We start from the raw sequence: 57671 nt of genomic DNA, 5'->3' as shown, positions 1-57671 counted from the left end.
CGCGACAGGACGCCGATCATCTCGCCATCGGACCCGATCACGCGCACGCGCGGGACCCGGATCTCCTGGTTCTTTCGGTTTTGCTTTTCGGGGGTGCTGATGTTTCAGTCTCCGGGGGTGGTCTGGGCGGCGCGCCGGCGGGGCCGGCCGCGCCATCTGGTTTACGCCAATTCTTGCGAACGCAGCGTTTCGGCGAACGCGGACACCGCCATTGTGCCCAAATCTTCCCCGGAACGCGTGCGCACCGCCACGGCGCCGTTGTCCTTCTCGCGGTCCCCGACCACCAGCAGGTACGGCACCCGCTGCAGCGTGTGCTCGCGGATCTTAAAGCCGATCTTCTCGTTGCGCAAATCCGCCTCGACCCGGAATCCTTGATTTGCAAGGGTTTTCTGGACCTCGGCCACGTATTCAGCCTGGGCGTCGGTGATGTTCAGGACCACCGCCTGGACCGGGGACAGCCAGGCCGGGAAGGACCCGGCGTGGTGCTCGATCAGGATGCCGATGAACCGCTCCATCGACCCGACGATGGCCCGGTGCAGCATGACCGGGTGCCGGCGCTGGCTGTTCTCGTCCACGTACTCGGCGCCCAGCCGGCCGGGCATCATGAAATCGACCTGCATGGTGCCCAGCTGCCAGGTCCGGCCAATGGCGTCCTTGAGGTGGTACTCGATCTTGGGGCCGTAGAAGGCGCCCTCCCCCGGCAGTTCCTGCCACTCCACCCCGGAGGCGCGCAGCGCCGAGCGCAGCGCGTCCTCGGCCTTGTCCCAGGTGGCGTCGTCGCCCAGGCGCGAGTCCGGGCGCAGGGCGATCTTGATCTGGATGTCTTCGAAGCCGAAGTCGGCGTAGACCTTCAGCGCCTGCTCGTGGAAGGCGCGGACCTCGGCCTCGACCTGGTCCTCGGTGCAGAAGATGTGGCCGTCGTCCTGGGTGAAGCCGCGCACGCGCAGGATGCCGTGCAGCGCGCCGGAGGGCTCGTTGCGGTGGCAGGCGCCGAACTCGCCGTAGCGGATCGGCAGGTCGCGGTAGCTGTGCAGGCCCTGGTTGAACACCTGGACGTGGCCCGGGCAGTTCATCGGCTTGACCGCGTAGGTGCGCTTCTCCGACTCGGTGAAGAACATGTTGTCCTTGTAGTTGTCCCAGTGGCCGGACTTCTGCCACAGCGACACGTCCAGGATCTGCGGGCAGCGCACTTCGCCGTAGCCGGTCTGGCGGTACACGCGGCGCATGTACTGCTCCACCACCTGCCACACCGACCAGCCCTTGGGGTGCCAGAACACCAGGCCCGGGGCTTCTTCCTGCAGGTGGAACAGGTTCTGCTGCTTGCCGATGCGGCGGTGGTCGCGCTTCTCGGCCTCCTCGATCCGCTGGATGTAGGCCTTGAGCTGCTTCTCGTCGGCCCAGGCGGTGCCGTAGATGCGCTGCAGCTGCTCGTTCTTGGCGTCGCCACGCCAGTAGGCGCCGGAGATCCGGGTCAGCTTGAACGCCTTGAGGAAGCGGGTGTTGGGCACGTGCGGGCCGCGGCACATGTCCACGTATTCCTGGTGGTAGTACAGGCCCATCGCGGTGACGTCGTCGGCCATGTCCTCGACCAGGCGCAGCTTGTAGTCCTCGCCGCGGGCCTTGAACACCTCCACCACCTCGGCACGCGGGGTCATCTTCTTGACCACGTCGTAATCCTGGGCGATCAGTTCGCGCATGCGCGCCTCGATCGCGGCCAGGTCCTCGGGCGTGAACGGGCGCTCGCTGTGGATGTCGTAGTAGAACCCTTCCGCGATCACCGGGCCGATCACCATCTTCGCGTCCGGGTACAGCTGCTTGACCGCGTGGCCGACCAGGTGCGCGCAGGAGTGGCGGATGATCTCCACGCCCTCCTCGTCCTTGGGCGTGATGATGCGCAGGGTCGCGTCGTGGTCGATGACGTCGCTGGCATCGACCAGGCGGCCATCGACCTGGCCGGCAACGGTGGCCTTGGCCAAGCCCGCGCCGATCGACTGGGCGACCTGCAGGACCGAAACGGGGGCGTCGAATTCGCGGCGACTGCCGTCGGGGAGGGTGATCGTGATCATGGGAACCGGAGGTCTCTGTCGCGCCCGGCCGAAGCCTGCGCTGTTGCATTGAAAAGTCCGGCCATGGATGGCCGGGCTCTTGCCCACGGACGGGCAAAAAGAAAGCGCCTCGAGGGCGCCAGCTGGAATCGTGGAGCCTCGGCGGCGTTCAGCGGTGGGCGGTGGTAGTGCTCATGTCGCACGCTCGGCCGGCGCTGCCGCGGGCCATCCTGCGGTTCGGGCTCGCCGGCACCATGCCGGCGGCGATGCGGGGATTCTAGCCCAGCCGGCCGGCCAAGGCACGGGCGCGCGGCGGCGGCGTGGCATCATGCCCGCAGGCACCACGCATTGCGGCCCGGAGGGGGCCCGGCATGACCATCAAGGGCAAGGCCACTTCGCTGGACATCGCCCACCTGGCCGGGGTTTCCCAGCCGACGGTGTCGCGTGCCCTGCGCGGCAGCCCCTCGGTCAACCCGGAGACCCGGCGCCGGATCCTGGCCATCGCCCGCGAGCTCAACTACAAGGTCGACAAGAACGCCTCCAACCTGCGCTGCCAGCAGTCCGGCACCCTGGCCCTGCTGTTCTTCGAGGACCCGACCCCGGACGACTCGCTGATCAACCCGTTCTTCCACTCGATGCTGGGCTCGATCACCCGCGCCTGCGCGCTGCGCGGCTACGACCTGCTGGTCTCGTTCCAGCAGCTGTCCAACAACTGGCATGCCGACTTCGAGGACAGCCACAAGGCCGACGGATTGATCCTGCTCGGCTACGGCGACTATCTGGAATCGGAGTCCAAGCTGCAGCGCCTGGTCGAACAGGGCACCCACTTCGTGCGCTGGGGCGCGGCGCTGCCGGGCGAGCCGGGCGTCTCCATCGGCTGCGACAACTTCCAGGGCGGCCACGACATCACCGCACACCTGCTGGCGCAGGGCCGGCGCCGGATCGCCTTCCTCGGCCACGCATCGGACCACTACCCGGAATTCTTCGAGCGCTACCGGGGCTACGCGCAGGCGCTGCGCGAGGCGGGACTGGAACCGGACCCGGCACTGCAGGTCGATGCGATCACCACCGAGCAATCCGGCCACGTGGCCGCCGCCGCGCTGCTGGATGCCGGCGCCGGCTTCGACGCCCTGTTCGCGGCCAGCGACCTGATCGCCCTGGGCGCGCTGAACTCCCTGCGCGAGCACGGCCTGCGCGTGCCCGAGGACGTGGCAGTGGCGGGTTTCGACGACATCGCCATGGCCAGCTTCGTCCAGCCGGGCCTGTCGACCGTGCAGCAGGACACCAAGCAGGCCGGGGAAGTGCTGGTGGACAGCCTGATCCGGCTGATCCAGGGCGAGCCGGTGGAGCCCCGGACCCTGCCGGTGCGGCTGGTGCTGCGGGGGTCGTCGGCCGCCGGGTGATGCGCCTGCCGGGGGACAGAAGCAGAAGCACCGCAGCTTCGGCCGGGGGCCGTCGTCCCATCGGGCGGCTTCCACGTCGTGGTTTCTGTTGGCTGGCATAGAAGCACCAGGCTCCGAAAGGTCCCTTGGCTCCCGCGACAGGAGCCCGTCGTGCGGGCGTCGAACAGCGGAGGACGCTGCCTGTGCCGACGGCGTCGGGTCGCCGGCTGAACCCGGCTCCTACAACAGCTGTGCCGCCGCCGCTCTCCTGTAGGAGCTGACTTCAGTCGGCGACACGGGCGTCGGAATCATGAAGGCGATGCCTGGGCCGACGGCGTCGCGTCGCGGGCAAGCCCGGCTCCTACACAAGAGCAGGTCGTCGGGCGACGAATGGAGCCGGGCAGGGCGTTGGCGATGACGAAGCCACGACCCCAAAGCGCCCCGAAGACGTGGCAGGCCGGGTGTGTTGCGGCAGCGGCCATGGATGGCCGCGTCGGCGAGTCGGCACACGGATGTGCCGCCGAGACGACCGCAACACACCCGGCCTGCCGCGGCTCAGACCGAAGCCGACCACGCCCAACGCTCTTGCCGTCGCCGTTGCGGTCGCTGGCGTCAGTACATCAGTTCCGCCAGCCGTTCGCGCAGGTCGGCGCGGGTCAGCGCACCATCGAAGAAGAACACGCGCACACCGTGCGCCGGCACCTCGGCGCGCAGCTTGCGGCCGACCTGGATCGGCTCGCCGCTGAAACCGTCGCGCCAGCGGCCCGGCTGCAGGTACTTCGACACCGTCATCGTATGCGGCCGGTCGCCCTTGTTCAGCAGCACCAGCGCGGTCTGGCGGGTGCCGCCGTGCTGGTAGACGCGGTAGAACGCGGCGTGGTCGCCGGCCAATTCCACGTTCACCTGCAGCCCGCGCTGCAATGCGGGCGATTCGCGGCGCAGGTGCGCGATCCGCTTGAGCTGGCGGTGGATGTCGCTGCCCGGCGCGGCGTCGATCCGCTTCTGACCGAAGTAGGCGCGGTTGCCGCCGTGCTCGGCCTGGCCGCGCATGAAGCCGGTCTCCGAGCCGTAATAGACCACCGGGATGCCGCGCACGGTGAACAGCCAGTTGTGCGCGTCGATGAACCCGGTATCGTCCGCGTCCAGCCGGCGCATGTCGTGGTTGTCGTAGAACGTGGCCAGGTCGTAGGGATTGGCGTAGGGACCGTCCTCCAGGTACAGCGTGCCGGCCAGGCGTTCGTAGCCCGCCCGTTCCCGCCCGAACGCGGCGACCATGCCGTCCTTCATCGGGAAATCGAGCACGCTGATGCCGCCGTTCTCCGGCAGGGTGAACGGAGCGATGTTGGCGGCCTCGGTGTCGAAGGCCTCGCCGAACATGTACATGCCCGGGTGCTCGGCGCGGATCCGGTCGGAGAACGCCTTCCAGAACGACAGCGGCTGGTGGCGGATGGTGTCGATGCGCAGCGCGTCCACGCCCTGCCCGATCCAGTGCAGGTAGGCGCCGACCAGGTAGTCCATGACCTCCGGGTTGTCGGCGTCGAGGTCGCTCAGCTGGGCCAGGTCGGGCTTGTCGTTGTAGAACGCGTGCAGCGGGTTGCGCGCCGGATCGAGCTGCTCCGGCGGCAGGTTCTGGTGGTCGGCGACCAGCCGGCCCTGCGCGTCGAACAGCTGGCCGAACTGCGGCTGCGCCACCGGCATGGTCCAGGCCGGCGAACCGTGGTTGCCGACGATGTCCAGCACCGTCTTCAGGCCATGTCCGCGCAGGCCGGCGGTCAGGCCGGCGAAATCCAGGCCGGCGCTGGGCAGGTGCTCGTCCAGGCGGTGGAAGTTCACGCCCCAGTAGCCGTGGTAGCCGGTCTTGCCGCGGTCGGTGAGGAAGCCATCGCAGGTGATCTCGTCGCCACCGGTGAAGGCCTGGTCGGGGTTGTCGACGATCGGGGTGAGCCACACCGCGGTGAAGCCCAGTTCGGCGATGTAGCCGGCGTTGTCGAGCAGGCCGCGGAAGTCGCCACCGAGGTAGCCGACGTTGCCGACCTGCCCCTCGCACGGCGGCAGCGGGATGTCGAAGGTGCGGTGCGCGCCGCCCTGGTCGCGGTGGTCGTTGGCCGGATCGCCGTTGACGAAGCGGTCGGTCAGCACGAAGTAGACCGACTCCTGCGCGAACGGCTCCAGCGTGCCGTAGTAGTCCTCGGCCTGGGCCGTGCCCGCCAGGCCCAGGCCCGCCGCCAGCGCCAGTGAAAGCCTGCGGATCATGCGCGGGCCTCCTTCGCGGCCAGGGTCGGCACCGCCAGTACGCACAGCCCCGCCAGCAGCAGGCTGGCCCCGCCCAGGGCCAGCGCCCACAGCGGCTGGCCGCCGAACAGATGCTTGAGCAGGAAGCCCAGCAAGCTGGCCGCGACCAGCTGCGGGATGACGATGAAGAAGTTGAAGATGCCCATGTACACGCCCATCTTCATCGCCGGCAGGCTGTCGGACAGCATCGCGTAGGGCAGCGACAGGATCGAGGCCCAGGCGAAACCGACGCCGACCATCGACAGCAGCAGCCACTGCGGATCGCGGATCAGCAGGAACGAGAGCAGCCCGGCCGCGCCCAGCCACAGGTTGGCCAGGTGGCTGAAGCGCAGGCCCAGCGCGCGCACCATCCAGGGGATGGCGATGGCGGCCAGCGCGGCGAAGCCGTTGTAGGCGGCGAACAGCACGCCGACCCAGTTGGCGCCCTCGTTGTAGGCGACCGAGGTTGGATCGTCGCTGCCGAAGTGCACGCCGGCCACCGCCGCGGTGGTGTAGATCCACATCGCGAACAGGGCGAACCAGGAGAAGAACTGCACCACCGCCAAGCGGCGCATGGTGCGCGGCATCGCACGCATGTCGGAGACCAGGGTCGGCAGCATGCCGCCGGGCGGCAGCACGCGCGCGAGCAGCAGCAGCGCACCGTAGGCGACGAGCATGCCGGCGAGCACGTACAGCATGCGGTCCCAGCCGCGCGCGGCGATCAGCGCGGCCAGCGCCAGGCCGGCCAGCAGCCAGCCGGCGGCCGCGGCGGGCGCCGCCTCCGCGCGGGCATGCACCGGCCCGTCCGCCGGCTGCGCGTCCTCGAACGAGGCCAGCACCTCCGGCGGGTACTCGCGGGTGCGCAGCACGGTCCAGCCGATCGCGGCGAACAGCACCACGCCGCCGACGTAGAAGGCGTAGCGCACCGTGTCGGGCACCTCGCCCGGCCCGGCGGTATTGGCCACGCCGGCCTTGGCCAGCAGCCACGGCAGCAGGCTGGCGACGATCGCGCCCACGCCGATGAAGAAGCTCTGCATCGCGTAGCCGCCGGCGCGCTGCGATGGCGGCAGCTGGTCGCCGACGAAGGCGCGGAACGGTTCCATCGACACGTTGATCGACGCGTCCAGGATCCACAGGGTGCCGGCCGCGATCCACAGCGCCGGCGAGTTGGGCATCACGAACAGCGCCAGGGTGGCCAGGATCGCGCCGGCGAGGAAGTACGGGCGGCGGCGGCCGAGCCGTGTCCAGGTGCGGTCGGAGAAGTAGCCGACCACCGGCTGCACCAGCAGCCCGGTCAGCGGCGCGGCGATCCACAGGCCCGGCACCAGATCCATGTCCGCGCCCAGGGTCTGGAAGATGCGGCTGACGTTGGCGTTCTGCAGGGCGAACCCGAACTGGATGCCCAGGAAGCCGAAACACATGTTCCATATCTGCCAGAACGACAGACGCGGTCTGCTTTCCATCAAGCGGTTCCCCCCTCCGGGAATCACGGATGCGATGTGCGGCAGCGACGCGCGACGGAAACGACGGCACGACGACGCCGCGGCCATGGTAGAGGCGCGGCGTGACCAGCGCACGGAGAGTGCATACGTATTCATCCGCCCATACCCGGCCGGATCGCATGCGTTGCATGGAATAGTGAATGGCCGCGCCAGGGAAAGCTCCAAGCGACTCGGCTTTTCAAGCCCGTCATTCCCGCGAAATGCTTCACAACAGCCGAACGGCTGGTCTCGCGGGAATCCAGTGACTTCAAGCTGTTGAAAGCCAACGACGCTGGATTCCTGCATTCGCGGGAATGACGGGGCAACGGATCCCTGGCGCGAAGCAACCCACACCCGCAAGCGACATCGATGAAGGCCTGGGAGGGCACGATGCGACATCGGACACGCGGCGGCGGCAGCCGTCGTGATGCAGGCTGCGCCCGCCGCGCGGCGCAATGCTGGCTGGCGGCCCTGTTGCTGCCGGCCTCGGGGTTGGCCGTCGCTACGGCGCACGCCTCCACCCTGCCGACCGGCGCCTGCGACGCCGGCTTCCAAACCGTCCTGGCCGCCGATCCCGGTGCGCCGGCCGAGGCGCGCGCGCTGTGGCTGGACCGGCGCACGCTGCGCTGGCCCGGCGCCGAGGCGACCGCGCGCTATCGCCTGTACCACACTGCGCGCGGCGGCATCCATGCGGTAGCCGGGGAACGCGTCCGAGGCGCCGACGGCGTTGTGGCGCTGCATCCCGCCGCCGCGCCGCTGCCCGAGTCGGTCCTGCAGCGCTTCCACCACGTCGGCGACGGCGCCACGCTGGTCCTGGACCTCGCCGACGATCGCCTGCGGGACCTGCTGACGCAGTCGCTGGTGCTGGTGCGGGAAGACGCCTCCGGGCGCGTGCGCGAAGCCACCGCGCTGCAGCACCCCGGCGCGCTGGACGACCTGTACGCCGCCGCGACCGACGCGCCAGGCCTGGGCGTGCTGCCCTCCCCCGCCGGCACCGCATTCAGCGTATGGGCGCCCACCGCACTGGCGGTCTCGGTCTGCGTCTACGCCGACGACCGCGCGAGCGCGACGCGGCGCGAACCGCTGCGCCTGGATCCGGCCACCGGCCTGTGGTCGGCCACCCTGCCCGGCGACCTGCGCGGCCGCTACTACGACTACCTGGTCGACGTGCACGCGCGCGGCACCGGCCTGGTCCGCAACCGCGTCACCGATCCGTATTCGGTCAGCCTCGGCGCCGATTCGCGGCGCAGCTGGATCGCCGACCTGGACGATCCGGCGCTGAAGCCGGCCGGCTGGGACGCCGCGCCGCGGCCGGCGCCGCTGCGCGCGCAGACCGACATGTCGATCTACGAGCTGCACGTGCGCGACTTCTCGATCGGCGATCCGACGGTCGAGGCCGCGCACCGCGGCAAGTACCTGGCCTTCACCGAAAGCGGCAGCGCCGGCATGGCCCACCTGCGCGCGCTCGCGCAGGCCGGCCTGACCGACCTGCACCTGCTGCCGGTGTACGACTTCGCCAGCGTGCCGGAGTCCGGCTGCGTCACCCCCCAGGTGCCCGACGCCCCGCCCGACAGCCCGCTGCAGCAGGCCGCGGTGATGGCGGTCGCCGAGCGCGACTGTTTCAACTGGGGCTACGACCCGTTCCACTTCAACGCGCCGGAAGGCAGCTACGCCACCGACACGGCCGACGGCGCCGCGCGCGTGCGCGAGTTCCGGGCGATGGTGATGGCGCTGCATGGCCTGGGCCTGCGCGTGGGCATGGACGTGGTCTACAACCACACCTACGCCGCCGGCCAGGACGAGCGCTCGGTGCTGGACCGGATCGTGCCCGGCTACTATCACCGTCTGGACGCGGCCGGGAACGTTGAGCGCAGCACCTGCTGCGAGAACACCGCCACCGAGCACCGGATGATGGCGCGGCTGATGGTCGACTCGGCCGAGCTGTGGGTGCGCCACTACCGGATCGATTCGTTCCGCTTCGACCTGATGGGCCACCAGCCGCGCGCGGCGATGGAAGCGCTGCAGCGCCGGGTCGACGCCGCCGCCGGCCGCCGCGTGCAGCTGATCGGCGAGGGCTGGAACTTCGGCGAGGTCGCCGACGGCGCGCGCTTCGTCCAGGCCTCGCAGCTGTCGCTGGCCGGCAGCGGGATCGGCAGCTTCAGCGACCGTGCGCGCGATGCCCTGCGCGGTGGCGGCCCGGGCGACGGCGGCGCGGACAAGGTCGCGCGGCAGGGCTGGCTCAACGGGCTGGTGTTCGCGCCCAACGCACTGGCCGATCCCGCGCTGGGACGCGACGATCTGCTGCACGCCGCCGACCTGGTCCGGGTCGGGCTGGCCGGCACCCTGCGCGACTACCTGCTGACCACCGCCGACGGCTCGCCGACGCCGCTGCACGCGATCGACTACAACGGCCAGCCGGCCGGCTATGCGAGTGCGCCCGGCGAGGTGGTCAACTACGTCGAGAACCACGACAACGAAACCCTGTTCGACCTCAACGCCTTCCGCCTGCCGTCCGGCACCTCCGCGCACGACCGCGCGCGGGTGCAGGTGCTGGGCATGGCCACCACCGCCTTCAGCCAGGGCGTGGCCTACTACCACGCCGGCATCGACACGCTGCGCTCCAAGTCGATGGACCGCAACAGCTACGACTCCGGCGACTGGTTCAACCGCCTGGACTGGAGCTACCACGACAACTTCTTTGGTACCGGCTTGCCGCCGGCCAGCGGCAACGAGGGCGCCTGGCCGTGGATCGCGCCGCGCCTGGCCGATGCCTCGATCAAGCCCGCGTCCGGAGACATCGCCTTCGCCCGCGACGCGCTGCGCGACCTGTTGCGGATCCGCGCCAGCTCCACGCTGTTCCGCCTGGACGACGCCGGCGAGGTGGCCGCGCGCCTGCGCTTTCCCAATACCGGGCCGGCGCAGAACCCGCTGGTGGTCGCCGGCCACCTCGACGGCCGCGGCCATCCGGGTGCCGGTTTCCGCGAGGTGCTGTACCTGCTCAACACCTCGCCGCAGGCACAGGCGCTGGACCTGCCGTCCGAACGCGGCAAGCGCTACGCGCTGCACCCGGTGCACCTGGCCGCCGGCGCGGCCGACCCGCGGCCGCGCGAACAGGCCCGCTTCGATCCCGCCCGCGGCCACTTCACCGTGCCACCGCGCACCGCCCTGGTCTACGTCCTGGAGTGAGCACCGCCATGAACCATCGACGCCCTGCCCTGCGCTTCCGTGCCTGGCATTCCCTGCTGCCCGCCCTGGTCCTGCTCGCCGCCGCGCTGCCGGCCGGCGCCGAGACGCTGGCCCGCATCGCCTCGCCCCGCGAAGTGCTCACGGTGACCCTGGAATCCCAGCACGAAGGCCGCCTGGCCTACCGGGTCGAGCGCAACGGCGAGCCGGTGATCGCCGCCTCGCGGCTGGGCTTCCTGCTCGGCGACGGCCGCCTGGAGCGCAACCTGGAACTGGTCGGCCAGTCCCGCCGCAGCTTCGACGAGACCTGGGAGCAGCCCTGGGGCGAGCGCCGCCTGACCCGCAACCGCTACAACGAACTGCGCGCCAGCTTCGCCGAGAAGGCCAGCGGCGGCAGGAGCGCCGGCCGCCGCTTCGACGTGGTGTTCCGGGTCTACGACGACGGCGTCGGCTTCCGCTACGAGTTCCCGGAGCAACCGGCCACCGACCAAGTGCGCATCCGCCAGGAGCTGACCGAGTTCGCCGTCGCCCGGCCGGCCACCGCCTGGTGGATCCCCGCCTTCGAGTGGAACCGCGAGGAGTACCTGTACTCGCGCACCGCGCTGTCGGAAGTGGGCGTGGCGCAGACGCCGATCACCCTGCGCACCGACCGCGGCCTGCACCTGTCGATCCACGAGGCCGCGCTGGTCGACTACGCCGGCATGAACCTGGCCCAGGGCGACGGCGGCGTGCTGCGCGCCGCACTCACCCCCGGCGACGACAGCGGCCCGGCGGTAGTGCGCGCCACCCCGTTCGCCACGCCGTGGCGCACGATCCAGGTCGGCGAGCGCGCCGGCGACCTGGCCGAGTCCAGCCTGATCCTCAACCTCAACGAGCCCAACCGGCTTGGCGACGTGTCCTGGTTCAAGCCGGCCAAGTACGTCGGCGTGTGGTGGTCGCTGCACCTGGAGACCGAGACCTGGGGCACCGGACCGAAGCACGGCGCCACCACGGCGAACACGAAGCGCTACATCGACTTCGCCGCCGACAACGGCTTCCGCGGCGTGCTGGTCGAAGGCTGGAACCCGGGCTGGGACGGCGACTGGTTCGCCAACGGCTGGAACTTCGACTTCACCCGCCCGGTGCCGGGCTTCGACCTGGAATGGCTGGCGCAGTACGCCGCCGGCAAGGGCGTGCACCTGGTCGGCCACCACGAGACCGCGTGCGCGGTCAGCCACTACGAGCGGCAGCTGCCGGCGGCGCTGGACCTGTACGCGCGCCACGGCGTGGACGTGGTCAAGACCGGCTACGTCTGCGACGCCGGCGACATCCAGCGCCAGGACCGCGAAGGCGGCCCGGTCGTGCGCGAGTGGCACGAGGGCCAGTGGATGAGCAACCACCACCTGCGCGTGGTCGAGGAAGCGGCGAAGCGGCGGATCGCGGTCAACCCGCACGAGCCGATCAAGGACACCGGCCTGCGCCGTACCTGGCCGAACTGGGTCTCGCGCGAAGGCGCGCGCGGCATGGAATTCAACGCCTGGGCACAGCCGCCGAACCCGCCGGACCACGAGGCCACCCTGGCGTTCACCCGCATGCTGGCCGGGCCGATGGACTTCACCCCCGGCATCGTCAGCCTCAAGGGCCGCGGCGGGCAACAGATCGAAAGCACCCTGGCCAAGCAGCTGGCGCTGTACGTGGTGATCTACAGCCCGATCCAGATGGTGGCCGACCTGCCCGAGCACTACGCCGAGCATCCGGACGCGTTCCGGTTCATCCAGGACGTGGCGGTGGACTGGGAGGAAAGCCGCGTGCTGAACGGCGAGGTCGGCGACTACGTCACCTTCGCGCGCAAGCAACGCGGCGGCGAGGAATGGTTCCTGGGCAGCGTCGGCGACGAGCAGGCGCGCACGCTGCAGGTACCGCTGTCGTTCCTCGATCCGGGCCGCCGCTATCGCGCCGAGATCTACCGCGACGGCGAGCGCGCGCACTGGAAGGACGCGCCGTTCGAATTCGTGCGCGAGACCCGCGAGGTGCGCAGCACCGACACCCTGCCGCTGCGGCTGGCCGCCGGCGGCGGCCAGGCGATCCGCTTCGTGCCTTTGTGAGAGCGGCTTGCCAGCGACGCGGCATCGGGAACATGAGGACGTCGCCTGTGCCGACGGCGTCGGGTCGCCGGCTGAACCCGGCTCCTACAACAGCCATGGCGCGGCCGCTCTTCTGTAGGAGCTGACTTCAGTCGGCGACACGGGCGTCGGGATCACGAGGACGTCGCCTGTGCCGACGGCGTCGGGTCGCCGGCTGAACCCGGCTCCTACAACAGCCGCGGCGCGCCCGCTTCTCTGTAGGAGCTGACTTCAGTCGGCGACACGGGCGTCGGGAAAACGAGGGCGTCGCCTGTGCCAACGGCGTCGCATCGTGGGCAAGCCCGGCTCCTACAACCTCGAACCAGCAACTCAGGGCAATATGATCCGCAGGTCGTCCATCACCTTCGGCTCGCCCGCCTCGCCGCCGCCGAAGATGTGCCCGCCCGGCTGCGGCGCCAGCGCCCGGTAGCCGCCATCGTAGTCCCAGGTGGTGACGTACAGCTGCGCGCCCGACAGCGTTTGCGGCCGGCCGATCGCGTCGGCGGGCAGGACCAGGGTGAGCGTGCCGCGTTCGCGATCCACCTGCAGGCGCGCCGCCACCGGCGCCGGCGTGCCCTCGGCTTCGGCTCCGGCGCCTTCGCTGGAGAACAGCGCGTTGCTCCAGCCGCCGGCACGCAGGCGGTAATGCCAGCGCATGCCCGCGGGCAGCGTCGCGTTCTGCATCGGCATGACCGTGGCGCCGTCCCCGCGCCCGGGCAACTGCAGGTAGGCGGTGACAGCCAGGTGATCGAAGCCGTTGGGCGGATTCCAGTCGGCGACCAGGTCGCGCAGGCGCAGCTCGATCTTCAGCGAGCCGCCGGAGGCATGCACCGCGGCGCCGAGCAGGTCCAGCGTATGCCGCCGGCTCCAGCTGGAATCCGTCGGATAGCGGTAGCGGCCGTCGGGCCCGCGGTCGTCGCCGGCGGGATCGTCCACCCGCGCCAGTTCTCGCCATTGCCGCTGCACGCGGAAGCGTTGCGGCGCCGAGGCCAGCGCCGACGATGGCGACCAGGCCACCAGCATGTGCGCGGCCTGCGGGTCGACCAGGCTGGCGGTGTCGAGCGTGGCCTGCCAGCGTCCATCGCTGCCGACCGCCACTTCGGCCGCGTTGTCCAGGTCGCCGTCCAGCACCAGCCACAGCCGCGACAGGCCGTGCGCGCTGCCGCTCACCGGCAGCCGGTCGTCCACCTGTGGCGGCAGGGCATCCAGCGCGATCCACGCGGCCGGCGCCGGCAGCGGTGGCGCCGCGGCCGCGCTCGCAACGGCCCGCCATACCAGCCCGACGCGCGGCGCCAGCACCAGGTCCAGGCGCCCGTCGGCATCCACCTCCTGCGGCGAAGCCTCACCGTCGATGGCGAACAGCGGTTCCAGCCGCGTGCCCGCCGGCAGGCCGGTTTCCAGCCGTGCCAGCAGCGCCGGCCGGTCGGAGCTATTGAACACGACCAGGGCGCTGCGCCCGTCGTGGTCCATGCGCCAGGCCAGCGCGCCCGGCGTGGCGGCGTTTCCGGCCAGCACCGTGGGCACGCCGCGCGAGAACAGCCGGTCGCCGCGGCGCAGCGCGATCGCGCGCTGCAGGTAGCGGTACAGCGGTGCACCGGGATCGAAACGGTCGCGCCCGCCGCTGCCGTAGCCGCCGGCGAACATCGCGTCGCGCTGCCCGGTGAAGCCCTGTTCGGTGCCGTAGTAGATCGTGGGGATGCCCGGCAGGGCCATGATCGCCAGCAGCGCCTGCTTCAGCCCCGCCTCGCCGCCGCCGGCCAGGAAACGGTCGACGTCGTGGTTGTCGACGAAGGTCGGCATCAGGTGCGGGCGCGCGTGCACCGCCATTGTGCTGGCGATGCGGTGGCCCAGCTCAGCCGGCGGATGGCCGCGGGCGAACACGTCACCGAGGGTGCCGTACAGCGGGAAGTTGATCATGCCGGGCAGCAGCGGATCGCCCTGCGGATCGGTCGCGTAGCGCTCGACCTTGCGCGCGGCGGCATCGCCGTACGGCCGGTCGATCGCGAAGCCCTCGCCGAACACGTGGAAATCAGGACGCCCCGCGCGCCGCGCCGCCTCCATGATCCCAGGCGCCTCCGGATCGTCGGCATGCAGGAAATCGCGGAAGTACTCCTCCGGCACGTAGAACACGGTGTCGATTCGCAGGGCGTCCACGCCGACCCGCGCGATCCACTCGCCGTAGATGCGGCGCAGCGCGCGGCGCACCTCGGGGTTCTCGGTGTTGAGGTCGTCCAGTCCGGCCAGCTGGAAGTCCAGCTCCTGCCGGCGCTGGCCGAAATCGGCGATGTCCGGCGTCCAGTGGTAGACGGCGGCGGCGCGGTCGCCGGGATCGCGCGCGTCGTTGCGGTCGAACGGCGGCTGCGACGGCGCCAGCCGGCCGCGGTCGTCGGGATGGCGGGCGAACCCGCGCTCCGGCGCATCGGCCGACCACCCGTCCGCGTAGCCGAAAAAATCGGCGGTGTGGTTGACCACCACGTCCTGCACCAGCGACATGCCGCAGGCGTGCAGCGCGTCGGCCAGCGCGCGGTAGTCGGCGATGTCGCCGTAGTGCGCATCGACCGAGGAGAAGTCCTCGGCCCAGTAACCGTGGTAGCCACCGTACTGCGCGCGCGGATTCCACCACTGGTTGGCGACCGGCGGCGTGATCCACAGCGCGGTCGCGCCCAGGCCTTGAATGTAGTCCAGGCGCCGCTGCAGGCCGCGCAGATCGCCGCCGCTCCAGCGCGCGTTGTCGGCCGGATCGTATTCACCGGCGCCTTGGTCGTTGTTGGCCGGATCGCCGTCGTCGAAGCGGTCGATCATTGCGAAGTAGATCACCTGGTCGCGCCAGTCAGGCGCCTCCTGCGCCTGTGTGGCACAGCGAGGCGCCGGCGCCTGCGCGGCGGACCACGCCACGGCGGGCAGGCACAGCATCGCACTGCAGCATGCGGCACGCATGCGCCATCGGCTCGCTCGCATCGGCACTCCCTCCGCTCCGGCGTGGAGTATTCCATCGCGCGTGCGCATGCGACGGCAGGCTGGCGGGGTTTGGCCATGAATACGTATGCAGGGATCTTCCCGGCGCACGAGCCGCGCCTACCATAGCCACGCACCGTCACGCCGCCATCGGCGCATCAACGCGACCACAAAACACGGCGCGGCAGCACACACAAAAACCCGAGATTCACCGACATTACCTGGGAGGGGAAAATGTTGAACATGCAGCGCAACCTGCTGAGCGTGGCGCTCGCGTCGGCGATCACGCTGACCGCCACCGGCGTGCAGGCCCAGACCGCCAACGAACAGCCCGACGCGGTCGATCTGGACACGGTCGTGGTCACCGGCATCCGCGCCGGCATCGAGGGCGCGATTTCGACCAAGCGCGACTCCACTTCCATCGTCGAGGCGATCTCGGCCGAGGACATCGGCAAGCTGCCGGACGTGAGCATCGCCGAATCGATCGCCCGCCTGCCCGGCCTGGCCGCGCAGCGCGTGGCCGGCCGCGCCCAGGTGATCAGCGTGCGCGGCCTGTCGCCCGACTTCTCCACCACGCTGCTCAACGGCCGCGAGATGGTCAGCACCGGCGACAACCGCAGCGTCGAGTTCGACCAGTACCCCTCGGAACTGGTCAACGGCGTGACCGTGTACAAGACCCCCGACGCGGCGCTGATCGGCCAGGGCCTGTCCGGCACGATCGACATGCAGACCATCCGGCCGCTCAGCTACGACGGCTCGGCGGTGATGGTGGGCGCGCGCTACCAGCGCAATTCGCTCGGCGACGCCGCCAACTCCGACGCCGACGGCCACCGCATCAACGCCACCTGGATCGGCAAGTTCGCCGACGACACCTTCGGCGTGGCGATCGGCTTCTCGCGCTCCAACAGCGCGATCCAGGAGAACCAAGTCGGCCTGTACGAGCCCTGGCAGGCGATCGGCGACGGCTGGCGTCCCGGCGTGCCCGCCGGCACCTACTACTCCGACGGCATCAAGGCACTGCGCCGCACCGGCCACGTCGACCGCGACGGCGTCATGGCCACCCTGCAGTTCCGTCCGTCCAACGCCTGGACCAGCACCCTGGACCTGTTCTACTCGAAGGCCGAGCAGGAAGACACCGCCAACCAGTTCGAGGTCCACATCGGCGACTACAACGGCGGATTCGACCGGCTGCAGGTCACCAATCCGGTGATCAACGGCAACGGCACCTTCACCGGGGGCGTGGCCAACAACGTGTACCCGCTGGTGCGCGGCATGTACAACCTGCGCGAGGACAAGATCAACGCGTTCGGCTGGGCCAACGAGTTCAACGTCGGCCAGGCCACGATCGTCGCCGACGTCGGCTACTCCAAGGCCGAGCGCGACGAGCTGAACCTCGAGAACAACCTGCAGCTCTACCCGATGCCGCAGCTCGACTCGGTGACCCTGGACTTCTCCGGCTCCGGCTTCTCGCAACTCACCCCGGGCCGCGACTATTCCGATCCGAGCACCCTGTACCTGAACAACACCATCTACGGCTCCGGGTACGGCAAGACGCCGCGCGTGGAAGACGAGCTGAAGACCTTCAAGCTGGCCGGCACCTTCCCGGGTGGCAGCTGGTTCTCCGGCATCGACGTCGGCCTGAACTACGCCGACCGCGAGAAGAGCAAGCGCCAGCCCGAGGGCCCGATCGAACTCGGCGCGCAGGGCCCGACCCCGATCGCACAGGACCTGCAGTACGGCCGGGTCAACCTGGGCTTCGCCGGCGTCGGCTACATCCCGTCGTGGAACGTGCCGGCCGCGGTCGATCGCTACATGACCTTCGAGCCCACCGAGAACGAGCCGTGGCTGATCCCCAAGGCCTGGACGGTCAACGAGGAGATCACTACCGGCTTCGTCCGCGCCAACCTCGACACCGAGTGGGGCAGCGTGCCGGTCACCGGCAACATCGGCGTGCAGGTCCAGCGCGTGGACCAGTCCTCCAACGCCAACATCTGGGACGGCACCCAGCCGGCGGGCCAGGAAGTGCGCCCGGTCGAAGGCGGCAAGACCTACACCGACGTGCTGCCCAGCCTGAACCTGGCGTTCTCCTTCGCCCACGAGCAGATGCTGCGCTTCGCCGTGGCCCAGCAGGTGGCGCGGCCGCGCGTGGACCAGATGCGCGCGTCGCTGGAGTTCGGCGTAAACCCCGCCACCGGCCGTCCCGGTGGCGCCGGCGGCAACCCGGAGCTGGAGCCGTGGCGCGCCAACGCGGTCGACCTCTCCTACGAGAAGTACTTCGGCACCAAGGCCTACGTCGCCGCCGCGGTCTTCTACAAGGACCTGAAGAGCTACATCTACACCCAGACCCGCGACGACTACGACTTCTCCGACCTGGTGGCCGACTACGTGCCGCCGCCGGGCACCCAGCCGGCGCAGAACATCGGCGACTTCACCCAGCCCATGAACGGCGAGGGCGGACGCCTGAGCGGCCTGGAGCTGACCGCGTCGCTGCCGTTCGAACTGTTCAGCGACACGCTGCGCGGCTTCGGCGTGGTGGCCAGCGCCAGCTTCTTCGACAGCGACATCCAGATCCTCGACCCGGAAAGCGCCTCGAGCGTGGGCGACGATCCGATCAGCCTGCCGGGCCTGTCCGACCGCGTGTACAACTGGACCCTGTACTACGAGCGCAACGGCTTCGAGGCGCGCGTGAACCAGCGCCGGCGTTCGGACTTCATCGGCGAGATCGGCAACTTCGCCGGCAACCGCACGCTGCGCTACGTGGTCGGCGAGAACATCACCGATGCGCAGGTCAGCTACTCGTTCGGCAGCGGCAGCCTGTCCGGCATGACCCTGCTGCTGCAGGCCAGCAACCTGACCAACGAGTCGTACCAGACCTACGCCGGCAGCAAGGATCGTCCGCTGGAACACATCGAGTGGGGCCGCACCCTCCTGCTCGGCGTGAACTACCGCTTCTGATCCCCCCTCCCCGCCGCGCCCGCGGCGGGGCTTCCGCCGCGCCGCCCTGCAACGGCGCGGCGGCCTTCTTTTTCCCCTGTTCGTGGGAGTCCGCTGGGAGCGCGGCTCCCGGCCAGACCGGAACGGAACCCGATGAACCAGTCCCCGTGGTGGCGCGGCGCCGTCATCTACCAGATCTACCCGCGCAGCTTCCTGGACACCGACGGCGACGGCGTGGGCGACCTGCCCGGCATCGTCGACCGGCTCGATTACGTGGCCTCGCTGGGCGTGGACGCGATCTGGATCTCGCCGTTCTTCAAGTCGCCGATGGCCGACTTCGGCTACGACATCGCCGACCAGCGCGCGGTCGATCCCCTGTTCGGCACGCTGGAGGACTTCGACCGGCTGCTGGCCAAGGCGCACCGGCTCGGGCTGAAGGTGATGATCGACCAGGTCTTCAGCCACACCTCCGACCAGCACGACTGGTTCCGCGAGAGCCGGCAGAGCCGCGACAACCCGAAGGCCGACTGGTACGTGTGGGCCGACGCGCGCGAGGACGGCACCCCGCCCAACAACTGGATGTCGCTGTTCGGCGGCGTGGCCTGGCGCTGGGAGCCGCGGCGCTGCCAGTACTACCTGCACAACTTCCTGTCCTCGCAGCCGGACCTGAACTTCCACAATCCCGACGTGCAGCAGGCCACGCTGGACTACGTCCAGTTCTGGCTGGACCGCGGCGTGGACGGCTTCCGCCTGGACTCGATCAACTTCTGCTTCCACGACGCCCGGCTGCGCGACAACCCCCCCAAGCCGGCGGACAAGCGCGTCGGCCGCGGCTTCAGCGCCGACAATCCGTATGCGTTCCAGTACCACTGGTACAACAACACCCAGCCGGAGAACCTGCCGTTCCTGGAACGCGTGCGCGCCCTGCTCGACCGCTACCCGGGCGCGGTGACCCTGGGCGAGATCTCCTCGGAGGACTCGCTGGCCACCACCGCCGAGTACACGTCGGGCAACCGCCTGCACATGGGCTACAGCTTCGAGCTGCTGGTCGACGACTTCAGCGCGGCCTACATCCGCGACACGGTCTCCAAGCTGGAGGCGGCGATGACCGAAGGCTGGCCGTGCTGGGCGGTGTCCAACCACGACGTGCGCCGCGCGGTGACCCGCTGGGGCGGCGCGAACCCGCCGCCGCAGCTGGCCAGGATGCTGGTGGCGATGGTCTGCTCGCTGCGTGGTTCGGTCTGCCTGTACCAGGGCGAGGAACTGGGCCTGCCGGAGGCCGAGGTGCCGTACGAGGCGCTGCAGGATCCATACGGCATCACCTTCTGGCCCAACTTCAAGGGCCGCGACGGCTGCCGCACGCCGATGCCGTGGACCGGCGAGGCCGATGCCGGCTTCAGCCGCGGCAAGCCTTGGCTGCCGGTGCCGGAGGCGCACCACGCGCTGTCGGTGGCCGCGCAGGACGCCGATCCGGACTCGGTACTCAACGCGTTCCGCGGCTTCATGCGCTGGCGCAAGGCGCAGCCGGCACTGGTCGCCGGCGGCATCGCCTTCCTGGACACGGCCGAGCCGGTGCTGGCGTTCGTCCGCGAGGGCAACGGGCAGACGCTGCTGGCCGCGTTCAACCTGTCGGCGTCGCCGGCCGAATTCGCGTTGCCGCCCGGCGCCTGGACGCCGGTGCACGGGCATGGCCTGCCCGCGGTTGCGGTGGACGACGGACGTACACGGCTGCCGGCCTACGGCGTGCTGTTCGCGCAAGCGGGCTGAGCCTGGTTGCGATCACGCAAATCGCGCCGCCAAGGACAGTTGCCGTCATCCCCGCGTAGGCGGGAAGCGCTTCATAGCAGCCGGATGGCTGATCATCCAGCGACTTCAAGCGTCAAAGGCAAGTCACTGGGTTGACCAGCCATGCGGCTGTTGAGAGGCGTTTCCGCCTGCGCGGGAAAGACGAGCAAGAGCAGAACCGTTTGGAACTCTCTAGAATTCAGGCAGCGATGAAGCTCCCGCCGTTGACGTGCAGCACCTGCCCGGTGACGAAGCTGGCATCGGCACTGGCCAGGTACACGTAGGCCGGCGCGACCTCGGCCGGCTGGCCCGGCCGCTTCATCAGCGTGTCGGAGCCGAATTCGGCGACCTCCTTCGGCTTGAACGAGGCCGGGATCAGCGGCGTCCAGATCGGCCCGGGCGCCACCGCATTCACCCGGATGCCGCGCTCGGCCAGCGACTGCGCCAGCGAGAAGGTCATCGCGTGGATCCCGCCCTTGGTCGAAGCGTAGTCCAGCAGGGTGGCGTGGCCGCGGGCGCCGGTGACCGAGCCGGTGTTGACGATGCAGCTGCCGCGGCGCAGGTGCGGCAGCGCCGCGTCGACCAGGTAGAAGAACGAGAACAGGTTGTTCTCGAAGGTCCGCCGGACCCGCTCGGGGGTGAGCTCCTCGGCCTCCTCCACCGGGTACTGCTGGGCATGGTTGTTGACCAGCACGTCGAGCCGGCCGAAGCGCGCAACCGTCCGCTCGACCAGCTGCCGGCAGCGTGCCGGGGTACGCAGGTCGATGCGCACCGCCAGGCACTCGCTGCCAGCAGCCTCGACCAGGCGTACGGTCTCGTCGGCGTCGCCGGACTCGCGCGGCGACAGGTAGGCGATCGCCACCTTCGCGCCCTCCAGGGCGAAGTGCACCGCCACCGCCTGGCCGATGCCGCTGTCGCCGCCGGTGACCAGCGCGACCTTGTCCTGCAGCCGGCCGCTGCCCCGATAGCCCTCGCGTACCACCACCGGCTGCGGCCGCATCGCCGACTGCACGCCCGGCTGGCGGCGCTGGCGCTGTGGCGGATTGACCCGCTTCTTCGCTTTCGCTGTCATCGCCGCGTGCTCCTCGGTTGGTCCGCGGCCAAGGTTAGGTGCCGACGCGTCGCCGCCCCGTGTGCGGCGCGCGAAGGAACCTTCATCGCGCCTTCGCAACCGTTTCACCCGCACCGCGGCAGCGTGCACTCGACCGCCACCGCCAGGACGCCGGCATGCCGCCGTTGCCCCCGCCCAGCGCGACGCCGCGCACCGTCCTGACCCTGTGCGCCGGCGGCGCGCCGCGGGACCCGCACGAACGCGCCACCCAGGTATGGATCGCGCAGCGCCTGGCCGCACTGACCGGCTGGGAATTCGGCGGCGAATACGACCCGCAGCGTCTGCTCGGCGCGGCAAGCCCGTACTTCGTTCCCGACGCGACCCTGACCACCGCGCAGGCGGCCCGGCTCGGCATCGAGGGCGAGCACGACCTGTTCGGCGGCGTAGTCCCGCACGCCTTCGTCGCCGACAAGGTCATCACCCATCCGCTGCCGGCGGCGGACTCCTACGCGCCGGAAGGCTGGGATCCGGCGCTCGCCCAGCGCCTGGCCGGCGCGGTGCTGCCCGGGTTCAGCGTGTTCGACCGCGAGGAGATCGAAGCGGCCGGCCTGCAGCTGCTGGCGCTCGGCGGGCCGATCCGGCTCAAGCAGGCGCAGGCGCGCGGCGGCCACGGCCAGCAACTGGTCGCCGACGCGGCAGCGTTGCACGCGGCGGTGGCCGCCCTGGATCCGGAGGCGGTGCGCCGCCATGGCGTGGTCCTGGAGCAGCACCTGGAACGCGCCACCACCTGCAGCGTCGGCGGGATCCGGGTGGCCGGCCTGCACCTGTCCTATCTCGGCACCCAGCACCAGACCACCAGCCGGGACGGCGCCGAGGTCTACGCCGGCTCCTGCCTGCGCGTGGTCCGCGGCGGGCTGGAGGCGCTGGACGCACTGGCCCGCGACCCGGTCGAGCGCACCGCGCTGCGCCATGCGCAACGCTACGAAGCGGCGGTGGAGGCGACCCATCCCGGCTTCTTCGCTTCGCGCCGCAACTATGACGTGGTCGCCGGCTACGACGCCGCGGGGCGCTGGCGCTGCGGCGTGCTGGAGCAATCCTGGCGCCCGGGCGGCGCATCGCCCGCGGAGATCGCGGCGCTGGCCATGTTCCTGGCCCCGGATCCACCACGGACGCTGGAAGTCTCCTGCCACGAGTCGCACGATCCGGCGCATCCGCCGCCGGCGCATGCGCAGGTGCACTACCACGATCCGTCGGCACCGCATGGACCGGTCCTCAAATACGCCGTCGTGACCTCCCCGGCGTAAGCTTCGCCCGTGGACATCCGGCTCGATCCCGTTGAAATCGCCGTGGACGACGCCCAGGTCTGCGGCACCGTGCTGTCGCCGGCGCCGGTCCTGCCGGGCGTGCTGTTCGTGCACGGCTGGGGCGGCAGCCAGGAACACGACCTGGGCCGCGCGCGCCAGGCGGCGGGCATCGGCTGCGTGTGCCTGACCTTCGACCTGCGCGGGCACGAGCGCACCGCCGCGCAGTGGGAGACGGTGAGCCGGCCGCAGAACCTGGAGGACCTGCTGGCCGCCTACGACTGGTTCGCCAGCCGGCCCAACGTCGATCCCGGCGCGATCGCCGTGGTCGGGATCAGCTACGGCGGCTACCTGGCGAGCCTGCTGACCGAGCAGCGCCCGGTGCGCTGGCTGGCGCTGCGTTCGCCGGCCATCTACAAGGACCAGGGCTGGGAACTGCCGAAGCGGCGCCTGCACGAGGACCCGGACCTGTACGCGTTCCGCCGCCGCCCGCTGCCGTGGCAGGAGAACCGCGCGCTGCGCGCGTGCCGGGCGTTCGCCGGCGACGTGCTGCTGGTCGAGGCCGAGTACGACGAGACCGTGCCGCACCCGGTGATCGACAACTACGCCACGGCCTTTTCCCGCGCCGGCTCGCTGACCCGGCGCCGCATCGCCGGCGCCGACCATGCCTTCTCCGGCAAGCCCGAACAGAAGGCCTACACCGACGTCCTGGTCGGCTGGCTGACGGAAATGGTGCGCGCGGCGCGCGAGCGGGAGGCCGGGGAAAAGGTCGCCGAGCGCAAGCGCGCACGGCGCGCGGAGGGCGTCGGCGCCGGCCGCTGAGCCGCCCGGAAGCGGTCCGGAGCCGTCCGGCCGCGACCGCCGGCGCCGTTTCCCGCGATTTTTCCCGGTTTTCCTCTTGGCGGCGGGCCGCGCATGGCCTACATTCGCCTTGCCGACACCGTCGGTGACCCAACCACCCATATCGAACGGAACAGGAAAGTTATGGCGAAGACCACCAAGAAGCCGGCCGCCAAGAAGGCCGCGCCGAAAGCGGCGAAGGCCGCTCCGAAGAAGGCGGCTCCGGCTGCCGCCAAGCCGCTGAAGGAAGTGCTGGGCAAGTCCGCCCTGGTCAAGCATCTGGCCGAAGCCAGTGGCGTCGCCGCCAAGGACGTCAAGGCCGTGCTGGCCGCGGTCGAGGACGCCGTTTCCGGCGCGATCAGCAAGAAGGGCGCGGGCAGCTTCACCCTGCCGGGCCTGTTCAAGGTCACCTCGGTCAAGGTTCCGGCCAAGCCGAAGCGCAAGGGCATCAACCCGTTCACCAAGGAAGAGCAGTGGTTCGCCGCCAAGCCGGCTTCGGTCAAGGTGAAGGTGCGTCCGCTGAAGAAGCTCAAGGACGCCGCGGCCTGATCCGCGCGGCCTGTTGAAGTTTCCCGCGGGGCGGCAGCGATGCCGCCCCGTTTTGTTTTGGCCCTCTCCAAACTCCGGGGAAGGCGGCTGGTCGCGGGTCTGCGGCAGGCGTCGTTGCGAAGCAAGGCGTCGGCTTCGGTGCGGCGGCGGTCAAGGCCTCGGAGCAAAAGCGCTGGCTTCGGCCGGGGCCGCCGTCCTGCCGGGGGATGGCTTACCCCTCGGTCGGGCATCCTGCCCTCAACTCGGGGCCGTGGCACATCCCTGTGCCACTTGCGCCATACCCCGGCAGGACGACGTCCTCGGGCGGCGTGGCGGTCGTGGCTTCTATTGCCTGGCGAAAAGACACCGCGATCTGACGGTTCCAGGCTTCCTGTAGGAGCCCAGCTTGCTGGCGACACGGGCGTCGGGAATCCCAGGGCGTCGCCTGTGCCGAGGTCGTCGCGTCGCCGGCTGAACCCGGCTCCTACAACAGCTGCGCCGCCGCTCTTCTGTAGGAGCTGACTTCAGTCGGCGACACGGGCGTCGGGATCACGAGGGCGTCGCCCGTGCCGACGGCGCCGGGTCGCGGTCAAGCCCGGCTCCTACAGAACATCGCGGCGGCGCAACGACGGCTGTTGCTTCTGGACGCCGGAACGGAGCCACGACCCTGACGTTCCCGAAGACGTGGCGGTGCGGGTGTGTTGCGGCAGCGGCCAGGGATGGCCGCGTCGGCGAGTCGGCACACGGATGTGCCGTCGAGACGACCGCAACACACCCGCACTGCCGCGGCTCAGCCCGAAGCCGACCACCGCGGGCGCTCTTGCGGTTGCCTTTGGCCTCTGCCTTTGACCCCCGCCCATCCCCTCGAACGAGCCAAGAACCCTTTAGTTTCCGCTTCGCCGCGGACGCGCCCTCACGCGACGCTGCCCGCGACCTGCCGATGCTGGCCACATGCACGCACCGCCACCGCCCGCGCGCCGCTCCACCGCCACCCGCCTGGCGCGCCTGCTGCTGTGGCTGGCGGCGCTGGGACTGCTCGCGCTCGCCGCGCTGTGGGCCTGGCACCAGCCGTTCCTGGAGCGCCCGCGCACGCTGTGGGAACTGTCGCGACTGCCGCCGCCGGCGTCGCTGCCGGTGCCGGTGCAGGGCGTGGCGGCCGGCCGCATCGCCGACACCTTCGGCGCACCGCGCGGCGCCGACCGCGAGCATGCCGGCGTGGACATCTTCGCCGCCCGCGGCACGCCGGTGGTCAGCACCACCCGCGGCGTGGTCGTGGCGATCCGCGAGCGCGGGCTGGGCGGACGCCAGGTCTGGGTGTACGGGCCGGCGGGCGAACACCACTACTACGCGCACCTGGACAACTGGGCCCCGGCGCTGGCCGAAGGCGACGTGGTCCAGCCCGGGACGGTGCTGGGCACCGTCGGCAACACCGGCAACGCGCGGACCACGCCACCGCACCTGCACTACGGCATCTATGGCCGCGACGGCGCAGTGGACCCGCTGCCGCGGATGCGCACCGCGCGCTGAACCGGCTCCCGCCGCGGTGGAACGGTCCGTCGTGGCCAGGCCCCTCCTCCCGGCTGCGCGCCGGACCTACCTTGTCGGTGTCACACGCAACCGGGTTTCCGCCATGGCTTCCTCTCCCCACCGATACCGGGTCACGGTCACCCCGGTCGAACGCGACGGCCTGCCCTGCCGCGGCCGCTGCAGCATCGAGTTCGACCAGGCCTGTGGCGAGGACTGGATGCGCCTGCTCGAAGGCAGCCAGCGCCTGCCGGGCTTCAGCGGCGACGAGCGCACCGCGCTGGTGGTCGGCCTGCGCCTGCTCGATGGACTCGCGCGCGGTCCGCGCGACCTGGCCGAGGATCCGCTGGCCGAACTGCGCGCCCCGCTGGCCACGCTGCTGGGCAGGATCGGCACGCCGCCCGGCTGAGTGCGGCGCCTCCCTCCGACGCATTCCCGCCGGCGCGCTATCCTGCCGCCAGTCCCACACCGGCAGAACGCCATGCGCCAACGGCCACCCCTGCGCCACCTGCTGCCGATGCTGCTCGTCCTCCCGCTCGCGCACTGCTCCTGCCAGCGGCACGCCGACGACCCGACCGTGGAAATACCGGTCGAGGCGACGCTCGCGGCCGGCACCACCGCCGGCGCTGACGGCATAGCCCCACCGGCGGCCGCCCGCGCCTCGTCGCGGGCAGCGGAACAGGCCGCCTCCACCCTGCATGCCTACCTCGGCGCCCTGCCCGGCGCCGACCATGGCCGGGCCGATGCCTACTGGGCCGGCGGCGGCCCGGGCAATCCGCCGGACGATGCGGTGCTGCGCGGCATCACCGGCCTGCGCGGCATGCGCATCCAGAACGACCCGCCGCAGGCGCTGGACCGCGAGTCGCCACCACGCGCGTTCGAGATCCCGGTGCACCTGCGCCTGGACACCGCAGCCGGTCCGGTGCGGATGCAGGGCTGGTACCGGCTGCGCGCACGCGTCGACGGCCAGGGCTGGGAAATCACCTCCGCCTCGCTGCAACCGGTGCTCGGCTGAGGCCGGCCCGCCATCCCAGGCGACGCGCCTCCACGCCGCCGCCCTTCGGAGCCATCGCCATGCATGCACGCCGCCTCCTGCTGTCGACCCTCGCGCTGCTGGCCGCCATCGCTTCAGCCGCCGCCATCGCCGCGCCGGAGGTGAGCGGCCGCCGCATCGCGATCGGCGAAGCCGACGCGCAGCGCTTCCTGGAAGGACGCTTCCCGCACCGGCAGGACGCCCTCGGCGGCCTGGTCGAAGTCACCGCCAGCAACCCGCTGCTGGCGATCCCGCCAGGCGACCGCATGCACCTGGCGGTGGACCTGGCCGTCTCCACCGCCGGCGGCGGGCCGGTGCCGCTGGGTACCCTGGCGCTGACCAGCGCGCTGCGCTACGACACCGCGCAGGGCGCGTTCTTCCTCGACCAGCCGCGGATCGACGACTTCCGCCAGGCCGGCGGCGGCGCCGGCCTGAGCGCCGCCAGCCGCGAGGTGCTCAACAGCTGGCTGGCCGACTACGCGCGCAGCCAGCCGGTGTACCGGATCGAGCCGGAACTGGCCGCGCTGCTGGGCGACCTGCAGGTGCAATCGGCCGGCGTGGAGAACGGCCGGCTGGTCGTCACCTTCAACCAGGACATCGGCTTCCTCGCCCCGGCCCTGGCGCCCTGACCCCGGGTCCCGCTCAGCGCTTGGGCTGCAGCATCGTCCCGGTGCACTTGGGCGAGCCGCACAGGCAGGCCCAGATCTTCTTCAGCCGCGGCGTGTGCCGCTCGAGCAGGGTGATGCCGTAGTTGTAGGACAGTTCCTCGCCCGGGGCGATCGCGCGCACCGCCTCGATGAACACCCGGTCCTTGCGCCGGTCGTCGCCGTCGTCCTCGACGATCACCGCCTCGCAGTTGGGGTCGCAGCTGTGGTTGATCCAGCGCGCGGCGTTGCCCTCGTAGTTGGCGTCGACCACGTACTCGTCGTTGAGGGTGAACAGGAAGGTATGGCCGCTGTCGACGTCGCCGGACACGTCCTTGTCGACCTGCTCGTGCGTGCGCCGCCGCCCCCTGTACTCGATGACGCGCTCGCCCTTGCGGATCGGCGCCACGGCGAACACGCCATTGCCGTGGATGGGCGACTTGCGGGCGACGATCTTGCGGGGCATGCGCATTCCGGGAACGTGAGGGAAGGCCGATTCTCGCCGATGCGGCTCCGCGACCCAAGCCCGGGCGGTCCCCTCACCTGAAACCATCCAGCCGACGGGCACACGCACCCGTGGCAAAAGTCACCCGGACCGTCGTCACGGCGTGCCCGGATGCTGACCGGGACGCGCTGCGGCCGGCGTATTCCCTGCTGTCATCCCTATCCAGAGTTCCTTCCATGCACGTCCGCCGCACCTGCAAGACCGTCGCCCTGCTGTTCCCGCTGCTGCTCCTGGCCGCCTGCCGGCCGCCTTCGGCCCCGGCCGCGGCGCAGGTGCCCACCGTCTCGGCCGCCGACCTGGTCGCGCGCGGCGAATACCTGGTGCGGATCGCCGGCTGCAACGACTGCCATACCGACGGCTACACCCAGCGCCAGGGCGAGGTGCCGCAGGCGCAGTGGTTGACCGGTTCGGCGCTGGGCTACCACGGCCCCTGGGGCACGACCTACGCGACCAACCTGCGCCTGCGCATGCAGGACCTGGACGAGGCGCAGTGGCTGGAATACAGCGCCAACCTGCACACCCGGCCGATCATGCCGGACTTCAACGTGCGGGCGATGAGCGAGGAGGACCGCCGCGCGCTGTACCGCTTCATCCACGGCCTGGGCCCGGCCGGCGAGCGCGCGCCCGAGGCCCTGCCGCCCGGGCGGACGCCGCCGCCACCCTATTTCGGCCTGGTCCTGCCCCCGGCGCCGCCGGAAACCGCGGCCGCCGCCAACGCCCACTGAAGGCCGGATCCAGCCGGCTTGGCCGGGCGGGAGCAAAAGCGTACAATTTCGGTACGTTTTAGAGACTCCCGCCCCGCCATGCTCCGCGTCACCAAGCTGACCGATTACGCCACTGTGGTCCTGACCGTGCTCGCCACGCGCCAGGGCCAGGTGCTGAGCGCGGCCGAACTGGCCGAGCAGTCCGGGCTGGAACAGCCCACCGTCAGCAAGCTGCTCAAGCCGCTGGCCCAGGCCGGCCTGGTCGAGGGCCTGCGCGGCGTGCACGGCGGCTACCGCCTCAGCCGCGACGCGGCCGACATCAGCCTGATCGAGATCGTCGAGGCGATGGAAGGCCCGCTGGCGATGACCGAGTGCAGCCAGCACGACGGCCATTGCGGCATCGCCGACCAGTGCGGCGTACGCGCCAACTGGCGCCTGATCAACGACGTGGTCGCCGACGCCCTGCGCGGGGTGACCCTGGCGCAGATGCTGCGCCCGCCCGTCCCTCCCTCCCCCGACACCACGTCGCGCCGGCGCGAGATCGCCGTGCGCGTCTCCAGCTGAACCCGTAGGCAGCCCGATGGCCACCGAAACCGACATCACCACCGCCGAAGCGCCGCCGCAGAACGCCGAGATCCTCGAGCGGCTGGGCCGCCGCTACGAGGCCGGCTTCGTCACCGAGATCGAATCCGACTCGCTGCCGCCGGGCCTGGACGAGGACACGATCCGCGCCCTGTCGGCCAAGAAGGAGGAGCCGGAGTGGATGACCCAGTGGCGGCTGGACGCCTACCGGCGCTGGCTGACCATGCCGGTGCCGCACTGGGCCAAGCTGAAGATCGCACCGATCGACTTCCAGGCGATCAGCTACTACTCGGCGCCAAAGGGGCCGAAGTACGCCTCGCTGGACGACGTGCCCAAGGAGCTGCTGGACACCTACGACAAGCTGGGCGTGCCGCTGCACGAGCGCGCCAGGCTGGCCGGGGTGGCGGTGGATGCGGTGTTCGACTCGGTGAGTGTGGGCACCACCTTCCGCAAGGAGCTGGCCGAAAAAGGCATCGTGTTCTGCTCGATGTCCGAGGCCGTCCGCGAACATCCCGAGCTGGTGAAGAAATATCTGGGCAGCGTGGTCCCGCACGGCGACAACTACTTCGCCGCGCTCAACTCCGCGGTGTTCTCCGACGGCAGCTTCGTGTTCATCCCCAGGGGCGTGCGCTGCCCGATGGAGCTGAGCACCTACTTCCGGATCAACGCCGGCCACACCGGCCAGTTCGAGCGCACCCTGATCATCGCCGAGGAAGGCAGCTACGTTTCCTACCTGGAAGGCTGCACTGCGCCGATGCGCGACGAGAACCAGCTGCATGCCGCGGTGGTGGAACTGGTCGCGCTGGACGACGCCGAGATCAAGTACTCGACCGTGCAGAACTGGTACCCGGGCGACGAGCAAGGCCGCGGCGGCATCTACAACTTCGTGACCAAGCGCGCCGAGTGCCGCGGCGCGCGCAGCAAGGTCACCTGGACCCAGGTCGAGACCGGCTCGGCGATCACCTGGAAGTACCCGTCCTGCGTGCTGCTGGGCGACGACTCCTCCGGCGAATTCCACTCGGTGGCGCTGACCCACCACCGCCAGCAGGCCGACACCGGCACCAAGATGATCCACGTCGGCAAGCGCACCAAGTCCAAGATCGTGTCCAAGGGCATCAGCGCCGGACGCGGGCAGAACACCTACCGCGGCCTGGTCAAGGTCGACCGGAATGCGGATGGCGCGCGCAACTACACCCAGTGCGACAGCCTGCTGATCGGCAAGCAGTGCGGCGCCCACACCTTCCCCTACATCGAGGTGAAGAACCCGGGCGCCACGGTCGAGCACGAGGCCACCACCTCCAAGATCAGCGACGACCAGCTGTTCTACTGCCGCTCGCGCGGCATCGGTCCGGAGGACGCGGTCTCGCTGATCGTCGACGGCTTCTGCAAGCAGGTCTTCCGCGAACTGCCGATGGAGTTCGCGGTGGAGGCGAAGAAGCTGCTGGAAGTCTCGCTGGAAGGCAGCGTCGGCTGACCTGCTTTTTTTCCCTTCTCCCTCCGGGAGACAAATCGGCAGGACTGCCGATTTGCGCGGCGTAAGCCGCCCGAAGGGTGAGGCACATGGATGTGCCGAATGCACGTGCCCCGAAGGGGCGGATGAGGGTACGGAGAAGCGACGGCGCTCGAGCCATCGCGCCCCTCCCGAACCCTTTCCCCAACCCCTCTCCCGGCGGGAGAGGGGCTCAAGAACCGGAACGGAAACGAACATGCTGAAGATCGACAACCTCCACGCCAGCGTCGCCGGACGCGAAATCCTCAAGGGCCTCTCGCTCGAGGTGAAGCCGGGCGAAGTGCACGCCATCATGGGCCCCAACGGCGCCGGCAAGTCCACCCTGGGCAACATCCTGGCCGGACGCGAGGGCTACGAGGTCACCGAGGGCAGCGTCGAGTTCGACGGCAGGCCGCTGCTGGAGCTGGCGCCGGAGGAGCGCGCCGCCGAAGGCGTGTTCCTGGCCTTCCAGTACCCGGTCGAGATCCCGGGCGTGAACAACACCTACTTCCTGCGCAGCGCGCTCAACGCCCAGCGCAAGGTGCGCGGCGAAGCCGAGCTGGACTCGATGCAGTTCCTCAAGCGCGTGCGTGAGAAGCTGGCCGTGCTGCATCTGAAGGACGAGCTGCTGCACCGCGGTGTCAACGAGGGTTTTTCCGGCGGCGAGAAGAAGCGCAACGAGATCTTCCAGCTGGCCGTGCTCGAGCCCAGGCTGGCGATCCTGGACGAGACCGACTCGGGCCTGGACATCGACGCGCTCAAGACCGTGGCCGACGGCGTCAACGCGCTGCGCTCGCCGGAGCGCTCGTTCGTGGTCATCACCCACTACCAGCGCCTGCTGGACTACATCAAGCCGGACGTGGTCCACGTGCTGGCCGATGGCCGCATCGTCGAAAGCGGAGGCCCGGAGCTGGCGCTGGAGCTGGAGCAGCACGGTTACGCCTGGATCAAGGACCGCATCGCGCCGGAGGCGGCGGCGTGATGTCCGATCCACGGATCTGCACTTCTTCGTCGTTCCGGCGGCTTTCCATTCGGATCACAACATGAGCGCCCTGCTCGGTTCCTTCCGCGACGCCTTCACCACGCTGCCGGACGCCGACGCCCAGCCGCTGCGCGAAGGCCGCCGCCAGGCACTCGATGCGCTGCTCGCCGACGGCCTGCCCGGCCCGCGCGAGGAGGCCTGGAAGTACACCCCGCTGCGCGCGCTCGAGCGCCGCGCCTTCGCCGCGGCCGACGCCACGCCGCCGGCGTTCGACGCCACGCTGCTGGACGCCATCCCGGCGCCGCGCCTGGTGTTTGCCAACGGCCGCTTCGACGCCGCCCGCAGCGACCTGTCCGGCCTGCCGGCCGGCATCACCGTGGAGGCGCTGTCGCAGGTCCTGGCCTCCGGTGGGCCGCGCGACACCAACTTCCTGCTGCGTCGGTACGAGCGGCGCGACGAGGTGTTCGCCCGCGCCAACGCCGCCCTGGCCGAGGACGGCGCGGTGGTCCGGGTCGAGGCCGGCGTGCAGGTCGAAGCACCGCTGCACCTGGTCGTCGTCGGCGTGCCGCAGGCCGGCGACCGCGCCTGGCACCTGCGCCACTTCATCGAGGTGCGCAACGACGCACGCCTGGACCTGATCGAGCACCAGCTCGCCGGCGGCGAACACGCACACCTGGCCAACGAGGTGCTGCACCTGCACCTGGGCCAGCGCGCGACGGTGCGCCACGCCCGCGTCCAGTCCGACGCCGCGCGCGCCACCCGCTTCGCCCGCACCGACGCGGTGCTGGCGCGCGAAGCGCTGTACCAGCGCTTCGACCTGGAACTGGGCGCCGCGCTCAGCCGCAACGAGCTCAACGTGCGCCTGGAAGGCGACGGCGCGAAGCTGGTGGCCAACGGCGTGCTGTTCGGCGACGGCCGCCGCCACGTCGATACCCGCCTGGGCATCGAGCACATCGCCCGCGACACGTCCTGCGAACTGCTCTGGCGTGGCATCGCCGACGGCCGCAGCAAGGTCGTGTTCCACGGCGGCATCGGCATCCGCGCCGGCGCCGACGGCACCGACGCGGCGCTGTCGAACAAGAACCTGCTGCTGTCGGCCGACGCCGAGATCGATACCCAGCCGGTGCTGGTGATCGACGCCGACGAGGTCAAGGCCGCGCACGGCGCCACGGTCGGCCAGCTCGACGCCAACGCGCTGTTCTACCTGCGCACGCGCGGCCTGCCCGAGGCACAGGCGCGGCGCCTGCTGACCGCGGCGTTCTGCCGCGAGCCGCTGCTGGCGCTCGGGGACGAAGGTGGAGACGACGGCCTGCGCCGGTTCCTGCTGGCACGCCTGGACACGGCGCTGGCCGCCTCGCTCGGCGACGGACCGCTCGGTGACGGCGAGTCCCTCCCCGGGGAGCCGGCATGAACCTGCAGCCGGCCGCGGTCCACGACGCCGCCCTGCCCAATCACGACGGCAGGGTCGATTGGGCGCGCGTGCGCGCCGACTTCCCGCTGCTGATGCGCGAGGTGCACGGCAAGCCGCTGGTGTACTTCGACAACGCCAACACCGGGCAGAAGCCGCTGCCGGTGATCGCCTCGCAGGACGAGTTCTACCGTCGCCAGAACGCCAACGTCAGCCGCGCCGTGCACGCGCTCGGCACCGAAGCGACCGAGGCCTACGAGGGCGCGCGCGGCAAGCTGGCGCGTTTCCTCAACGTGCGCGCCGACGAGCTGGTGCTGTGCAGCGGCACCACCTTCGCGCTCAACCTGGTCGCCTATTCCTGGGCACTGCCGCGACTCAAGGCCGGCGACGCCATCCTGGTCTCGCGGATGGAACACCACGCCAACATCGTGCCCTGGCAGCTGGTCGCCGAGCGCACCGGCGCGACGATCAAGGTGGCGGAGATCCTGCCCGACGGCAGCCTCGACCTGGACGCGCTGTACCGGGCGATGACGCCGGAGGTGAAGCTGCTGGCGGTCACCCACGTCTCCAACGTGCTCGGCACGGTCAACCCGGTGCGCGAGATCTGCCGCGAGGCACGCCGCCGCGGCATCGTCACCGTGGTCGACGGCTCGCAGGCCGCGCCGCACCTGAAGCTGGACGTGCCGGCGATCGGCTGCGACTTCTACGCGATCACCGGCCACAAGATGTGCGGCCCGACCGGCACCGGCGCGCTGTGGGCGCGGCGCGAGCACCTGCAGGCGATGCCGCCGTTCATCGGCGGCGGCGAGATGATCAGGGAAGTCAGTTTCGAGGGCACGGTCTTCAACGACCCGCCGCACAAGTTCGAGGCCGGAACCCCGAACATCGCCGGCTTCATCGGCCTGGGCGCGGCGGTCGACTACCTCGAATCGCTGGGCATGGAACGCGTGGCCGCGCGCGAGGCCGAGCTGCTGGCGCACGCCACCGAGGCGCTGCAGGCGATCCCTGGCCTGCGCATCTTCGGCACCGCGCCGGGCAAGGCGGCGGTGATCTCGTTCCTGGTCGAGGGCGCGCACGCGCACGACCTGGCCACCCTGCTCGACCTGGAAGGCATCGCGGTCCGCTCCGGCCAGCACTGCGCGCATCCGCTGCTGCAGTACTTCGGGGTGGCCGCCACCCTGCGTGCCTCGCTGGCGTTCTACAACACGCACGAGGAAATCGACCGCTTCGCCGCCGCGCTGGAGAAGACCCGCCGGCTGCTGGTGGCCTGAGCCCGCGCGGGACGACGGCGCTGAGGATTTCGATGCAATCTAGAATGACGGGCATGGATTCCATCGCCTTCCGCGCCGCCACCGAAGCCGACGTCCCTGCCCTGGTCGAACTGGTCACCTCCGCCTACCGCGGCGACGCCAGCCGCATCGGCTGGACCACCGAGGCCGACATGCTCGACGGCCAGCGCATCGATCCCGAGGTGCTGCGCCAGGACATCGCCCGCCCTCGCAGCGTGGTCCTGCTGGCCGAGCGCGGCGGCACGCTGCTCGCCTGCGCGCACCTGGCCGAGGAGGACGGTGCCGGCTACTTCGGCATGTTCTCGGTGCGCCCGGACCTGCAGGGCGGCGGCCTGGGCAAGGCGCTGCTGGCCGAGGCCGAACGCATCGTGCGCGAACAATGGCGCCTGCCGGCCATGCGCATGACCGTGATCGACATCCGCGACGAACTGATCGCCTTCTACCAGCGCCGTGGCTATATCCGCACCGGCGTCACCAAACCCTTCCCGTATGGAGACGAGCGCTACGGCATCCCGCTGCGCGACGACCTGCGCTTCGAGGTGCTGGAGAAGGACCTGCGCAGCAAGGCGGAGGCATGAGCGAAACCTGGACCTTCGTCTGCGCCGCCGGCGAACTGCTGCCGGGCGAAATGCGGCCGGTGTTCGACGAAGTCACCGGCACGCCGATCCTGGTGTTCAACCTGGACGGCGACCTCTACGCGCTGGAGGACCGCTGCAGCCACGAAGACTTCGAACTGTCCTCCGGCGCGTTCGACCCGGCCGAGGCCAGCGTCGAGTGCGTGCTGCACGGCGCCCGCTTCGACGTGCGCGACGGCCGCGCCCTGTGCGCGCCGGCCTACTCGGCCGTGCCCAAGTTCCCGGTCAGGCTCGAGCAGGGCGGGATCTGGACCCGCGACGACCGCGGCTGAGGCGACCGCAACACCGCGCGCTCCCCTTGCGCCAGGCCGGCAACCAGTCGGCCCATTCCCGGAAGCGGCGATCGATGCCGATGTGGCCAGGTCGTCGAAGCGAGCTGGCCCAGAGGCACTTGCAAGGCTACGCCCGTGTCTGCGGCACACCAGGACAGTGACCTGGCCGCACCTCTTCCGTAATTGCGCGCCCCGGCAGCGGATACCCGGCACGCGCCCCAGGCTCCGCGATCAGACTTGTTGCCAACCAATCTCGTTTGCATTCGATAATTATTCTCAATTAGAATGCCGCCATCGCGCAGCGGCGAACCGCCGCGCCTCCACGGGGCCACCTTGACCAACCTGCCGCACCTTGCCGAGCAAGCCCGACCGCGCCGCCACGGCGTGGCGGCCCTTGCCTCGCTGCTGGTGCTGCTGCTGTGCGGATGGAGCCTGTTGGCCGCACCGACCCCGGGGCTGCGGACGTCGTCGACGCACTCCCGGGCCGCCGGCGTCGCCGCGGTCGAGGCGCCCGGCGATGGCATACCGCCGGAGAACCTGCACCATTACGTGGAACGCAAGAAGCCACGGCAGTACGTGCTGGCGCCCGCTTCGCGCGGGGACGACCCGGCCATACAGGTGGCCCTGCCGCTGCCCGGCGCCGGCGATCCGTCCGCGCCGCCGCCCGCCTCGTTCCCGGGCCAGGCCCCCATGCCCCATGGCGTACCGGCCTTCGCCAACGCGCCGCAGCTGCGGCTGCATCCGGGCCAGGCGCCGCCCACGGCCTGACCGCTTGCCTCTGGCACGCGATCGCGCGCGCCACCGTCGCACCCGTTCCCATCCGTCCTTTCCGCCATGCGGGCCCCGGGCACACGCCCGGCGCCGCCGTGCGTGCCGCGGTCCCCTTCCTACGCCTCCACGAGTCGAACCATGTCGTCCAACTGCCACCTCCGCCCCACCGCCCTCGCCCTTGCCCTGGGCGCCGCGCTCGCCGCGCCGCTGGCCGCCAAGGCCGCGCCCGCGCCCGCCCCCGACCCGACCACGCTGGATACCGTCGTGGTCACCGCCGCCGGCTTCGAGCAGAAGATCGTCGATGCCCCCGCCAGCATCAGCGTGGTCACCCGCGAGGAGCTGCAGAAGCGCCCCTACCTGACCCTGATCGACGCGGTGCGCGACCTGGAAGGCGTGGACGTGGGCGAGACCTCGGACAAGACCGGCCAGCGCACCATCAGCATGCGCGGCATGGGGCCGGAGTACACCTTGATCCTGATCGACGGCAAGCGCCAGAACAACCACGGCGACATCTATCCGAACGCGTTCGGCGGCAACCAGTTCAACCACATCCCGCCGCTGGACACGATCGAGCGGATCGAGGTAATCCGCGGCCCGGCCTCCACCCTCTACGGCGCCGACGCGCTGGGCGGCGTGATCAACATCATCACCCGCCCGGTGAGCGACCGCTGGCACGGCTCGGCCACGGTCGGCCACAACCTGCAGTCGAACCCGGATTTCGGCGCCGACACCACCATCGATTTCGCCCTGACCGGGCCGCTGGTGCGCGACGTGCTGGGCCTGGGCCTACGCGGATCGCGCTACGAGCGCGACGCGTCCCACCCCGACTACGAAGTGATCTACGACCCGGACGGCAACCCGCACGAGCGTTCGCTGGGCTTCGGCGCCGGCGGCAAGACCGTCGACAACGTCAACGAGGCCTTCGGCCTGACCCTGAAGTGGAAGATCGGCGAACAGCAGGACCTGAGCCTCGACTACGACACCTCGCGCCAGGTCTACGACAACACGCCGTTCATCAACAACCTCGGCACGCTCGCCTATCCGCTCGGCACGGTGGACAACATCGAGAGCATCTGGCGCGCCGCGCCGCAGGTCGGTTACGTCGACGAGCAGGAGTTCACCCGCGACAACTGGTCGCTGACCCATCGCGGCGGCTGGGACTGGGGCAACAGCTTCGTCTCGCTGGCCTACGTGGAGACCGCCAACAACGGCCGCACGCTGCCGTTCAGCGTCGAGGAGCGCGTGCGCCATACCGCCATCTACTGCAACAACGCCGCCGTGTGCGCCACCGGGCCGTATGCGGGCATGACCCGCCAGCAGCGGCGCGAGCTGATGGAGCAGGAGTTCCTGCCGCGGCCCAAGCGCAACCTGGAGAGCAACCAGTACACCCTGGACGCCAAGCTGGACATCCCCTACGCCGGGCTCGGCGGCGGCCATCACTTCGTGGTCGGCACCCAGCTCATCGACGGCGAACTGGACGACGGCGTGTTCGGCATGGAGCTGGGCGGCGACGGTGCCGGCGTGGTCCAGGAGCACAAGATGTGGTCGCTGTTCGCGGAGGACAACTGGACCCCGACCGACCCGCTCACCATCACCTTCGGCGTCCGCTACGACGACCACAACATGTTCGGCGCCCACGTCAGCCCGCGCGCCTACGCGGTCTACGACCTCGCCCCGGACTGGGTGCTCAAGGGCGGCGTCAGCTCCGGCTACAAGACGCCCAAGACCACCGACCTGTTCGACGGCGTGACCGGCTTCGGCGGCCAGGGCACCCTGCCGTGGACCGGCAACCCGGACCTGGAGCCGGAAACCAGCATCAACAGCGAGATCGCCCTGTACTGGACCTCGTCCACCAGCGACCACAACTTCAACATCACGTACTTCCGCAACGACTTCAAGGACAAGATCGCCAGCACCACGGTCACCCAGACCTGCGAACAGACCGGCGGCGTGCGTCCCTGCGCCAACCTCGGCGCCTTCCACGATGTGCTGGGCGTGGGCTCGTTCAGCCAGCCGGTCAACATCGACGAAGTGGAGATCAACGGCGTGGAGGTCGCGGGCCGCTACCAGATCGCCGAGCCGTTCTCGATCCGGGCCAACTACACCTACACCGACAGCGAGCAGCTGACCGGCCCGCAGGCCGGCAGGCCGCTGACCAACACCGCCAAGCACATGGCCAACGCGACGCTGGAGTGGCAGCCCGTCGACAGGTTCAGCACCCAGCTGGTGCTGGAAGCACGGTCGGACCGCTACCGCGGCGTGGACGCGAACGGCAACCACCTGTACTTCAAGGACTACGAGGTCCTGCACCTGGGCGCGCAATACCGCTTCAGCGACAACATCGCCGTCAGCGCCCGCATCAACAACCTGCTGGACCAGGACTTCACCAGCTTCCGCACCACCTGGAGCCAGAACGCGGCCACCGGCGCGTGGACACCGACCCACGTGGACGACTTCAACAACAAGGACAAGGCCCGCAACTACTGGCTGAGCCTCAACGTTTCCTTCTGAGCCATTCGCGGGTCCGGGGGTGTCAACCGCCCGGGCCCGCGCGCGTTACCGGGGAACCGATCTGCCAATGAGAATTGTTCTCATCGATGGCCTATACTTGGCAACCCTTTCCGCGACCCGTTTCCAGTTCCCCCGCCCGTGAGCGCAAGCCCCCACCCCGATCCGGTCACCGCCCAGCGCCGTCGCGGCTTCTGGCTGCGCACGCTGCACCAGTGGCACTGGATCAGCTCGGCGGTCTGCCTGGTGGGGATGCTGCTGTTCACCGCCACCGGGATCACCCTCAACCACGCCGCCAGGATCGAGGCGCAGCCGCGGGTGGACAACCGCACCGTGGAACTGCCGGCGCCGCTGCTGGCGCAGCTGGCCGACGCGCCCGCGGAAGGCAACGCACCGCTACCGGCGGACGTGGCGGCCTGGCTCGGCGACGCGCTTGAGGTGTCGCTGGGCCGGCGACCGGCGGAATGGTCGGCGGAGGAGGCCTACGTCTCGATGCCCTCGCCCGGCGCCGATGCGTGGCTGAGCATCGACCGCGAGACCGGTGCGGTGGAATTCGAGCGCACCTCGCGCGGCTGGGTGTCCTACCTCAACGACCTGCACAAGGGCCGCAACGCCGGCCCGGCCTGGGGCTGGTTCATCGACGTGTTCGCCATCGCCACGCTGGTGTTCTGCATCACCGGCCTGTTCCTGCTGCACCTGCACGCGCGGCAGCGCCGCCTGACCTGGCCGCTGGTCGGCCTGGGCCTGGCAGTGCCGCTGCTGCTGATCCTGGTCTTCATCCACTGACGAGGTCCGTTCCATGCGCGCCAAGCTGTTCATCGCGGTCAGCGGCCTGCTGACGCTCCCGGCCTACGCCGCCGAGCTCGACATCAATATCGAGATCCCCAAGCTCAACGTCGCCGAGTACCACCGCCCCTACGTGGCGATCTGGATCGAAGGCGCCGACCAGAAGGTCGCCTCGAACCTGGCGGTCTGGTACCAGCTGAAGGACACCGCCGAAGGCCACGGCACCAAGTGGCTGCCGGACCTGCGCCAGTGGTGGCGCAAGTCGGGCCGCACCCTGAAGGTGCCGGTGGACGGCGTCACCGGTCCGACCAAGCCGGTCGGCAGGCACGCGCTCTCCTTCAGCGACGCGCAGCCGCAGCTCAAGGACCTGGCCCCGGGCGAGTACACCCTGGTGGTCGAGGCCGCGCGCGAGGTCGGCGGCCGCGAGCTGGTCAGGATCCCCTTCTCCTGGCCGGCCAAGGCGCCGCAGTCCGGCACGGCCCAGGGCAGCAGCGAGCTCGGCGCCGTCACCCTGGCGGTCAAGCCCTGAGCCCGCGCGCCCGACACCCGTCCACCGCATTCCCCGCCCCGTTGCGGAAACTTCCGGAGTTCCGATGAAGCGTTCCCTGATCCTCGCCGTCGCCATTGCCTCGCTGGCCGCCCCATTCGCCGCTTCCGCGCACAAGACCTGGCTGCGCCCGTCGCAGACCGTGCTGGCCGGCACCGATCCGTGGATCACGGTGGACGCGGCGGTGTCCAACGACCTGTTCTACTTCAACCACGTGCCGCTGCGGCTGGACAACCTGGCCATCACCGCGCCGGACGGCAGCCGGGTCGAGCCGCAGAACCTGACCACCGGCAAGTACCGCAGCGTGTTCGACGTGCAGCTGGCGCAGCCGGGCACCTACCGCATCGCCGTGGTCAACAGCGGCCTGTTCGGCAGCTGGGAAGAGAACGGCAAGCCCCGGCGCTGGCGCGGCACTCCGGCCACCTTCGCCACCGAAGTGCCGAAGGACGCCAAGAACCTGCAGATCTCGCAGAGCGTCGGCCGGGTGGAAACCTTCGTCACCAACGGCTCGCCCAACGACACCGCACTGAAGACCAGTGGCGAGGGCATCGAGCTGGTGCCGCTGACCCACCCCAACGACCTGGTCGCCGGCGAGCCGGCGAAGTTCCGCGTGCTGGTCGACGGCAAGCCGGCGCAGGGCGTGGAATTCGAGATCGTCCGCGGCGAGACCCGCTACCGCAACGCGCAGGACGAGATCCAGGCGGTGAGCGACGCCAGGGGCGAGTTCAGCGTCACCTGGCCCGAGCCCGGCATGTACTGGCTGGAAGCCACCCGGGAAGACGCCAAGACCAGCCTGCCGCAGGCCAGGCAGCGGCGCCTGAGCTACGTGGCCACGCTGGAAGTGCTGCCGCAGTAAGCGCGGCACGGCAGACGGACGATGCACCAGGCGACCGCCGGGAGCCTCGCCAGCCTCGGCGGCGAGACCATGGGAACGCGCTGGAGCGCGCGCGTGGCCGCGCGCCCCGGCGCCGACCTGCACGCGCTGCACGCCGGCATCCAGCAGCAGCTGGACCGGGTGGTGGCGCAGATGAGCACCTGGGAGCCCGGTTCGGACATCAGCCGCTACCGGCGGGCGCCGGCCGGCACCTGGCGGGAACTGCCGGAGGAGTTCGCGGCGGTGCTGGACTGCGCGCTCGAGGTCGCCGCCGCCAGCGACGGCGCCTTCGATCCAACGGTCGGCCCGCTGGTGGACCTGTGGGGGTTCGGCAGCGCCGGCACGCCGCGACGCGTACCGGCCGCCGCCGACATCGCCCGCGAACGCGCGCGCTGCGGCTGGCGCCTGCTGCAGCGGCGCGATGCCGACCGCGCGCTGCTGCAACCCGGCGGCGTCCAGCTCGACCTGTCGGCCATCGCCAAGGGCCATGGCGCCGACCTGGCCGCCGCGCACCTGCGCGCGCGCGGCATCGCCGCGGCGCTGGTGGAGGTCGGTGGCGAGATCCGCGGCTACGGGCGCAAGCCCGACGGCGAACCGTGGCGCGTGCTGGTCGAATCGGCCGCTGACGAACGCGCCGCTGACGAGCATGCCGCTGACGAGCACGCCGGCGCCGACGAACTGCCGCCGCGCGTGCTGGTGCTGGAGGACGCGGCCGTCGCCACCTCCGGCGACCGCTGGCACCGGTTCGACCAGGACCGCGCCCGCTACGCGCACACCATCGACCCGCGCACCGGCACGCCGGTTGCCGACGCGGCCGCCTCGGTCACGGTGGTCGCCGGCGACGCCATGCACGCCGACGCATGGGCCACCGCGCTGACCGTGATGGGGGCCGCGGCCGGGTTGGCGTTCGCCCGCGGGCACGGGCTGGCCGCGCGTTTCGTCGTCCGCGACGGCACTGGCCTGAGCGAATCGATGACCCCCGAATTCCAGGCGTATCTCGCCACGTGAGCATGCCCAAGGCCGCCGAAGGACACGGTTCGCACCGGGCGCTGGCCGGCCACCTCGCGCTGGTCGCGCTGCTGGTGCTGGCCGCGTGCCTGCTGCTGCCGCTGCACGGCGACGCCTGGTGGCCCGCGACCCCGCGGCCGCTGCGCTGGTGGCTGGCCGGCGGCACCCTGGCCGCGTGGCTCGGCCTGTGCGCGGTATTCCTGCGCCGGCCGGCTGCCCCCGCGCAGGCCACGGTGCCGGCAACGGCGGACGGCGAGCCGCCGCTGCTGGTCGCCTGGGCCAGCCAGACCGGATTCGCCCAGGTGCTGGCCGAACGCAGCGCGGCGATGCTGCGCGAGGGCGGCGTACCCGTGCGGGTCCTGCCGCTGGAAGCGGTCGACGCCGTTCTGCTGGGCGAAACGCGCCGCGCCCTGTTCGTCGCCAGCACCACCGGCGAGGGCGACCCGCCGGACCACGCCCTCGCCTTCCTGCGGCGGACGATGGCCCAACCGTTGTCGCTGGCCGGCCTGGAATACGCCCTGCTGGCGCTGGGCGACCGCGAATACCAGGACTTCTGCGCCTTCGGCCGGCAACTCGACGGTTGGCTCGGCGCGCGCGGCGCGCGCGCGCTGTTCGACCGGGTCGAGGTCGACAACGCCGACCAGGCCAGCCTGCGCCACTGGCAGTACGAGGTCGGGCGCATCGGCGGGCTGGACGGCCCGCCCGACTGGACGCCGCCGGCCTACGAGCCGTGGCGGCTGCAGGCGCGCGTGCCGGTCAACACCGGAAGTCCCGGCGCGCCGGTGTTCGACCTGTGCCTGGTGCCGGCCGACGGCCCGTTGCCGGAATGGACCGCCGGCGACATCGCCGAGATCGGGCCGCACCATCCGCCCGGACGGGTGCAGGCGCTGCTGGACGCGTTGCAGCTGCCCGGCGATGCGCAGGTGGAGACCGCCGGCGGCCGCGAGCCGCTGGCCGCCCTGCTCGCGCGCTCGCAGCTGCCTTCAGTGGAATCGGTCCGTGGCCTTGCGCTGCAACAGCTGGTCGAGGGCCTGCAGCCGCTGCCGCACCGGGAGTATTCGATCGCATCGGTTCCCGGCGAAGGCGGGTTGCGCCTGCTGGTCCGGCGCATGGCCCGGCCGGACGGCAGCGCCGGCCTGGGCAGCGGCTGGCTGTGCGACACCGCCGCACCCGGGCAGGCGATCGACCTGCGCCTGCGCCGCAATACCGGCTTCCATCCGCCACCGCCGGAGCGGCCGCTGATCCTGGTCGGCAACGGCACCGGCATCGCCGGCCTGCGCGCGCACCTGCAGGCGCGCATCGCCGCCGGCGCGCGCGGCAACTGGCTGCTGTTCGGCGAACGCAGCCCGGAACACGACCGCTTCTACGCCGACGACATCCGCCAGTGGCAGTCGCAGGGCTGGCTGGACCGCGTCGACCTTGCCTTCTCGCGCGCGCCGGACCAGGCCTGTTACGTGCAGCACCGCCTGGAGGCGGCGGCCGGCCTCCTGTGCGACTGGGTCGAGCGCGGCGCGTCGATCCTGGTATGCGGCAATGCCACCGGCATGGCGCCGGCGGTGGACGCGGTGCTGGCACGCGTGCTGGGCGAGGAACAGCGCGACGCGTTACGCACCGAAGGCCGCTACCGCCGCGACGTCTACTGAGCGACGCCGACCCCTGCCGTCCGCGCATCCGCCGCCGACCCGGGCCACTCCACCTGCACCAGCAGCAACTCGCCGCCGCCGTCTATCGAGCAGCGGCGACGGCCCGGCCCCGGTGCCAGCCAGGCGCTGTCGCCCTGCGCCAGCGCCAGCGGATCGCCGCCATCGACCGCGATCCGCGCCTCGCCGGCGAGCACATGCACCGCCCAGCCGGTGCGCTCGTCGCCGAAGCACCACATCCCGCCCCCCAGCGGCCGGTGGAACAGCGACGCGATCACCGCCTGCGGGTTCCACATCAGGTTGAACACCTGCACCGGACCGTCCAGCGGCACTCCGGTCACCGCGCGGCCTCCGTCGAAGCGCGCGCGCTGGTGCGGCGGCAGCAACTCGGCGACCTCGCCGTCGGCGAACTGCAGGCGCAGGCCGTTGCCGCTGAGCAGCACCTGCTCGCGCTCGACCCCGGGGAATGGCGAGAAACCAGCCGCCGCATCCAGTTCGGCGATGGACAGGCGCAACTGCCAGGCGCCGGCCGCGGGCACCGCGAGGATTTCCCGGGTCCAGCCCAGGCCGTTGTGCCAGCGGTCGCGCCGGTAGTCGGTGGCGGGAATCACCAGGATGCCGGGTTCGTCCATCCGTGCATTGTGCCGCAGACGCCGCTCCCGCCCGGCAAGGCATCGCCCGGGCGCACGTCCTGTGCGACACCGGGCGACGAGGCACATCCCTGTCGGCGTCCTGCCTGTCCGCCGCTTCCCTGCCAGCGGGCGCCGGCCGCGCCTCCGTGCGCGTGCCGGCGCCTGCGCATTGCTTCCTGCGGGCGCACCCGCGATGCGCGCTTCCGTGCGGCTTCCGTGCCGCTCCGGACGCTGTCCTGTATACGCAGCCCGCGCCGGGAAGCGGCCAATCCGCTCAGCGCCGCGCCACCGGTGCGGCCGGAGTCTCGGCGGCCGGCTTGGCCTTGGGCCCCGCCGGATGCGTGGCACCGACCGCGATCAGGTCGCGGTTGCGCTCCACGGTCTTCAGGCCGATGCCCTTGACCAGGGCCAGTTCGTCGGCGCTCTTGAACGGGCCGTTGGCCTTGCGGTGCTCGACGATCGCCTCGGCCTTGGACGCACCGATCCCGACCAGGGTCTTCTCCAGCTGGGCCGCATCGGCCGTGTTGATGTCGACCTTATCGGCGGCGAACGCACTGCCGGCAAGCAGCAGCACCGACAGCAGCAGCGACTTGAGCAGAATGGAAAACGACTTCATGGCAACGCTCCTTGTTGGGTGATGGATGGCCGGTTCCGGGTGTCCTGCCCGCCGACCGGCAGGCGCAGTCTCCCGCGGCCCGCATCGCCGGCGCATCGCCGCCACGGCCCGGCGGAGGCCGGCAACGGCCCCGTTCACCTGTAGGAAATTTCCGGGCGCGGGCCGCGGCGTAGAATGGGCGTCATTCCCTTTTCGCCCTGGAACCACATGGACACCAACCGCCTCGACCCCGGCGCCGCCGAGAAATTCATCGACGAGAAGTGGGATGGCGACATCGTCCCGCAGCTGGTCGAGTACATCCGCATCCCCAACAAGTCGCCGATGTTCGACAAGGACTGGCAAGCCAACGGGCACATGGAGGCGGCCGTCCAACTGATGGAGTCGTGGGCGAAGGCGCAGGCCATTCCCGGCCTGCAGGTCGAGGTGGTGCGCCTGGAAGGCCGCACCCCGCTGATCTACGCCGAGATCCCGGCCAGCGGGCCGGACGCGGGCGAGGACACCGTGCTGCTGTACGGCCACCTCGACAAGCAGCCGGAGATGACCGGCTGGGACGCCGACCTCGGCCCTTGGATCCCGGTGCTCAAGGGCGACAAGCTCTACGGCCGCGGCGGCGCCGACGACGGCTACGCGATCTTCGGCTCGCTGGCCGCGATCCAGGCACTGCAACTGCAGGGCGTGCCGCACGCGCGCTGCGTGCTGCTGATCGAGGCCTGCGAGGAATCGGGCAGCTACGACCTGCCCGCCTACGTCGACCACCTGGCCCCGCGCATCGGCAAGCCTTCGCTGGTGGTGTGCCTGGATTCGGGCTGCGGCAACTACGAGCAGCTGTGGTGCACCACCTCGCTGCGCGGCCTGGCCGGCGGCAACCTGACGGTGAAGGTGCTCAGCGAAGGCGTGCACTCGGGCGACGCCTCCGGCATCGTTCCCTCCAGCTTCCGCCTGCTGCGCCAGCTGCTGTCGCGGCTCGAGGACGAGAACACCGGGAAGATCAGGATCGAAGGCCTGTACGTGGAGGTCCCGGCCGAGCGCGTGGAGCAGGCCGGCAAGGTCGCCGGCGTGCTCGGCGACGAGGTGTTCAGCAAGTTCCCGTTCCTCGACGGCATGAGCCCGATGTCCGGCGACCTCACTGAGCTGGTGCTCAACCGCACCTGGCGCCCGGCGCTGTCGGTGACCGGCGTGGACGGCATGCCCGCGCTGTCCTCGGCCGGCAATGTGCTGCGCCCGCACACTTCGGTGAAGCTGTCGCTGCGGCTGCCGCCGACCCTGGACGGCAAGCGCGCCGGCGAACTGCTCAAGGACGTGCTGCTGAAGGACCCGCCGAACGGCGCCAGGGTCGAGCTGGAACTGGAGAAGGCCTCCACCGGCTGGAACGCGCCGGCGCAGTCGCCGTGGCTGACCGCCGCGATCGAGTCCGCCTCGCAGGCCGCGTTCGGCAAGCCGGCGATGTACATGGGCGAAGGCGGCACCATCCCGTTCATGGGCATGCTCGGCGAGAAGTTCCCGGGCGCGCAGTTCATGATCACCGGCGTGCTCGGCCCGCACTCCAACGCGCACGGCCCGAACGAGTTCCTGCACATCCCGATGGGCAAGAAGGTGACGCAGTGCGTGTCGCAGGTGATCGCCGAGCACTACCTGGCCAGCGTCCGCGGCGAGACCACAGGCGTCGGCGCGGTGGCCGGCGGCCAGGCACATGGAGAGCACGGCTGCTGCTGACGGTCGCGTCCGGCCGTCCCGATCGAAGCGCCGGGGAAACCCGGCGCTTTTTTTTCTGGATCTTCTCCCGACTCTGGAGGAGGCCGCCTGGATCCCGGGTCAGCCGCAGGCATCGCCGCGAAGCGAAGGCGTCGGCTCGTTGGGCCGCCATCGCTACGGCCCCTTGGAGCAGAAGCGCTGGCTTCGGCCGGGGGCCGCCGTCCTCGGGCGGCGTGGCGGTCGTGGCTTCCATTGCATGGCGAAAAGACACCGCGACCGGTGGTCCCGGGCTTCCTGTAGCAGCCCAGTTTGCTGGCGACACGGGTGTCGGAATCACGAGGACGTCGCCTGGGCCAACGGCGTCGTGTCGCCGGCTGAACCCGGCTCCTACAACAGCCACGGCGCAGCCGATCTCCTGTAGGAGCCGACTTCAGTCGGCGACACGGGCGTCGGGATCGCGAGGGCGTCGCCTGAGCCAACGGCGTCGTGTCGCCGGCTGAACCCGGCTCCTACAACAGCCACGGCGCAGCCGCTCTTCTATAGGAGCTGACTTCAGTCGGCGACACGGGCGTCGGGATCACGAGGACGTCGCCTGTGCCGACGGCGTCGTGTCGCGGGCAAGCCCGGCTCCTACAGAACAGCGCGGCGGCGGCTGTTGCTTCTGGACGCCGGAACGGAGCCACGACCCCGACGTTCCCGAAGACGCGGCGGTGCGGGTGTGTTGCGGCAGCGGCCATGGATGGCCGCGTCGGCGAGTCGGCACACGGATGTGCCGTCGAGCCGACCGCAACACACCCGCATCGCCGCGGCTCAGCCCGAAGCCGACCACCGCGGGCACTCTTGCGGTTGCGATTGCGCCCACCCCCTCAAATGAGCCACGAACCCTTTTCTCTCGCGCGCAGCCGGACGTCGCGCGACCGCCACCGGATCGGGATAAGCTTGGCCCGCCCCCGCACAACCGACCGGAGTTTCCTGCATGGAACAGATCTTTGGTGGCGGCATCATCTGGACGATCTTCATTGGCCTGATCGCCGGGCTACTGGCCCGTGCGCTCAAGCCGGGCAACGACAAGCTGAGCCTGCTCTGGACCATCGTCCTGGGCATCGCCGGCGCCCTGCTGGCCTGGTACATCGGCGGCGCAGTCGGCTGGTATGCACCGGGCGAGCCGGCCGGATTCATCGCTTCGGTGGTCGGTGCGATCGTGCTGCTGTTCCTCTACGGCCTGCTGCGCAAGAAGAAGGCCTGACATCCCGGCCATGAAGCGGCCCCGCCATGCGGGGCCGCTTCGTTTCCGGGCCGCGACCAGGCGGGACCCGGCGGTGGACGGACTCGCCTGGCGGCAGTGCCGCGTTTACCCTGTGCGCCTGTCCCCGATCGATGCCTCCATGCCCGCCACCGACCGCGCCGACCAGCGCCTGGCCTGGACCCGACAGGCCCTGTCCGACCCGGCGCTGGCGCTGCAGGTGGCCTCGGCCGACGCCAGCTTCCGCAGCTACTGGCGCACCGCCAGCGGCGGACACAGCTGGATCGTGATGGACGCCCCGCCCGGCCGCGAGGACATCCGCCCCTGGCTGGAGATCGGCGCGCGCCTGGCGGCCGCCGGGCTGCACACCCCGGCGGTGCGGGCCAGCGACGCGGACCTGGGCTTCGTGCTGATGGAAGACCTCGGCGACCGCCTGTACCTGCCGGCGCTGCGCGACGGCGACGCCGACGCGCTGTACACGCCGGCCATCGACGCGATCCTGGCGATGCAGGCGCGGGTACCGGCCGACGGCCTGCCCGCGTTCGACGAACCGTGGATGGTGATGGAACTGGAACTGATGCCGGAATGGTTCCTGCGCCGGCACCTGGGCCTCGAGCCCGAATGCGAGGACTGGGACCCGATCGAGTCCGCCTTCCGTGCCATCCTCAACGCCGCCCACGCGCAGCCGCAGCGCTTCATGCACCGCGACTTCCACTCGCGCAACCTGCTGGTCGCGGACGACCCGCCCGGGGTCATCGACTTCCAGGGCGCGATGCGCGGCCCGCTGGCCTACGACCTGGCCTCGCTGCTGCGCGACTGCTACATCGCCTGGCCGGACGCGCGCGTCGCCGCCTGGCGCGAGCACTACCGCCGCCGCGCGGTGGCGCTGGGCCTGACCGATGCCGGCGAGGCGGAGTTCGCGCGCTGGTTCGACCTGACCGGCCTGCAGCGCCACATCAAGGTGCTGGGGATCTTCTGCCGGCTGGCCTACCGCGACGGCAAGCCCGGTTACCTGGCCGACCTGCCGCTGGTCTGGCGCTACGTGCGCGAGGTCGGCAACCGCCACGAGGAGATCCGGCCGATGGTCGCCCTGCTCGAACGGGCGATCGGCGGCGGCGACCTCACCCGCCTGCGCGAGGCCTGAGGTGCGCGCCCTGGTCTTCGCCGCCGGCCTGGGCGAGCGCATGCGCCCGCTCACCGACCACACGCCCAAGCCCCTGCTCGAGGCCGGCGGCAAGCCGCTGATCGTGTGGCACCTGGAGAAGCTGGCGGCGATCGGGGTCGACGAAGTCGTGGTCAACACCTCCTGGCTGGCGCCGCGCTTCCCGGAAGTGCTGGGCGACGGTTCGCGCTGGGGCCTGCGCCTGCACTACAGCTACGAGGGTGCCACCCCGCTGGAAACCGGCGGCGGCATGCTGCACGCGCTGCCGCTGCTGGGCGAGGCGCCGTTCCTCGCGGTCAACGGCGACATCTGGACCGACCACGACTTCGCCCGTCTGCCGCGCGAGCCGCGCGGCGACGCGCACCTGGTGCTGGTCGACAATCCGGAACACCATCCGCAAGGCGATTTCGCGCTGGGCAGCGATGGCGGCGTGACCGTCGACGGCGCGGCCCGGCTCACCTTCTCCGGCATCGGCATCTACCGGCCCGGCGTGCTCGAGGGCTGGCGCGACACCGTCGACGGTGATCCCGGCACGCAGCCGCGCTTCAGGCTCGCGCCGCTGCTGCGCGCGGCAATGGCGCGCGCGGCGGTCACCGGCGAACACCACCCCGGCGGCTGGACCGATGTGGGCACGCCGGCCCGGCTGGCCGAACTGGAGGGCCGGTTGCGCGCCGCGCCGGCCTGATTGCGACGGAACCGGCGGTTGCGCGCATGAATGCCGATAGATGAACCGCGCAAGGCCGGGGACCAGGAAGCAGCCTGCGTTGCGCACCGCGCGCCGGCGTCCCACGCATTCAAGCCACCACAAGTTGCTCCTGCCCGTTCAGCCAGGCGGTCCTGCGCGCGCTCTGCCTGGCTGAAACCGCTGTCTTCTCCGTCGCATTTCAGGCGTGGTTAAGGCCCGGAATCCCGATCATTGATCCGCATCGCAGGCACGCAGACAACAGATCGAGGAGACCACCATGGTGCGGATTGCCTTGCTGTCGACCATGCTGCTGGCGACAAGCGCCGCGGCCACTTCCAACGAGATTCCACAGGTGACAGGCGTGCCCGGCAGTACCTGCGGCTACGTCAGCGACCAGCGCGGCGCGGTGCCCAGGAGCCAGGACATCTTCCCGGTCGAGATCACCCGCATCGACGGCCGCAGCACGCCGCTGGACCCGCGCAACCGCCACCTCGTGCAACCCGGCACGCGCACGCTCACCGTCACCGACCACATCGACGTGCACCGGTTGCCCGGCGCCGCGGTCGCCCAGATCGAGAAGATGAAGCGGCTGGAGCAGCAGCGCGCCTACAAGCCGTTCACCGTGGAGGTGCAGCCGGGGGTGAGCTACGCGATCGGCGCGCGCCTGCTGCGCGACCGGCTGGACGCGCAGAGCATCCGCGACAACGCCTACTGGGAACCGGTGGTCTGGGACCAGCGTCCCGAAGCCTGTCCGTGAGTCCGCTTTCCGCGAGGCCGCGTGGCGCCGTCAGCCCGGGCCGAGCATGCCGCGCAGGAACGGCACGGTGACCCGCCGCTGCGCGGCCAGCGATTCGCGGTCGATCCGCTCCAGCAATGCCAGCAGCTGCACCAGGTCCCGATCGGTGCGGGTCAGCAGCCAGTCGATCGCCGCGTCCTCCAGTACCAGCCCGCGGCGGCGGGCACGGTCGCGCAGCACCTCGCGGCGGCCGTCGTCGTCCAGCGCGCGCAGGGCGATGCGGGTGCACTGCCCCAGGCGCGAGCGCAGGTCGGGCAGGACCAGCGCCAGCGCCGCCGGGGCGCTGGCGGCCAGGTAGAGCACGCCGCGCCCGGCCGCGCGCGCGCGGTTGTGGAAATCGAACAGCGCCACTTCGTCGGCGCGGTCGCCGGCGACCGCCTCCAGGCCGTCGAGCGCGACCACGTCGGTCGTGTCCAGCGCCTCCAGCGCCTCTCGCAGGCGGCCGGCCGCCACGCGCAGGGACAGATAGGCGGCGCGGCGCCCGGCCTGTTCCGCTGCCGCGCACACGGCCAGGCCCAGGTGGGTCTTGCCGCTGCCGGCGGCGCCCTCGACGTAGAGCCAGTCGGCGCCGGGCATGCCCGCCAGCGCCTGCAGCTGCGCCACCGCGCCGGCAGGCGCGCCGACGAAGCTCTCCAGCCGCTGGTCGGGCGGATAGCGCAACGACAACGGCAGCTGGGGCGTGCCGGCCCCGGATGCGGCGCTCACGGCTGCTCCGGCCTCCGCGCGGCGGCCTGCTCCAACGAATTCGGATCGACGTAGGGGTCGAGCACGATCGCCACGTGCTCGCCGGTGTACAGGTCGCTCTGCCGGTAGCGCTCGTTGGCAAAGCGCAGCAGCACGTTGGCCACCGCCGCCACCGGCAGCGCCAGCAGCATGCCGAGGAAGCCGAACAGCTGGCCGCCGGCCATGATCGCGAAGATCACCGCTGCCGGATGCAGGCCGATCTTGTCGCCGACGATGCGCGGGGTCAGCACGTAGCTCTCCAGCAGCTGGCCGACGGTGAACACCACGCCGACCAGCAACAGCAGCTTCAGGTCGAAGCCCTGCGCCTGCACCAGCGCGGCGAACACCGCCAGGATCACCCCGGTGAACGCGCCCAGGTAGGGGATGAAGCTGATCAGGCCGGCGATGATGCCGATCAGCAGGCCCAGCTTGAGCCCGACCAGCGACAGGCCGACCGCGTAGATCAGGCCCAGCGCGATCATCACCAGGAACTGCCCGCGCAGGAACGCGCCGAGCACGTCGTTGGACTCGCGCGCCAGCCGCGACACCGTGTCGATGTGGTCGCGCGGGATCAGCGCAGCGACGCGCGCGACCAGCGCGTCCCAGTCGCGCAGGAAGTAGAAGGTCAGGATCGGCAACAGCACGATGTTGGCGATCCAGGCGATCATCGCCACGCCCGAGCGCGACAGGTAGCCGAACAGCGAGGCGGCGAAGCCGCCGGCCTGGGCCCAGTGGTCGCGGACCCATTCGATCAGGCGGTCGGTGTCCAGCCAGACCAGCAGGTCCAGCCCGGTCTTCTGCTCCAGCCAGGGCAATGCGGTCTGCAGGAACCAGTCGCGGTACTCGGGCAGCGCCTTGATCAGGGTCGTGATCTGCCGCTCCAGCAGCGGCACCAGGATCAGCAGCCCCAGCACCAGCACCAGCGTCATCAGCGCGAACACCACGACCACGGCGAGGTTGCGCGAATAGCCGCGGCGCTGCAGCCGGTCCACCAGCGGGTCGCCGAGCCAGCCCAGCAGCGCGCCGAGCACGAACGGAGTCAGGATCGGCGCCAGCATCCAGACCAGCCACACCGAGACCGCGGCGATCGCCAGCCACTTGAGCTGGCGCAGGAAATGGGCGATTTCGTGCTCGGGCGTCTCTTCGCGATGGGCGCTCATCGGATCCGGTACTCCGCCGGCGCGCCTTCCACCGCCACCACCGGCGCGTCGGCGCCGAGCATGCGCTCGAAGCCGGACATGCCGGTGAGCAGGTCCAGGTCGAATTCGGCGCGGTCGCCATCGGCGCGGGCCGGCGCGATCCGCCGGACCACCGGCATCCGCTGCAGCATCGCCGACACCCGCAGGTAGTCCTCGGCGTTGCGCAGCCCGCTGAAGGCGACCCGGTAGGTGCCGGCCGGCTCCGACAGCGGCACCTTGGCGTAGCGCTGGACCAGTGCGTCGGCGGCCACGTCGGCGCCGCTGGCGATGGCGCGGCGGGCGTCGCCGTCGCTGACCGAGCGGGTCGCCAGCACCCGGCCCGAATCGACGAAGGTCCAGTCGGCGGTCCAGCCGGCGCCGCTGCGGTAGAGCTTGCCGATCAGCTGCATCGGCGGGCTGTAGCGCGCCGAGGCGCGCGCGACCGCCGCGGCGTCGTTGCGCCAGATCGCGCCGACCGCGGCCTGCTCGGCCGCGCCGCCGGCCGGCAGGCCCAGGCGGTAACCGCGCTCCTGGGCGCGGTCGAGCACGCTGCGCGCGGCGTTGACCTGGGCGGCGCTCAGCAACCGCGGGCCGCTGCCGTCGTCGATCGCCAGCCACAGCACCGGCTTGGGCCGCGGCTGCGGCCACACCGGCAGGCCCAGCGCGGCGGCGATCGAATCCACCGCCTCGGGCACGAAACGCACCACCAGCATGGTCCGGAAGGTCGGCGCGCCGGCCGGCGAGACGCCCTGGTCCTGGCGGAAGTCGTAGCTGTCCACGTAGGCCCGGGCGTTGCGCAGTTCCTGGGCCACGCCCGGCCGGTTGACCACGCCGGCGTCGCCGGACAGCTTCTCCAGCACCTGCGCCAGCGCGCGCGCATAACCGGACTCGCGCGCTTCGGTGGTCTGGCTGTTGACCGGCACCTCGGCCGCGTACAGGCCCTGCGCGCTGGCCACGTCGCCCTCGGTGCGCAGCCCCTCCTGCGCCCAGCTCGGGCCGGCGGCCAGGCCGAGCGCCAGGCCCAGCCACAGGATCGGGGACAGCCCCATCAAGGCGTGGCCCATGAAGGCGCGGCTGGCTCGCATGCGGTTTCCTCGGCGGGCGACGGGACGGGGGATCACGGCGAATTGTTGCCCGAATGCCGCCAGCGCGCCAATCGACCCGTCCCCGCCGGTGCTGCGACGACGCGGGCGCGGGCGGGGCGACTGCTAGAATGCGCGCTTTCCCGCCCCTTCCCGCACAGGCCCCGCACGTGAGCCAGACCCCGACGCCCGCCCCCCTGACCTACCGCGACGCGGGCGTGGACATCGACGCCGGCAACGAAGTGGTCGAGCGGATCAAGCCGCTGGTCCGGCGCAGCTTCCGCCCCGAGGTGATGGGCGGGCTGGGCGGGTTCGGCGCGCTGTTCGACCTGTCCGGCAAGTACCGCGAGCCGGTGCTGGTCTCCGGCACCGACGGCGTCGGCACCAAGCTCAAGCTGGCCCAGCAGCTGGGCCGGCACGACACCATCGGCATCGACCTGGTCGGCATGTGCGTCAACGACATCCTGGTGCAGGGCGCCGAGCCGCTGTTCTTCCTCGACTACTTCGCCACCGGCAAGCTGGACGTGGACACCACCGTGGCCGTGGTCGGCGGCATCGCGCGCGGCTGCGAGGAATCCGGCTGCGCCCTGATCGGCGGCGAGACCGCCGAGATGCCGGACATGTACCCGCCCGGCGAATACGACCTGGCCGGCTTCGCCGTGGGCGCGGTGGAGAAGTCGCAGCTGCTGGACGGGGCGAAGGTGCGCGAGGGCGACGTGCTGCTCGGCATCGCCTCGTCCGGTCCGCACTCCAACGGGTACTCGCTGATCCGCCGGGTCTACGACCGCGCCGGCCGCCCGGCCGACCTGTCCATCGGCGGCGTGGCCCTGGCCGACGCGCTGATGGCGCCGACCCGGTTGTACGTCAAGCCGGTGCTGGCGCTGCTGCGCGAACACGGCGAGGCGATCCACGCCATGGCCCACATCACCGGCGGCGGCCTGACCGAGAACATCATCCGGGTCGTCCCCGACGGCCTGGGTTTGGCGATCGAGGCCTCCGCGATCGTCCTGCCGCCGGTGTTCGACTGGCTGCAGCGCGAGGGCGCGGTGGCCGACGCGGAGATGTGGCGCACCTTCAACTGCGGCGTCGGCTTCGTGCTGGTGGTGCCGCAGGCGTCGCTGGCGGCGGTGTCCGCCGGCCTCGACGCGCAGGGCCTGGCGCACCGCGCCATCGGCCAGGTCGTTCGCCATGCCGGCGACGGCGAACGCGTCCGCATCGGCTGAGGCCCGCCAGGCAATGCCCGCGACCGGACGCAAGCCGCGCCTGGCCGTGCTGGTGTCCGGTCGCGGCAGCAACCTGCAGGCGCTGCTGGACGCCATCGCCGCCGGCGCCCTCGACGCGGAGATCGTCGGCGTGTTCTCCGACCGCCCGGCCGCGGCCGCTCTGGAGCGCGTCGCCCCCGAACTGCGCTGGAGCGCCGAGGCGCGCACCTTCCCCGACCGCGCCGCCTTCGACGCCGCGCTCGCCGATGCGGTGGACGCCGCCGAGCCCGACTGGGTGTTCTGCGCCGGCTACATGCGCATCCTCGGCGACGCCTTCGTCCGCCGTTTCGACGGACGCCTGCTCAACGTCCACCCGTCGCTGCTGCCCCGCTACAAGGGACTGCACACCCATGCCCGCGCACTGCAGGCGGGCGACGACGAACACGGCGCCAGCGTGCATTTCGTCGTGCCGGAACTGGATTCGGGGGCGGTGGCGGCGCAGGTGCGCATCCCGGTGCTGGCCGGCGACACGCCCGAAAGCCTGGCCGCACGCCTGCTGCCGCTGGAACATCGGCTGGTGGTGGCGGTGATGGCGCTGGCCACCGCGGGCCGGCTGGCTGAACGCGGCGGTCAGGTCCGGCTGGATGGTCAGACCCTGTTTAGTCCACTGCAACTAGATTCCAGCGGAATCCTGCACCCGGGATCACGAAGCTGACACCGCGTTCCGGGCATGCTGGTCCCGTTTCCCTGGTCCGCCGTCCGAATGCACCTCCGCCTGCCATTCCTCCGCTTCCCGCTGTTCGCCGCCTGCCTGGCGGTTGCCGCTCCCGTGGCGGCGCAGCCGTTGGCGGAGCCGCCGGCCGAGCTATCCCCGCCGCTGGCGCTGGAGCCGTTCGTGGCCACCTACGAAGCCCACTACCAGGGCAAGCCGGCCGGCAGCGCGACCATGCAACTGGTCCGCGACGGCGACGCGCGCTGGCGGATCGACCTCACCCTCCACGGCGAGCGCGGCATCGCCGGGCTGGCGCGGCTGAACGTGCAGCAGGCCACCGTGTTCGATACGGTCGATGGTGGCTACCGGCCTCTGAGCCAGGCCACCGTGCGCAAGGCGCTGCTGTTCGGCAGGCAGATCACCGGCGTCTACGACTGGTCGGCGATGCAGGCGCGCTGGGACGGCGACCTGAAGAAGCAGCGGCGGCAGCCGTTGCCGCTGCAGCATGGCGACATGAGCGCCCTGCTGATCAACCTGGCGATCATGCGCGATGCGCAGCCTGGCGCCACGCTGCATTACCGGATGGTCGACCTCGGCCGCGCGCGTGCGCACGTGTACCAGGCGGCGACCGAACCTGAGACCATGGCCGTGGGCGACATGAGCTACGACGCGCTGCGCGTGGCCCGCACCGCCGACGACGGCGACCAGACCGTGCTCTGGGTCGCCAGCGGCGTGCCCACGCCGATCCGGATCCTGCAACGAAAGGAGGGCGAGGACGAGATCGACCTGCGCCTGGTGGAATACCGAGGAGCCTGAACAAGATGAGCATCCATACCCGTACCGCCCCCGCCGCCCTGGCCCTGCTGCTGGCGCTGTCCGCCGGCGACGCCCGCGCCGCGGCGCTGGAGCCATTCACCGCCGACTATCAGGCCAGCTACCTGGGCATGCAGGCCACCGGCAACATGAAGCTCGAATCCGCCGGCGGCAACCGCTGGAAGTACAGCCTCAACATCCGCAACCAGCTGGCCGACATCAGCCAGAGCACCGTGTTCGAGGAACACCAGGGTCAGTTGCGCCCACTCAGCAGCAGCGACCGCGCCACCGCGCTGGTGAAGAAGAAGGCGGTGGAGGCCAACTACGACTGGACCACCGCGCAGGCGACCTGGAGCGGCGACGTCAAGCCCGACCGCCGCGGCCCGGTGAAGCTGCAGCCCGGCGACATGGACGCGCTGCTGATCAACCTGGCGGTGGCCCGCGACCTGGCCGCCGGCAAGCCGCTGAACTACCGCCTGGTCGACGAGGGACGGGTCCGGCCGATGCGCTGGGACGTGGTCGGCAAGGAGCAGATCAGCGTCGGCGGGGTGAGCAAGGAGGCGACCAAGGTGGTGCGCCGGACCGACAAGCGCGAGATGTTCGTATGGATCGTCCCGGACATGCCGGTGCCGGCGCGGGTGCTCCAGCGCGAGAACGGGATGGATACAATCGACCTGACGGTGCGCTCGGTGCGCTGAGCCGCCCATCTGGTTCTTGGCCCGTTGCAGGGGGCGGGCCACGGCGACCCAAGGCAAGGCAAAGGCGAAGGCAACCGCAAGAGCGCCGGGTGTGGTCGGCTTCGGGCTGAGCCGCGGCAGGCCGGGTGTGTTGCGGTCGTCTCGGCGGCACATCCGTGTGCCGACTCGCCGACGCGGCCATCCATGGCCGCTGCCGCAACACACCCGGCCTGCCACGTCTTCGGGGCGCTTTTGGTTCCTGGCTCCGTTCGACGCCGAATGCCGTCGCACGTTGCGACCCGGCTGCTATAGGAACCGGTCTTGCCGACGACCCGACAGCGCCGGCACAGGCGACGCTCTCGTCCCCCCAACGCCCGTGTCGCCTATGTGGGCTCCCAAGGAAGCCTCGCCGTGGCTGTTGTAGGAGCCGATTCATCGGCGACCCGATGTCATCGGACCAGGCGACGCCTTCTGACCCCTACGCTCGTGTCGCCCGCAAGACGGGCTCCTACAGGTTCTACCCACTCCCTTTCGTCACAGGCGAGGGAGCGCCTGGGAGGGATGCTCCTGTTTTTGCCCTTGCCTCCCGCTCCACCGGTCGAAGCCGAGCCCGCAACGCCGCCCGAGGACGTCGTCCCCCAGGGGGCTGGCGCAAGCAGCACAGGGATGTGCTGCGGTCGCGACTCGGAGGCAGGACGCCGCAGCGGAGCGATGCGCCAGACCCCTGGGGGACGGCGGCCCCGTCCGAAGCCGACGCTTTTGCTCCTACAGCACGCCCGACCGAAGCCAGCGCTTTTGCCCCAAGAGCCGCAGCGACGCCCCGTCCGAACCGCCTCGCGCAGCTACTGGCTGGCGGGGACCTCGCTGTCGAACACGGTCCTGCAGTCGACCCGGATCACCTCGCCGCTGCGGTACCAGCGGAAGGTGGTGCACTCGCGCGCGCCCTCGCGCGTGCGGGTCGCGGCGACCGCGTAGAACGCCTGCGCGATCTCGCCGCGGCTGACCGTCCCGTCCTGGTTCCAGTCCATCTCCCGCGTCTCGATGCCGCGGGTCGCCGCCATGCCGGCCCAGCTTGCCCAGCCGATGGCCAGCAGCAGCGCCGCCAGGATCCCCAGTAGCAGCTTGCGGCGCGGCGTCAGTTTGCCCTTGAGCAACATCAGCCGGCCACCCTGCGGATCCGCGCGCCGAGTGCACCGAGCTTCTCCTCGATGTTCTCGTAGCCGCGGTCCAGGTGGTAGATGCGCTCGATCGTGGTCTCGCCCTCGGCGACCAGGCCGGCCAGGATCAGCGAGGCCGAGGCGCGCAGGTCGGTGGCCATCACCGGCGCCCCGCTCAGCCGCCCCACCCCGCGCACGATCGCGGTGTGGCCGTCGACCTGGATGTCCGCGCCCAGGCGCAG

The 57671-nt window shown here is 70.9% G+C and carries 49 protein-coding genes and 1 pseudogene (2 of these 50 cut by a window edge); 36 read left to right on the top strand and 14 right to left on the bottom strand.

Annotated elements, in window-relative coordinates:
- Positions 1-101, bottom strand: the start of a protein-coding gene (gene infC, locus WQ53_RS13660; protein ID WP_082113041.1) for a translation initiation factor IF-3. Its footprint begins 421 nt before the window's first position; only the first 101 of its 522 coding nucleotides appear in the window; its start codon is at positions 99-101; its stop codon lies off the left edge, out of view.
- 60 nt (positions 102-161) lie between these two features.
- Positions 162-2066 (bottom strand): threonine--tRNA ligase, encoded by a 1905-nt coding sequence (gene thrS / locus WQ53_RS13655; RefSeq protein WP_052633269.1) that lies wholly within the window; start codon positions 2064-2066, stop codon positions 162-164.
- 350 nt (positions 2067-2416) lie between these two features.
- On the opposite strand from thrS, the gene WQ53_RS13650 reads away from it, so the two are divergent.
- On the top strand, positions 2417-3448 hold the full coding sequence (locus WQ53_RS13650) for a LacI family DNA-binding transcriptional regulator (protein ID WP_052633268.1): 1032 nt from the start codon (positions 2417-2419) through the stop codon (positions 3446-3448).
- 591 nt (positions 3449-4039) lie between these two features.
- Here WQ53_RS13650 and WQ53_RS13645 read toward each other — a convergent pair.
- Together WQ53_RS13645 and WQ53_RS13640 are read right to left on the bottom strand one after the other, a co-directional pair.
- Complete coding sequence (locus WQ53_RS13645; RefSeq protein WP_052633267.1) at positions 4040-5680, bottom strand: alpha-amylase family glycosyl hydrolase; 1641 nt, start codon at positions 5678-5680, stop codon at positions 4040-4042.
- The gene (locus tag WQ53_RS13640) at positions 5677-7161 is read right to left on the bottom strand and encodes an MFS transporter (protein ID WP_052633266.1); all 1485 of its coding nucleotides are present in this window, start codon (positions 7159-7161) and stop codon (positions 5677-5679) included. The genes WQ53_RS13645 and WQ53_RS13640 overlap by 4 nt, the downstream gene beginning before the upstream one ends.
- 408 nt (positions 7162-7569) lie before the next feature.
- On the opposite strand from WQ53_RS13640, the gene WQ53_RS13635 reads away from it, so the two are divergent.
- The gene (locus WQ53_RS13635) at positions 7570-10365 is read left to right on the top strand and encodes an alpha-1,6-glucosidase domain-containing protein (protein WP_082113145.1); all 2796 of its coding nucleotides are present in this window, start codon (positions 7570-7572) and stop codon (positions 10363-10365) included.
- Positions 10366-10373: 8 nt separating this feature from the next.
- On the top strand, positions 10374-12446 hold the full coding sequence (locus WQ53_RS13630) for a glycoside hydrolase family 97 protein (RefSeq protein ID WP_052634097.1): 2073 nt from the start codon (positions 10374-10376) through the stop codon (positions 12444-12446).
- A gap of 348 nt (positions 12447-12794) precedes the next feature.
- Here the strand turns inward: WQ53_RS13630 and WQ53_RS13625 are convergent, their stop codons facing one another.
- Positions 12795-15281 carry an alpha-amylase family glycosyl hydrolase gene (locus tag WQ53_RS13625; protein WP_158497847.1) on the bottom strand — a complete coding sequence of 829 codons (2487 nt, stop codon included), beginning with the start codon at positions 15279-15281 and terminating at the stop codon, positions 12795-12797.
- A gap of 372 nt (positions 15282-15653) precedes the next feature.
- On the opposite strand from WQ53_RS13625, the gene WQ53_RS13620 reads away from it, so the two are divergent.
- Positions 15654-18374 (top strand): TonB-dependent receptor, encoded by a 2721-nt coding sequence (locus WQ53_RS13620; RefSeq protein WP_052633263.1) that lies wholly within the window; start codon positions 15654-15656, stop codon positions 18372-18374.
- A 132-nt stretch (positions 18375-18506) separates the two neighbouring features.
- A complete protein-coding gene (locus WQ53_RS13615) occupies positions 18507-20120 on the top strand; it encodes an alpha-glucosidase family protein (RefSeq protein ID WP_052633262.1) in 1614 nt (537 codons plus the stop codon).
- 217 nt (positions 20121-20337) lie between these two features.
- Here WQ53_RS13615 and WQ53_RS13610 read toward each other — a convergent pair whose 3' ends face one another.
- The gene (locus WQ53_RS13610) at positions 20338-21210 is read right to left on the bottom strand and encodes an SDR family oxidoreductase (protein WP_052633261.1); all 873 of its coding nucleotides are present in this window, start codon (positions 21208-21210) and stop codon (positions 20338-20340) included.
- Positions 21211-21365: 155 nt separating this feature from the next.
- On the opposite strand from WQ53_RS13610, the gene WQ53_RS13605 reads away from it, so the two are divergent.
- From WQ53_RS13605 to WQ53_RS13575, 7 genes and pseudogenes are all read left to right on the top strand, one after another.
- Positions 21366-22493, top strand: coding sequence for a DUF3182 family protein (locus WQ53_RS13605; protein ID WP_052633260.1), 1128 nt, complete (start codon positions 21366-21368; stop codon positions 22491-22493).
- A 9-nt stretch (positions 22494-22502) separates the two neighbouring features.
- Complete coding sequence (locus tag WQ53_RS13600) at positions 22503-23312, top strand: alpha/beta hydrolase family protein (protein WP_052633259.1); 810 nt, start codon at positions 22503-22505, stop codon at positions 23310-23312.
- Positions 23313-23474: 162 nt separating this feature from the next.
- Entirely contained in the window at positions 23475-23879 is a 405-nt protein-coding gene (locus WQ53_RS13595; RefSeq protein WP_052633258.1) for an HU family DNA-binding protein, read from the top strand.
- A gap of 930 nt (positions 23880-24809) precedes the next feature.
- Positions 24810-25395 (top strand): annotated as a pseudogene (locus WQ53_RS13590) (M23 family metallopeptidase); the annotation flags it as partial.
- Between the two features lie 93 nt (positions 25396-25488).
- Entirely contained in the window at positions 25489-25791 is a 303-nt protein-coding gene (locus tag WQ53_RS13585) for a DUF3861 family protein (RefSeq protein WP_052633256.1), read from the top strand.
- 72 nt (positions 25792-25863) lie between these two features.
- Complete coding sequence (locus WQ53_RS13580) at positions 25864-26397, top strand: hypothetical protein (protein ID WP_082113039.1); 534 nt, start codon at positions 25864-25866, stop codon at positions 26395-26397.
- 59 nt (positions 26398-26456) lie between these two features.
- The gene (locus WQ53_RS13575; protein ID WP_052633255.1) at positions 26457-27044 is read left to right on the top strand and encodes a DUF1439 domain-containing protein; all 588 of its coding nucleotides are present in this window, start codon (positions 26457-26459) and stop codon (positions 27042-27044) included.
- Positions 27045-27057: 13 nt separating this feature from the next.
- On the opposite strand, the gene WQ53_RS13570 is transcribed toward WQ53_RS13575, so the two are convergent.
- Entirely contained in the window at positions 27058-27525 is a 468-nt protein-coding gene (locus WQ53_RS13570; protein ID WP_052634095.1) for an SET domain-containing protein, read from the bottom strand.
- Between the two features lie 215 nt (positions 27526-27740).
- Between WQ53_RS13570 and WQ53_RS13565 the strand changes: the two genes are divergently transcribed.
- From WQ53_RS13565 to WQ53_RS13495, 15 genes are all read left to right on the top strand, one after another.
- The gene (locus WQ53_RS13565) at positions 27741-28289 is read left to right on the top strand and encodes a hypothetical protein (RefSeq protein WP_144409330.1); all 549 of its coding nucleotides are present in this window, start codon (positions 27741-27743) and stop codon (positions 28287-28289) included.
- Positions 28290-28367: 78 nt separating this feature from the next.
- Positions 28368-28832, top strand: coding sequence for an SUF system Fe-S cluster assembly regulator (locus WQ53_RS13560; RefSeq protein WP_052633254.1), 465 nt, complete (start codon positions 28368-28370; stop codon positions 28830-28832).
- Between the two features lie 16 nt (positions 28833-28848).
- Positions 28849-30324, top strand: coding sequence for a Fe-S cluster assembly protein SufB (gene sufB / locus WQ53_RS13555; protein WP_052633253.1), 1476 nt, complete (start codon positions 28849-28851; stop codon positions 30322-30324).
- A gap of 232 nt (positions 30325-30556) precedes the next feature.
- Positions 30557-31321: a Fe-S cluster assembly ATPase SufC gene (sufC, locus tag WQ53_RS13550; protein ID WP_052633252.1), complete on the top strand. Its 765-nt coding sequence runs from the start codon at positions 30557-30559 to the stop codon at positions 31319-31321.
- 61 nt (positions 31322-31382) lie between these two features.
- Complete coding sequence (sufD, locus tag WQ53_RS13545; protein WP_052633251.1) at positions 31383-32732, top strand: Fe-S cluster assembly protein SufD; 1350 nt, start codon at positions 31383-31385, stop codon at positions 32730-32732.
- Positions 32729-34000, top strand: coding sequence for a cysteine desulfurase (locus tag WQ53_RS13540; protein WP_052633250.1), 1272 nt, complete (start codon positions 32729-32731; stop codon positions 33998-34000). Before sufD ends, WQ53_RS13540 begins: the two co-directional genes overlap by 4 nt.
- Positions 34001-34053: 53 nt before the next feature.
- On the top strand, positions 34054-34596 hold the full coding sequence (locus WQ53_RS13535) for a GNAT family N-acetyltransferase (protein ID WP_052633249.1): 543 nt from the start codon (positions 34054-34056) through the stop codon (positions 34594-34596).
- Entirely contained in the window at positions 34593-34925 is a 333-nt protein-coding gene (locus WQ53_RS13530; RefSeq protein WP_052633248.1) for a non-heme iron oxygenase ferredoxin subunit, read from the top strand. Before WQ53_RS13535 ends, WQ53_RS13530 begins: the two co-directional genes overlap by 4 nt.
- A gap of 333 nt (positions 34926-35258) precedes the next feature.
- A complete protein-coding gene (locus tag WQ53_RS16865; protein WP_144409329.1) occupies positions 35259-35693 on the top strand; it encodes a hypothetical protein in 435 nt (144 codons plus the stop codon).
- A 141-nt stretch (positions 35694-35834) separates the two neighbouring features.
- Positions 35835-38207 (top strand): TonB-dependent receptor domain-containing protein, encoded by a 2373-nt coding sequence (locus tag WQ53_RS13520; protein WP_052633246.1) that lies wholly within the window; start codon positions 35835-35837, stop codon positions 38205-38207.
- Positions 38208-38345: 138 nt separating this feature from the next.
- A complete protein-coding gene (locus WQ53_RS13515) occupies positions 38346-38990 on the top strand; it encodes a PepSY-associated TM helix domain-containing protein (protein ID WP_052633245.1) in 645 nt (214 codons plus the stop codon).
- A gap of 13 nt (positions 38991-39003) precedes the next feature.
- A complete protein-coding gene (locus WQ53_RS13510) occupies positions 39004-39519 on the top strand; it encodes a DUF2271 domain-containing protein (protein WP_052633244.1) in 516 nt (171 codons plus the stop codon).
- Positions 39520-39583: 64 nt separating this feature from the next.
- A complete protein-coding gene (locus tag WQ53_RS13505) occupies positions 39584-40393 on the top strand; it encodes a DUF4198 domain-containing protein (protein WP_052633243.1) in 810 nt (269 codons plus the stop codon).
- Between the two features lie 21 nt (positions 40394-40414).
- On the top strand, positions 40415-41419 hold the full coding sequence (locus WQ53_RS13500; RefSeq protein ID WP_052633242.1) for an FAD:protein FMN transferase: 1005 nt from the start codon (positions 40415-40417) through the stop codon (positions 41417-41419).
- A 2-nt stretch (positions 41420-41421) separates the two neighbouring features.
- Complete coding sequence (locus WQ53_RS13495) at positions 41422-43062, top strand: flavodoxin domain-containing protein (RefSeq protein WP_052633241.1); 1641 nt, start codon at positions 41422-41424, stop codon at positions 43060-43062.
- Here the strand turns inward: WQ53_RS13495 and WQ53_RS13490 are convergent.
- Positions 43056-43691, bottom strand: coding sequence for a HutD family protein (locus WQ53_RS13490; RefSeq protein ID WP_052633240.1), 636 nt, complete (start codon positions 43689-43691; stop codon positions 43056-43058). The genes WQ53_RS13495 and WQ53_RS13490 overlap by 7 nt on opposite strands.
- Before the next feature lie 274 nt (positions 43692-43965).
- Complete coding sequence (locus WQ53_RS13485; RefSeq protein ID WP_052633239.1) at positions 43966-44307, bottom strand: ComEA family DNA-binding protein; 342 nt, start codon at positions 44305-44307, stop codon at positions 43966-43968.
- Between the two features lie 207 nt (positions 44308-44514).
- On the opposite strand from WQ53_RS13485, the gene WQ53_RS13480 reads away from it, so the two are divergent.
- The 5 genes from WQ53_RS13480 (at position 44515) to WQ53_RS13460 (ending at position 49846) form a co-directional block, all read left to right on the top strand.
- Complete coding sequence (locus tag WQ53_RS13480) at positions 44515-46020, top strand: M20 family metallopeptidase (protein ID WP_052633238.1); 1506 nt, start codon at positions 44515-44517, stop codon at positions 46018-46020.
- Positions 46021-46975: 955 nt separating this feature from the next.
- Positions 46976-47245 carry a GlsB/YeaQ/YmgE family stress response membrane protein gene (locus tag WQ53_RS13475; protein WP_052633236.1) on the top strand — a complete coding sequence of 90 codons (270 nt, stop codon included), beginning with the start codon at positions 46976-46978 and terminating at the stop codon, positions 47243-47245.
- A 139-nt stretch (positions 47246-47384) separates the two neighbouring features.
- Entirely contained in the window at positions 47385-48386 is a 1002-nt protein-coding gene (locus WQ53_RS13470) for an aminoglycoside phosphotransferase family protein (protein WP_052633235.1), read from the top strand.
- A 1-nt stretch (position 48387) separates the two neighbouring features.
- The gene (gene murU, locus WQ53_RS13465) at positions 48388-49089 is read left to right on the top strand and encodes an N-acetylmuramate alpha-1-phosphate uridylyltransferase MurU (protein ID WP_052633233.1); all 702 of its coding nucleotides are present in this window, start codon (positions 48388-48390) and stop codon (positions 49087-49089) included.
- A 277-nt stretch (positions 49090-49366) separates the two neighbouring features.
- Positions 49367-49846 (top strand): hypothetical protein, encoded by a 480-nt coding sequence (locus WQ53_RS13460; protein ID WP_052633230.1) that lies wholly within the window; start codon positions 49367-49369, stop codon positions 49844-49846.
- 30 nt (positions 49847-49876) lie between these two features.
- Here the strand turns inward: WQ53_RS13460 and hda are convergent, their stop codons facing one another.
- The 3 genes from hda to WQ53_RS13445 are packed head-to-tail and all read right to left on the bottom strand — an operon-like array spanning position 49877 to position 52835.
- Positions 49877-50590, bottom strand: coding sequence for a DnaA regulatory inactivator Hda (gene hda / locus WQ53_RS13455; protein ID WP_052633228.1), 714 nt, complete (start codon positions 50588-50590; stop codon positions 49877-49879).
- The gene (locus tag WQ53_RS13450; protein ID WP_052633226.1) at positions 50587-51768 is read right to left on the bottom strand and encodes an AI-2E family transporter; all 1182 of its coding nucleotides are present in this window, start codon (positions 51766-51768) and stop codon (positions 50587-50589) included. Before WQ53_RS13450 ends, hda begins: the two co-directional genes overlap by 4 nt.
- Positions 51765-52835, bottom strand: a complete 1071-nt coding sequence (locus WQ53_RS13445) for a DUF2066 domain-containing protein (RefSeq protein ID WP_052634093.1) — start codon at positions 52833-52835, stop codon at positions 51765-51767. The genes WQ53_RS13450 and WQ53_RS13445 overlap by 4 nt, the downstream gene beginning before the upstream one ends.
- A 230-nt stretch (positions 52836-53065) precedes the next feature.
- Here WQ53_RS13445 and purM point away from each other — a divergent pair, with 230 nt between their 5' ends.
- From purM to WQ53_RS13425, 4 genes are read left to right on the top strand one after another with little or no spacing between them, the layout of a single operon-like run.
- Positions 53066-54091, top strand: a complete 1026-nt coding sequence (purM, locus tag WQ53_RS13440) for a phosphoribosylformylglycinamidine cyclo-ligase (protein ID WP_162488670.1) — start codon at positions 53066-53068, stop codon at positions 54089-54091.
- 13 nt (positions 54092-54104) lie between these two features.
- On the top strand, positions 54105-54785 hold the full coding sequence (gene purN / locus WQ53_RS13435) for a phosphoribosylglycinamide formyltransferase (protein ID WP_052633222.1): 681 nt from the start codon (positions 54105-54107) through the stop codon (positions 54783-54785).
- 48 nt (positions 54786-54833) lie between these two features.
- The gene (locus WQ53_RS13430; protein ID WP_082113036.1) at positions 54834-55598 is read left to right on the top strand and encodes a DUF3108 domain-containing protein; all 765 of its coding nucleotides are present in this window, start codon (positions 54834-54836) and stop codon (positions 55596-55598) included.
- A gap of 5 nt (positions 55599-55603) precedes the next feature.
- A complete protein-coding gene (locus WQ53_RS13425; RefSeq protein ID WP_082113035.1) occupies positions 55604-56293 on the top strand; it encodes a DUF3108 domain-containing protein in 690 nt (229 codons plus the stop codon).
- 821 nt (positions 56294-57114) lie between these two features.
- Here WQ53_RS13425 and WQ53_RS13420 read toward each other — a convergent pair.
- Positions 57115-57429, bottom strand: a complete 315-nt coding sequence (locus WQ53_RS13420; protein WP_052633220.1) for a hypothetical protein — start codon at positions 57427-57429, stop codon at positions 57115-57117.
- A protein-coding gene (gene murA / locus WQ53_RS13415; protein WP_052633218.1) for a UDP-N-acetylglucosamine 1-carboxyvinyltransferase crosses the window boundary here: on the bottom strand, positions 57429-57671 show its final stretch. Its footprint extends 1032 nt past the window's final position; the window shows 243 of its 1275 coding nt (coding positions 1033-1275); the start codon falls outside the window, past its right edge; its stop codon occupies positions 57429-57431. Before murA ends, WQ53_RS13420 begins: the two co-directional genes overlap by 1 nt.

It is taken from the genome of Pseudoxanthomonas suwonensis, assembly GCF_000972865.1.
GTDB lineage: Bacteria > Pseudomonadota > Gammaproteobacteria > Xanthomonadales > Xanthomonadaceae > Pseudoxanthomonas > Pseudoxanthomonas suwonensis_B.
Note: the sequence above shows the minus strand (reverse complement) of the source record. Positions and strands in the feature narration are given on the sequence as shown.

Coding starts and splice junctions, on each gene's coding strand:
- thrS (WP_052633269.1), bottom strand. CDS start 2,066: ATGATCACGATCACCCTCCCCGACGGCAGTCGCCGCGAATTCGACGCC.
- WQ53_RS13650 (WP_052633268.1), top strand. CDS start 2,417: ATGACCATCAAGGGCAAGGCCACTTCGCTGGACATCGCCCACCTGGCC.
- WQ53_RS13645 (WP_052633267.1), bottom strand. CDS start 5,680: ATGATCCGCAGGCTTTCACTGGCGCTGGCGGCGGGCCTGGGCCTGGCG.
- WQ53_RS13640 (WP_052633266.1), bottom strand. CDS start 7,161: ATGGAAAGCAGACCGCGTCTGTCGTTCTGGCAGATATGGAACATGTGT.
- WQ53_RS13635 (WP_082113145.1), top strand. CDS start 7,570: ATGCGACATCGGACACGCGGCGGCGGCAGCCGTCGTGATGCAGGCTGC.
- WQ53_RS13630 (WP_052634097.1), top strand. CDS start 10,374: ATGAACCATCGACGCCCTGCCCTGCGCTTCCGTGCCTGGCATTCCCTG.
- WQ53_RS13620 (WP_052633263.1), top strand. CDS start 15,654: ATGTTGAACATGCAGCGCAACCTGCTGAGCGTGGCGCTCGCGTCGGCG.
- WQ53_RS13615 (WP_052633262.1), top strand. CDS start 18,507: ATGAACCAGTCCCCGTGGTGGCGCGGCGCCGTCATCTACCAGATCTAC.
- WQ53_RS13610 (WP_052633261.1), bottom strand. CDS start 21,210: ATGACAGCGAAAGCGAAGAAGCGGGTCAATCCGCCACAGCGCCAGCGC.
- WQ53_RS13605 (WP_052633260.1), top strand. CDS start 21,366: ATGCCGCCGTTGCCCCCGCCCAGCGCGACGCCGCGCACCGTCCTGACC.
- WQ53_RS13595 (WP_052633258.1), top strand. CDS start 23,475: ATGGCGAAGACCACCAAGAAGCCGGCCGCCAAGAAGGCCGCGCCGAAA.
- WQ53_RS13585 (WP_052633256.1), top strand. CDS start 25,489: ATGGCTTCCTCTCCCCACCGATACCGGGTCACGGTCACCCCGGTCGAA.
- WQ53_RS13580 (WP_082113039.1), top strand. CDS start 25,864: ATGCGCCAACGGCCACCCCTGCGCCACCTGCTGCCGATGCTGCTCGTC.
- WQ53_RS13575 (WP_052633255.1), top strand. CDS start 26,457: ATGCATGCACGCCGCCTCCTGCTGTCGACCCTCGCGCTGCTGGCCGCC.
- WQ53_RS13570 (WP_052634095.1), bottom strand. CDS start 27,525: ATGCCCCGCAAGATCGTCGCCCGCAAGTCGCCCATCCACGGCAATGGC.
- WQ53_RS13565 (WP_144409330.1), top strand. CDS start 27,741: ATGCACGTCCGCCGCACCTGCAAGACCGTCGCCCTGCTGTTCCCGCTG.
- WQ53_RS13560 (WP_052633254.1), top strand. CDS start 28,368: ATGCTCCGCGTCACCAAGCTGACCGATTACGCCACTGTGGTCCTGACC.
- sufB (WP_052633253.1), top strand. CDS start 28,849: ATGGCCACCGAAACCGACATCACCACCGCCGAAGCGCCGCCGCAGAAC.
- sufC (WP_052633252.1), top strand. CDS start 30,557: ATGCTGAAGATCGACAACCTCCACGCCAGCGTCGCCGGACGCGAAATC.
- sufD (WP_052633251.1), top strand. CDS start 31,383: ATGAGCGCCCTGCTCGGTTCCTTCCGCGACGCCTTCACCACGCTGCCG.
- WQ53_RS13540 (WP_052633250.1), top strand. CDS start 32,729: ATGAACCTGCAGCCGGCCGCGGTCCACGACGCCGCCCTGCCCAATCAC.
- WQ53_RS13535 (WP_052633249.1), top strand. CDS start 34,054: ATGGATTCCATCGCCTTCCGCGCCGCCACCGAAGCCGACGTCCCTGCC.
- WQ53_RS13530 (WP_052633248.1), top strand. CDS start 34,593: ATGAGCGAAACCTGGACCTTCGTCTGCGCCGCCGGCGAACTGCTGCCG.
- WQ53_RS13520 (WP_052633246.1), top strand. CDS start 35,835: ATGTCGTCCAACTGCCACCTCCGCCCCACCGCCCTCGCCCTTGCCCTG.
- WQ53_RS13510 (WP_052633244.1), top strand. CDS start 39,004: ATGCGCGCCAAGCTGTTCATCGCGGTCAGCGGCCTGCTGACGCTCCCG.
- WQ53_RS13505 (WP_052633243.1), top strand. CDS start 39,584: ATGAAGCGTTCCCTGATCCTCGCCGTCGCCATTGCCTCGCTGGCCGCC.
- WQ53_RS13500 (WP_052633242.1), top strand. CDS start 40,415: ATGCACCAGGCGACCGCCGGGAGCCTCGCCAGCCTCGGCGGCGAGACC.
- WQ53_RS13495 (WP_052633241.1), top strand. CDS start 41,422: ATGCCCAAGGCCGCCGAAGGACACGGTTCGCACCGGGCGCTGGCCGGC.
- WQ53_RS13490 (WP_052633240.1), bottom strand. CDS start 43,691: ATGGACGAACCCGGCATCCTGGTGATTCCCGCCACCGACTACCGGCGC.
- WQ53_RS13485 (WP_052633239.1), bottom strand. CDS start 44,307: ATGAAGTCGTTTTCCATTCTGCTCAAGTCGCTGCTGCTGTCGGTGCTG.
- WQ53_RS13480 (WP_052633238.1), top strand. CDS start 44,515: ATGGACACCAACCGCCTCGACCCCGGCGCCGCCGAGAAATTCATCGAC.
- WQ53_RS13475 (WP_052633236.1), top strand. CDS start 46,976: ATGGAACAGATCTTTGGTGGCGGCATCATCTGGACGATCTTCATTGGC.
- WQ53_RS13470 (WP_052633235.1), top strand. CDS start 47,385: ATGCCCGCCACCGACCGCGCCGACCAGCGCCTGGCCTGGACCCGACAG.
- WQ53_RS13460 (WP_052633230.1), top strand. CDS start 49,367: ATGGTGCGGATTGCCTTGCTGTCGACCATGCTGCTGGCGACAAGCGCC.
- WQ53_RS13450 (WP_052633226.1), bottom strand. CDS start 51,768: ATGAGCGCCCATCGCGAAGAGACGCCCGAGCACGAAATCGCCCATTTC.
- WQ53_RS13445 (WP_052634093.1), bottom strand. CDS start 52,835: ATGGGGCTGTCCCCGATCCTGTGGCTGGGCCTGGCGCTCGGCCTGGCC.
- purN (WP_052633222.1), top strand. CDS start 54,105: ATGCCCGCGACCGGACGCAAGCCGCGCCTGGCCGTGCTGGTGTCCGGT.
- WQ53_RS13430 (WP_082113036.1), top strand. CDS start 54,834: ATGCACCTCCGCCTGCCATTCCTCCGCTTCCCGCTGTTCGCCGCCTGC.
- WQ53_RS13425 (WP_082113035.1), top strand. CDS start 55,604: ATGAGCATCCATACCCGTACCGCCCCCGCCGCCCTGGCCCTGCTGCTG.
- WQ53_RS13420 (WP_052633220.1), bottom strand. CDS start 57,429: ATGTTGCTCAAGGGCAAACTGACGCCGCGCCGCAAGCTGCTACTGGGG.